We start from the raw sequence: 56213 nt of genomic DNA on the forward strand, positions 1-56213 counted from the left end.
CTGGTAAGTCCCCGGAGGACTACGAGGACCCCTGGTCCCCGCTGTCACACCCGCCGACACCGGACGCGCCGGCCCTCGACATGTCAATCACGGTGGCACACAACTGCGCAGTCCAGTACGGCCTCTCGCGTCAGGACCAAGACGAGTGGGCGCTGCGCAGCCACCAGCGCGCGGTGAAGGCCATCGACGCCGGTTCCTTCGTCGACGAGATCGTGCCGCTGCGAGTTCCGCAGGCCGACGGGTCATCGGTCACCTTCGCCCAGGACGAACACCCGCGCCGCGACACCACTCTGGAGGCCTTGTCCGGACTGAAGGTGCTGCATCCCGAGATCGAGGGGTTCACGGTGACTGCAGGAAATTCCTCGGGGCTCAACGATGCGGCGGCGATGGTCGCACTGGCCAGACCAGACACTGACAAGGACGTCTTGGCCAACGTGCTGGCGTGGACCTCGGTCGGCGTGCCGCCGAATCGGACTGGGAGCGGACCGATCTCGGCCATCCCCAAAGCGCTGGAGTTAGCGGGCCGCAAACTAGGAGACGTGGCGCTGTTCGAGATCAACGAGGCGTTCGCCGCCCAGGCGGTGGCATGCACACGTGAACTGGGCCTCGACGAGGACATCGTCAATGTTTACGGATCCGGCATCAGCCTGGGCCATCCTATCGCCGCGACCGGCGCACGGATGTTGACGTCGGTGATCTACGAGCTCCGCCGCCGCGGTGGCGGAATCGGCGTGATGTCGATGTGTGCGGGCGGCGGAATGGGGTCGGCAATGGTTATCGAGGTGGCATGACATGCCTCAACTCATCGCAGACAATCTCTTTCGGGTCGACGGCGAACGTGCCGTGCTCCAAGGGTCACGACGGTGGTCCACCCTCATGGTGAAATTCCCGGCGGAGCGCCCGGAGCTGTTCGACGCCAATCCCGATGTTCAGGCAGACATCGAGTCCAGCGAGTAACCGCTTTTCGACGACTCGCAGTCGACGTATGGCAAGATGCCCCGGACACCCCAGCGACGCGTCCCGCCCAATATCTAAGTGCCCTTTCTGGGAGGGCTCGGTTGCGGACGTAGTCCGAGCCAACATGTTTCTCAATCGCTGGCGGGCAGCGGTTTTGCCTCTTTGAGTGCCAGCGGAGTGTCACCGACACTCAACGCCCCGACTCCGGCCTTGGTCACCAGCACTTCGGCGCCAGTGTCGTCGACGTAGCGTTTGCCCATCGTGCTGCCCCCGGCGAAAGCAGGATCCAGGTCGGCATGGGGTGACTTCTCAGCGTCCAGGGGCACCATCGGCTCTCCCCCGCACCGCAAGTCATCGAGGCTGTCGGCGGACCGCACGACGATGACCTGCGTGTCGCATACCTGGCTCTGCAGACGGGTTCCGTTCTTGATCATCTTCAGCTCCTTGGTTTTTGGTGACTAATGTTGTTCGGCCACAGTGTGCAGACTTTCAACGACTTCGCGGCGGAGTACCTTGCCTGTCGCGGTTGTCGGCAAACCATCGCGGATGACGATGCGGTCAGGAGTGCGTGACCCCCGTAGCGTTTTGCGAACGAACTCGCGCAGCTCTTCAACATCCGGTTCGGCGCCCGGCTCGGGCACCACGATTGCGACGATGATCTGCCCCCACTGCGGGTCGTCGATGCCGACCACCACCACCTCGTGGACGTCGGGATGCTCCACGAGCACGTCCTCCACCTCCGCAGGGGCAATGTTCTCACCACCGCGGATGATCGTGTCGTCGGATCGGCCACCGATGAACAGATAGCCTTCGTCATCGAGCATCGCGGTGTCCCTGGTGGGGAACCAGCCGTCGGCGTCGAGCACTGAACCGATTCCCGTGTATCGGCCTGATACCTGGGGCCCCCGTACGAACAACTCCCCCGTTTGACCGGGCGGGAGTACAGTGCCCGTCTCATCACGGATCTGGACCTCGATGCCGGGCACCGGCCTGCCGACTGAACCGAGCCGGCGCGCCACGGCCTCCTCGGTCGAGCCGTGGGCCGTGCAGTGGTCCTCCGGCGTGAGAACCGCGATGGTAGAGCTTGTTTCGGTGAGTCCGTACGCGTTGACGAGCCCCACGTGAGGCAGCAGCGCGATGGTCTTACGGACCAGCGGCAGACCCACTTTCGATCCTCCGTACGCGAGAGTGCGCAGCGTCGGGAGATCCGTCGGGCCGGCCTGCAACTCGGCGATGATGCGGTCGAGCATCGTCGGCACCACCGTCGCAGTCGTCACTCGCTCGTCGCGCACCAACTGTGCCCACTCCCGCGGATCGAACTTGCGTAGGTAGACGATCCGTCGGCCTGCGTAAAGGTTCGACAGTGCCGCACCAATGCCGGCGATGTGATAAGGCGGCACACACACCAGGGCCGCGTCGTCGGCGTCGGCGGAACCGAATTCGACTGTGCCCGTGACGTAACCGGTCAGGTTGTTGTGTGTCAGCTCCACAGCCTTCGGCGCAGATGTGGTACCTGAGGTGAACAAGACGATTGCCACATCATCAGGATCGGCGAACTCCTCGACGGGTTCGCCCGCACGAGCGGCTTCGGTGAACTCCTTGGACGTCATCACGCGTCTACCCGCGTCGGCGACCAGTTCGGCGTACTCCGGGTCCGCGATTACCAGCGGCGCCGGCAGGCGCCCGATCAACTGGTGCAAACTCTCGGCGCTCAGACGGTAGTTCAGCGGCGTGAACGGAATGGCCGCTCGCGCGGACGAGAAGATCAACGACGGCAGCATGTGCCCGCCGGTGCCGACGTATGCCACGTGCTGAGCGCCGGAGCTGCGGACGACTCCAGCTCCCCCGCTCGCGAGCTGACTCAACTCCGACGCGGTCAGCCGGGCGCCACGATCGACTACGGCGAGACGATCGGGATCGCCGGAAACGGCCATCTCCAGCAGCAGTGCAATGCTCAAATCTCGGGGCCTTTCTCGAATCCGATATATAGTTATATACTTACTGTCCGCCGGAGTCCAACCAGCGATTCGAGGAGCACCATGAGCAGCACGCTGGGTACCGCAATCATCGGCATCGGGCTCCATCCCTTCGGCCGCTACGAGGACCGGGGCGCAGTTCCGATCGGCCGCGCGCTTGCGATCGAGGGCAGATCGACCCACGTCATGCTGGGCCAACCTGGGCCGAGCGCGGAGGCGATCCGGGCGTTCATCCACAGATGGGCTCCTAATTGTTTAGGTGTCTATGACTTAGGAGCGGTAAGAGGCTAATTGCTGTTCGCCGAAAGGAAGACCATGGCAAGCGTCGACGAAGCGGTCCCGACACGCGAAAGGCTCGATGAGGACGACCACGACCTATTGACGTTCGGGGAGGCAGGCGAGCGGCTTCACTTGGAGACCGCAGCCGCCGAGCATGACGTTGGACATCTCGAGCAGTCCACCGCAGATCACGACCCCTCGAAAGGCCGAGCCCGCCTGAAAGCGCTCCGCATGGCAGCGCGATGCAATTCGACGCACCGGATCAACCACGAGAACTTCCAGGAGTTTTTCGGCAAACCCCGTAAGGCCAGGCGCAGCCTACCCTGCACCCAGGCTGCCAATTGACGGTCGTATACCCCGGATGGTTGGTGAACGGCCGGCCGGTTTTGATGTTCCTCTTCATGAGGCGACCCGACGACACGGTGATCGGATACCCCATGACCGGCACCCCACGTGACGGAGCCATCGAGTTCACGACCTATCGCAAGGCCGCGAAGGCGCGCTATCTGGCCGCGGACGAACGCGTCTGCGTTGTCATTGTCAACGACGACGATCCCGCCGAGGGCGTTGCCTTATGGGGCCGTAGCCGCCTGATCGATCCAGCCGCGTTCATTCCCGCACGACCTGAAGTGGGCCCGACAGACGTACCCGATGCCGTGATCGACACCGTTCGCGAGCGTTTGGAAGACGGTAAGCGGGTCGTGTTCCGAATCGAAGTCGATCATTCCCGACCCTCGCGGAGGGTGGTCGCCGCCAATGCCGAAGCGTGATATCCGCATGGACGCGGAGGAGATCGACGAATTCCTGTCGCGCTGCGAAGTCATGGCGGTCGGCACCGTCGACGCCGAGGGCTGGCCGACGGCCACCCTCACTCATAGTGAGTTCCGCACCACAGCGCTGCTGCTGCGGTTGGACCCGACTGATCCCGTCGCGGTAAATGCCATTGCGCGCCAACAGCTCTGCTGTGTCGCCGATGAGCATTCGAGCTACTACGAGATTCGGGGTGTAATAGTGCACGGCCAGCCAAACTTCGTCGACGAAGGTGTTCGTGTCGACATCGAGCGAAGCACGGGTTTCGATTTCGGAAAACTCCAGCGGGGCGAGTCGTAGTGAGCCGAGTGAGACAGGGGCCAGGTTCCGGGCGTCCTACGCGATAACCGAGCGTATGAATGCCAATCTGGGTCAGACGGCTCGATCGCTAGCGCATCGCCTCCGCGAGACGTCTCCATTCATCACGCGGCAAGGCATTCGCATCATGTGACACGAATTGTATGCACACGTGGTCGACTCGGGCTGAGAGATGCTCACGCACCCTGCCTAGTCGGTTGAGAGACGCGGCCCTCCAATCGCTCTCCCGATCTAGTATTGTGCGCCGGCCCCGAGGCTTTCTCCTGCTGGACGGCGGGCGCGACCTAGTGTACCTCTTATAGATAACTGTTTAGCTGATCAGGCGACTGATCCAAGCCGGTTGACCCGAAGGGGGTGACGTAGTGTCGGCCTCCCTCAACGACGTTGTGAACCGTGGCGACTACGTGTCGCAGGTCGCGATCTTCCGCGAGGATCTCCGACAGTCTCTACGCACGCTCGACTGCGCCGATTACTGGCGGACCGCCGCGTACGCGACCGCCGAGACCGGGCTCGAACACGATGCAGCCGTGATGGCACGGTTGCACGCTGATGGCTGGAATCGATACGGCTGGCCCGAGGCGGCTGGCGGCTTGGGCGGCAACGAGATTCACCGCGCCGTCCTCTACGAGGAGCTCGCGAACGCGATGCTGCCCATCCCGGCGCAGGCGTGGACGTTGGAGGTGATGGGGCCGGCGATCCTGAAGTTCGCCCCACACCTGGCACGTGAGTACCTTCCCCGCTGTCTCGACGGCTCCGAATGGTGGGGACAGGGCTTCTCCGAGCCGGAGTCCGGCAGCGATCTGGCCTCCCTGCAGACGCGGGCAACCGACGACGGCTCGGGTTGGTTCATAGTCAACGGTCAGAAGATCTGGACCAGTCACGGCGGCACGGCCAAGCGGCTGTGCGTGCTCGTTCGCACGGGATCACCAGAGAGCAGACACCGCGGCCTGACGATGATGCTCATAGACACGGATGCACCGGGCGTCACGGTGCATCCGATCGCGTTGGCCAGCGGGCGGCGCGAACTCGCCGAGGTCTTCTTCGACGATGTCCGCGTGCCACCGGAACGGCTGGTCGGTGAGATCGGCGCCGGCTGGGCCGTGACGATGTTCCTGATGCAGTACGAGCGCGGCATGTACGGCTATGCCGCGCTGAACAATATGTTGATGGAGTTGGGACGGCTGCGCGAATACATGGTGACCCGTGGAGCGGGTTCGGCCCAGCGAGAGCGGTTCGCGCGCGTGTACGTCGAGGTCATCGCAGCGCAGGCCCGTGCCGCCACCACCGTGCGCAAGCTGGCTGCCGGCGAGTCCGTAGACTCCGAGAGCAGCATCGACAAGCTGCTCTGCAGCGAAGCCGAGCGCGCGGTGTACGACCTGATCCTCGACCTCATGCGAGACCACATGATGGTCGGCACCGGGAGCGGCCCTGACGAGCTCGACACCGCACGCGCGAAGTGGTGGTACTCGCGGGCCGCCACGGTCATGGGCGGCACGGCTGGGGTTCAGCGTGGGATCATCGCCGACCACATTCTCGGGTTGCCGAAGGAAAGCCGCGCATCGTGACCATGCGCACGCGAGGAGCGACTCCAACCGACGAATCGTGGCCCATGATCGAAGAGGCGGTGTTCCGCCTGTTCGACGAAGTCGCGGCCAAGCAGGACCACGTGGCGATCGATCCGCTGCTGGCCGAGCTCGGCTGGTCGGAGATCGAGTCCGAATACCCGGTAGATGCGTGTGCGCTGGTTGTTCCGGGCACAGGGGCGCACGCTCGCGCTGACCGATGCTCTGGACCGCGTCATGCTGGCCGAACTGGCTGCGTTGGCGGATCCGCCACTCGATGCCGTCGTGCTGCCTGCGCTGTCCCAAGGTTCCACGCCCAGTTCGAACGAGGGCCAGGTGAAGGGCATCCTGCTCGGTGTCCCGCGCGGCCGTGTCCTGGTTCCGATCTCTGGGGGGATGGGAACGGTCTCTGTCACCGTCGTCGATGCCGACCAGCTGCGGAGCGAACGGCTCGACACATTCGACGCAAGTGTGATCTGGAGTCGCGTCGAGGGGGCCGCCAACGGCGACCTGACCGATGCGTCAACGGAGTGGGGCCGCGCGATCGCGGCGGCGCATCGCTCGCTGGCCACCGAACTCGTGGCGTTGGCAGACCAGGCCCTGCACATCGCCGTTGAACACGTCAGCGCCCGGGTCCAGTTGGGTTCGCCGATCGGCTCGCGCCAGTCCGCGCTCCATGCCCTAGCGGCTGTTGCGGCCAAATTGGAAGGCGCGCGAACACTTCTCGACGACTCGTGGCGATACGGCGGGGCGTTGTCGGCCCAGGCCGCAAAAGTTGCAGCAGGTCGGGCACACCGCGACGTGGCCGACGCCGTCTTGCAGGTGTGCGGGGCGGCCGGTTTGACCGCCGAACATGACCTCCATCGATACGTGAAGCGAGGCTTTCAGATCGATGCGCTGTGCGGCTCCTACTTGCAACTGGAGTCGCTGCTGGCCGACCGCCTGTTCAACACATATGCACCCGGACGCACACTTCCTGCGATCATCAACCTGGACTGAGGAATCGGTACGCCGCAGCATTTTCGATGAAGTAGGTGAAGTAGATGACGACTTCCGCGCCACCGCGCGGGAATTCTTCGAGCGGTTGAGCCTTCCCTATGTGGAGAAGTCGGACCGACGCGGCTAAGTCAGCTGTGATCGACGGAAAGTACGGCAGACTCGGTGTGAAGGATTTCCGGTTCAACCAGATCATCTCCGAGCAGATGTGCACGAAGGACCTGATGGGCCGGGCGATGCGGTGCCAGAAATGAGCTTGATCACTGGGTGGGCGCGTAACTCGGTTTATGCAGCCCCGTTCGGCTAACCTACAAATAATTAGTTGATTACCACTATCGGTGGAAGGATCGATATGGAGCTCACCAGCCTTCGTGAGCCGAAGATGGCGGATCGCGTGGCCACCGTGCTGCGCAGGATGTTCATCCGTGGCGAGATCGCCGAAGGGACGATGCTTCCGTCGGAGTCAGAACTGATGGAGCGGTTCGGCGTGTCAAGACCGACGCTGCGCGAGGCATTCCGCGTTCTCGAGTCGGAATCGCTCATCGTCGTCCAGCGTGGCGTACGTGGCGGCGCCAGGGTCACCCGACCGCGACGCGAGACGCTTGCCCGTTACGCCGGACTGATTCTCGAGTACGAAGGCGTCACGCTCAAAGACGTCTACGACGCGCGAATGGCTCTCGAGACGCCAATGGTGGTGCAGCTGGCCAAACAGCGCAACGCAAGAGTAATCGCGGACTTGGAGCAGATCGTCGAAGCCGAGGAGCAATTGAAACCAGGCAGCGATGCCGTGGTCCAACTGACAGACTTCCACGTCGCAATCGCACGGCTGTCGGGCAACAAGACCTTGCAGATCGTCAGCGACATGTTGCATCACATCATCGTGAACGCAAACCGCTCGTTACAGCCCACGGAAGGTGCTCGCGCAGAGCAGGCGATCCGCCGATCGGCAAAGACGCACCGCATGGCGCTGGAGCTGATCAAAGCCGGGGATGCTGAGCAGGTCGGCGAGCTGTGGAAAAAGCACCTACGCAAGACGGAGGAGTTTGTGCTGTCGGGTTCGGAATTATCCACCGTCGTCGACCTTCTCGACTGACAGCACCAACACATAGACTCGTTCCTCAACGACGCCGTTGGCGTCGGCGGGGCTCGAATTGGCCGCATGCGCGACGGTGAACACTGGCGGCGCGCCGATGCGAACCGCGTCGGTCCGGGTGGACTATCTGTGTCCCTTCTACTGCCAGCGACCGGTCCCGCTACAAAGCAGTGCCGCTGCGAATCGGGCGCGGCACCGCCGTCGCCGCCGCACGCGCGATCGGGGGACGGCAAGCCTGCGCCGGCGGCACGCGTCACCGCCTACCGCTAGCGGCTACTTCTTGGTTCGAGCGCGGAATGCGGCGACTCGCTCCTTGAACTCTGGTGTCGAGAACGACGTCAGTTTCTCCGCGAACGCGTACTCCAGTACATCTTGTGCAGCCGGGCAAGGTGCATGTTCAGTGCCACCTTCGACGACCCGTAAAGTTCGCGGCGGCAGTGCGGCGAACCGCTCGCCGAGCGCCAGCGCCTCGTCGGGCACCGCGTCGTCATCGGCGTCGAGCGCCTTCCAGTTCGTGGCGAACACGTGGTGCACGTCCTCGGTGACGGAGTTGAGCGCTTCCCGCCGATTGATGCTCACGATGTGGACGCTGCGCCGCGCTTCTCCACAGAAGCCATGGGACATAGGGCCTCGCTCCTGCGCGACGGGGCCCGCCGCGATCGCAGATCCAATGCGATATATAGTTATAGCATTTGACTCGCATGTCCGTGTCAGCGGGCGAGAGGAGCCGTGACACGGCGCGCGCAGAGCTGGAGAAACGACTACGGCACACCGGCCGGCTATGCGCGTCGGCTCGGCCGGATGCCCCAGACTGCTGCCGATCCGTGGGACCTGGCGATCGGCAATTTATGACAGGTTCAGTCCACACAAAAGGAGAATTAGTGACAGTCGAAAAATTCAACGGTGCGTCCGCGATCGTCAGCGGAGGCGCGGGCGGCCTCGGTGAGGCCACGGTGCGGCGATTGCACGCCGAAGGCCTCGGCGTGGTGATCGCCGACCTGGCCGCCGACAAGGGCAAGGCGCTCGCCGACGAGTTGGGCAGCCGCGCGAGTTTCGTCAGTACCGATGTGACGAGCGAAGACTCGGTCGAGGAAGCGATCGAACAGGCCAATCAACTGGGTCGTCTGCGGTATGCCGTCGTCGCCCACGGTGGATTCGGCGTCGCTCAACGCATCGTGCAGCGCGACGGCAGCCCGGCTGATTTTGCGGGGTTCACCAAGACCATCGATCTCTATCTCAGCGGGACTTACAACGTCGCTCGGCTCGTCGCCGCTTCCATCGCAGCTGCGGAACCCCAGGCCGACGGCGAACGAGGCGCATTGGTGCTCACGGCGTCCATCGCCGGTTACGAGGGCCAGATCGGTCAAACCGCTTACGCTGCGGCAAAAGGCGGTGTGATCGGATTGACGATCGCCGCCGCGCGCGACCTCAGTGCCGCCGGCATTCGGGTCAACACCATCGCACCCGGGACCATGAAGACGCCGATCATGGAGTCGGTCGGAGAAGAGGCCATCGCCAAGTTCGCCGCCAACGTGCCATTCCCCAAACGGCTCGGCACGCCCGAGGAATTCGCCGATGCTGCGGTCTTCCTGCTGACGAACGGGTATGTCAACGGCGAAGTGATGCGTCTCGACGGCGCACAACGGTTTACTCCGCGTTGAGTAGCAGCTCACACCGGCCAAGCACGCTGAACTCTTGTGTCAGCAAGCGTTTTTGACGGAGCACGTTCCGATCCTGCCCAATCCTTTCTTTAGCCCGCGAAGAATGGCCGACGCGAACGACAGTGGCGCAGGGCGGACAGCTCATTGGGTTGGTCAGCCGCGGCGCCTACCCATGTCAGAAACGGGCGCCCCGACGCAAGGATGCATAAGGTCACCCAATTGACTATGGCAGTCAACTGTCATAACGTGTCCGCCGTGGCCAAAAACGTGCTCGTCGTGCTGAGCAATCCGATCGCTGATGAGGACGATGCCTTCAACAAGTGGTACGACAACACGGGCATACCCCAGGTCCTTGATGTACCCGGAGTGGTTGCGGCGCAACGGTATGCGATCTCGGAGGTCAACGTTCCCGATGATCAGGAATTGCCCGCCGTGCTGCCACCCCCGACTCACCGGTACCTGGTGATCTATGAACTAGACCGGGAACCCGAACAAGTGATGCAGGAATTCCTTGCAAGGTCGATGGCAGGAAAGTTCACCCTCGGCGAGTCGCTGGACCTGGGCACCATCTCGCTCACCGGGTGGACACCGGTCGGTAAGCGCCGGCTCGCGAAATTGTAGGACGCCCGAGCGAGATCCTCGATATCTTGCACACCGAACGAGTCTCCCGACGGTTTAATCCGACGCGATCCCGTCGACCTGCCGCCTGAGGCCTCATAATACCGGCAGTCAGCGGAGCGTTTCCCGCCGACCTTGCCACGATGAACGATCAAGACCGTCAAGAGCTGTGGGCGACGAATGGGAGGAGAAGGGCCAGTGCTACCGAAACCATTGGGTCTCAGTGCATAATCTCGAACCGTGGGAGGACCTGGCTAAGTTCCTCCATCACGCAGCGCTCGCGCATACGCGCTGAAGTGCCTGTCGGCCCGCCCCGAGCTCGGTACGATAGGGCATCACTGATTGCCGTCCCCCGAAAAGGATGACCATGGCAAGCGACGATGAGGCAGGCGCCGTCCCATCACGCGAAAAGCTCGACGAGGACGACCACGACCTATTGACTTTTGGAGAAGCAGGCGAGCGGCTTCGCCTCGAGATCGCGGCGGTCGAGCGTGACGTCGTGCATCTCGAGCGGACCGGCTCCGCGGACGGCCTGCCGAAGGCTCGAGCGCGTTTGGCCGCGCTTCGCGCGGCAGCGAAACGCAATTCGACACACCCCATAAACGACGAGAACTTCGAAAAGTTCTTCGGGTACGCCGGCAAAGCTAAGCGCAACCTGTCGCACATCCACCCGACCAATTGACGAGTGAGTTATCCGGAGCGGTGGATGGCTGGCCGGCCCGTTCCCCCGGCGTTGCACTAGGCGTTGCAGTCGCCTCACAAATACGTGACTTGTACCGGTAATCATTAATCCAGCCAGCTCCGGATCCCCGCTGACTACTGATCGCTGGAGCCATGGCATTGGCTCCCTGCGGGCGGTCGAGAGCGCAGATCGCCGTTTCGCCAACACGTTTCAACGTGAGAAATGGGTATCAAACCACTCGCCGTCGGGCGGGCCATCGAGATCCTGAGACCGGAGTCGATCCTCCCGGGTCGTGAATCCGCAGACAGCTATACATTTATATGATTACTGCAACCTGTGCTATAACGGACGCATGCCCTCCATCAAGCCTTTCCGTATTTTGGTTCCTGATGCCGCACTCGACGATCTGAAGGCGCGGCTGGAGCGAACCCGTTGGCCGGAGGTCGAATGCGTCGAGGACTGGAGCCAGGGCATGCCGCTCGCTTACACCCGCGAGTTGGCTGCGTACTGGGCGAACGAATACGACTGGCGCGCACGCGAGTCGGCTTTGAATAGGTTCGATCACTGCACCACCGAAATCGACGGCCTGGAGATTCATTTCATTCATCAGCGCTCCCCGCGCAGCGACGCGCTGCCGCTGGTGATCACCCACGGTTGGCCTGGATCAATCGTTGAGTTCCACAAGGTGATCGAACCACTGACGGAAATGGGATTCCACGTGGTGTGCCCGTCGTTACCCGGTTTTGGCTTCTCAGGCAAGCCCACGAATACCGGTTGGGGCATCGAGAAGATCGCCACCGCGTGGGATACGCTGATGGGCCGTCTGGGATACGAGCGGTACGGGGCGCAGGGCGGCGACTGGGGCGCCGCCGTGACCACACAGCTGGGCCGTGCCGGCGGAAGATGCGTCGCCATTCACCTCAACATGCCGGTCAGCTTTCCGCCGGCGGACATGGGCCAGCCGACTGACGAAGAGCAACAGGCGCTAGACAGCCTCGCCTACTATCAGCGCTGGGACTCAGGCTATTCGAGCCAACAGGCAACCAGGCCGCAGACCCTCGGCTACGGTCTTGTGGACTCACCGGTCGGGCAGATGGCGTGGATCGTTGAGAAGTTCTGGCGTTGGATGGACTGCGACGGCCACCCGGAGAACGTGCTGACACGCGACGAGCTCCTCGACAACGTGATGCTGTACTGGACGACCGCGTCGGCGGCGTCGTCGGCCCGCCTGTATTGGGAGAGTTTCTTCTCCACCTTCGGCGGTCAATTCGATCGCGTAGAGGTACCCACCGGCATCGCGGCATTTCCGAAGGAAGTATTCAAGACTCCCCGTAGTTGGTGCGAGCCCAACTACAACATCACGCATTGGACGTCCATGCCGCGCGGCGGTCACTTCGCCGCGTTCGAGCAGCCCGAGCTCTTCGTCGACGACGTGACGTCATTCTTCGCTACGGTGCGAAAGAGCTGAAATATCGGGCTGGTTGGTCAACCCGCGATGGCGTCAAACTCAGTGCCGAGTGCAAGGATGTCGGGTCGGTGTCGAGGTTCGACCGCACAGGCCGGTGCGCGATTTTGCGTCCGCTCACCGCGGTTGCGATACGGGGAGTCGCGGCTTCACCACCCGTCGTGATCGATGGCATGCTCGCCGCGGCTGGATTCACTGTGGTGCAGCAGATTTCGACAACGAAATCTCGACCTCGTCAGCGAAGCGCGCCATGCCGCAGCCCGACTCCGGTACTCAGCTTGGGCAGCTGCTCGGCATCCGCGCAACCGGGCGCCGCTCTTCTACCCCGGCTCACCATGCCAATCCGCATGATGGGTGTGGGCCGATGCGGACACCTATTCGGCAGCGAACTCCATCATCACGCCCCGATTGTCGGCGGGCATAATCGCGAGAGTGTCGGTCTGGTCGCCCGGAGCTAGCTCGACACCGTGGCCGGCGAAATGGGCTGCGGCCGCACCGAGATCATGAACTCCGAAGACAACCGACCGCACACCATCGCCCCACCGTCGCAGGTGACGGTCGATGACACCGGCGCCGGTCGGGCTGATCAACTCGACCACAGTGTCCGCCAACTGAAAACCTGTCACCCTTCCGGCGATGAACGGACGGTCTTCCTCGTAGAGTTCGTCGATGACGAATGTGTCCCGAAAAAAGGCCAGTCCAGCGTCGTGGTCAGCGACGGCCACGCTGTAGCGCTTCAGGCCGGTGTACCCGATCGGATGATCGCGCCGCCAATAGTCGGCCGACTTGAGGGGTTCCTTCCAATCGAAGGGCTCGTTGTGGAAACTGTGGTCGTAGAACTCGAACGCAATTCCCATGCATGGCTCCGGTTCGGTGTGAAAAGCCATCCCGATGTCTCTGATCAAGCCCACACCGCGGGCGGCAAGCTGGTGACGGGTGGCACTCAGATCGTGCACCTGGTATTCGATCCCCACGTAGTGGGGGCCATATCTGCCGTTGAGCAGAAAATGTTCCGGTACAAAGAGCTCGAAGAGCACGCCACCAACGTAGACGAGCACGGCATGCCAATGGGGTGCCGGTATGTCGTACACGTACTGCGCGCCCAAGACATCGGTGAAGTGTGCCATGGTGAGCTCGAGGTCCCGCGCAGCAATGTTGATGTGCTGCATCTCCAGGCATTGGATCGATCCATGTGTGGCAGCGATCCGGCCGTCCTGCTCCGCGGCAGGCGACGCGCCAGTATTTCGCTGGGTCACCATCAGATCGGCAGCGCAGCGCCTGGGATCCTACCGACCTCGTGCTCAGCGATGTTGAAGCAACGCATCGCGTTTCGGTAGGCCACCTTTTTGCGGTCCTCCTCGTTGAGCGCGCTCAGCTTGGTCGTCAGCGAATCTTGGATCTCTTCGCCGAATAGGCACGTTGGGTGTGGATAGTCCGTCTCGAACATGATGTTGTCGATCGGCAGCAGCGCGAGGTCGTCGGGGCGGAGATTCTCATACCAGGTGTTGACGAAGACCTGGCGCCGGAATGCCTCGCTCGGCAGTTCGTCGGCCTTGAGTTCGGGACGGTTTTCCCACGGCCGGTACCGGAGGAAGTGGACGTCGAGGGACTCCAGCAGGAACGGCACCCAGCTTGCGCCACTTTCAACTATGGCGAATTTCATGTCGGGATAACGAGGCAGCACCCCGGACATCAGCAGCTTGCTGCAGGCGTTGGCGTTGTCGAGGAATGACTTCACCACATCGACGACGGCACGGACCCGGTCCCCGCCCACCGTGCGTTGAGTCGGATCGACTCTGTACTCAGCCGGGTTCATCGTGGTGCCGGCGTGAAAAGCGACCGGGCCCCCGGATGCATTGATGACATCCCACATCGGGTCCCAGTGCCGATCCGACAGCGGCGGCTCGCCGTGGTATTCGGGTGTGCCCGACAAGACCCAGCCTTTGTGACCGAGGGCAGCGCAGCGTTCCAGTTCTTTGACACACCGATCGATATCCCAGTACGGGACGACCGCGAGCGGGATAAACCGGCCCGGCTCCCGCTCAGCCCAGCTCAGGACGAAGTCGTTAAACGCTGCAATAACGTCGAATTGGAAGTCGAGGGTGGCTCCGGGGATGGTGCGATAGCGATCCGGATTCGTCAGCCCGAGGTTCGGGTAGAGCGCTGCCATGTTGATGCCGGCCTCGTTCATCACCTTCACCCGCTCCGTTGGATCCCACGACGACGGGTGGACCTCCTCGACGCGTTGCGGCACCTCGGGAAAGTCGTCTTCTCGGCGATGCGGCAGCGGATTGTCCGCTTCCTGATAGAAGACGGTAAAGGCCAGGGAGTTGACGATCTCGTCCCCGATACACCAGACATCCATCTCCAGATCGTCGATGTAACGAATCCGCGGAATGAGCTCACCCCACTTCGACGGCATCCGCGAGGTCCAAGTATCCGGCGGCTCGCACACATGACTGTCTGCGTCGATGATCATCTGTGTCTCCTCCAATTATGTTGACACGAATCAAAAGTCATGAGTTACCACTCTCGAACCAGACCAACCTGGGTCACAGAGGCCACGTGATTGCCGCCCACCGAAGAGCCGGCCCATACAGAACGCCCTGCCTTCCGAGGCACTGGGCGACACCTGCTCGAGGAGCAGCCACTCATCAATGCGGAAGGGGCGATGAAACCATAGACAATGATCGAGGGTGAACGTCTTGATATCGCGATGGGGCTTGATTTCGTGGGGCGTAAAGGCGCTCATCAACAATGTCAGGCCAGCGACACATGTGGCGATGGCACTGTGGACCGCTTGGGGAGCGTCGAAGGGTGCCGATGTCCGCACCCATTGGCGCGACAGCGTACCCCTGCCGGTTGTCGTGAGAGGTCCGCGCACATGCGAATCCGGGTACCACTCGACTTCCAGAGAAGACCATCGTCGATAGAATTCCGGCCAGTCCTCGGGAAATGGACGCAGGCCCGCGCCAGCCGACGGAGGACCGTCGACAGCCTCGGCAGCCAGTTGATGCTCTGGTCCGTTTTCTGGAGCGTGGAACGCGGCCTGCTGGGAAAGCAGCTGTCGACCCTGCTGCTCGGCTATGACCCGCCGGTTGGACAGCGAGCCGGAGTCACGCAACCGCTCGACGTGAAATTCAATCGGCGGCCCGATTAGCCCCGTGGAGAGGAAGTGGGTCTGAACAGAGTGCGGGACACGTTTTTCCTCGACGGTCTTGGCCGCTGCCATCAGAGCTTGACCCGCGGCCTGTCCGCCGAAGACCCGAGGCATACCAATGTCGGGCGTGATCCCTACGTAGGAATCGCTTGCGACGCGTTGGACGTCAAGCAGGTCGATCAAGGAGGCGACAGTGGCGACCATCTAAAGTACGACCGACTTGACCTTGAAGTCGATGATCTGGTCTTCGTCGTAGCCGAGTTCGGCCAGTACTTCATCGGTGTGCTCACCGTGTCCTGGTGCGCACCTCAGTGATAACGGCGTCTCATCGAACTGGACCGGGCTGCCGGCCAAGGCGAATTCGTTGCCGTTGGTGTCAGTAGTGCGGGGCAGGTATCCGTTTGCAATCACCTGGGGGTCGTCGTGGATCTCGCGCGCGGTACGCATCACGTCCCACACGCCCTCGAACCCGGCGAAGGACTCCTCCCAATGCGCGAGATCTTGCGCTGCGAAGACCGCCCGTAACTCGGCGATGCACTCCTTGCGATTCTCGAAACGCATGGGCGCAGTGGCGAATCGCTCGTCCGAAATCAAGTCCGGGCGACCCAGGCGTGTACAGAAATCAGACCAGAACCGATCAGCCTGAAGAAGTACAAAAGCGATGAACCGGCCGTCGCGCGTCTTATAGAGATTGACACCCGGGTTGGGCATCTCCTCGAGCGAGAACTTGGGAACGTCCTGACCGGTGATGCCCGCGCCGACGATGTTGGGTCCGAGTTGCCAGATGGCGGCGCTGAGCAGAGAGACGTCGACAATAGACGGTTCACCTGTTCGCTCGCGCTTCACCAAGGCCCCGGCGATTCCTGCGGCGATTGACAGGCCGCCATATACGTCACCAAACGCCGGCAGCTGAAGCGGCGGATAGGATCCGTTGCCGGCGGCGTAGCCCTCACCGATCCCTCCGCGCGCCCAATACGCCGCAAGGTCGAAGCCACCATGCGTTGCTGCTTCTCCCCTGGTGCCGTAGCCGTGGCCGCGGGCATAAATGATCTTGGGGTTCCGCGCACGCACCTGGCCGACGTCGATTCCCATGCGTCGCCGAGAGTCCGGCAGCAGGTTGGTGAGGAACACGTCGGCCGTTTCGATCAACTTCATCAACACCTCCAGGCCGTCTGGACTGGAGGTGTCCAGACCGATGCTGCGTTTGCCGCGGTTCGGCTGTTCGATGAAGTGGTTGACGCCGCCCGCGCCGGCGACAACTCCCGAATTGACTAGTCCGCGTTGCGGATCTCCGGTTTCGGGGTGTTCGATCTTGATGACGTCGGCACCCCAATCGGCGAGCACGGCACCAGCAGCCGGAACGAACGTCCATGCGGCGAGCTCGACGACGCGAATTCCGCTGAGCACATCAGTCATGCGCTGGTGTATCCAATCGTCTTGGTCTCAAGATGCTGTTCGAAGCCTTCGTGACCGTTTTGCCTGCCCAGCCCACTCATCTTGTAACCGCCGAACGGTGCGTCGGCGCCGTAGAACATGGCACCGTTGAGATTCAACGTGCCGGTGCGGATTCGCCCGGCCACCGCCATGGCGCGATCGGGCGATCCCATCACCGCACCCGACAAACCGTAGGTTGAATTATTCGCCAGCTCGACCAGACCATCGTCGCCGCCGTCATAGGGGGTGATCGTGATGACCGGCCCGAAGATCTCCTCCTGGAACAGACGGTGACTTGGGTCCACATCGGCGAAAACGGTCGGCGCCACAAAGTACCCACAGTCCAGCCCGTCAGGCCTTCCCCCGCCGACTGTCACCCGGCCCCCTTGCTGCTTGCCGATCTCGATGTAATTCAACACGCGGTCACGTTGCTTGGCCGACACCAACGGACCGCAGAACGTCGCAGGATCGGTAGGGTCACCGACCGGAACCGCCGCAAAGGTCGCAGTGGCAACTTCGACCGCCTGGTCGTAGACCTGCCGCGGTACCAGCATTCGCGTGGTCAATCCGCAGCCTTGGCCGGAATGGATGAGCGCTCCCATACAGCCCGGCAGAACCGCCTCCATGTCAGCGTCATCGAGCACCATGTACGCCGATTTGCCGCCGAGCTCGAGCAGAGTTCGCTTCATGGTCTCGGCGGACAGTCTTTGAATCAACTTGCCGACCGCCGTCGAGCCGGTGAAGGAAACCATGTCCACGCGCGGGTCGGTGGCGAGCAGCTGCGCGACGTCGTTGTCGGACGTTGGAACGACATTGAACACACCCGCTGGGATGTCGGTCTTCTCCGCGACGATACGGCCCCAGCGCAGCCCGCTCCATGGCGTCTCGATCGCCGGTTTGAGCACCATGGTGTTGCCGGTCGCGAGGATCTGCGCCACCTTGTTGCTGATGATCTCGAACGGAAAGTTCCACGGCGTGATAGCACCGACGACGCCGACCGCTTCCTTGACGACCTTACGGTGATACGGCGCGCCCAGCAGCACACCGTCGGGAAGTGCCCGCTCCCAAGGAAACTCCGAGATGTACCGGGCCGGCCACCGAACGGCGTCAACGATCGGCCACTCGAGCTGCGCAATGTATGTCGACGAAAGCGGCGCACCCACCTCGGCGACGAGCTCGGCGCGGATGTCCTCTTTCTCCGCCTGGAGGGCTTCGTGGAGTTGCATCAGGCAGTGCTGACGGAACTCGTGATTCGTCGACCAGTCGGTGCTGTCGAAGGCGCGCCGCGCAGCGCCAATCGCCGCCTGCATATCCTCTGCGCCGGCGTCGGTCGCCACGCCCAGCACCTCTTCGGTGGCCGGATTGATGTTGTCGGCGGTCATTCCGGTCAACGAGTCCCGCAACTTCCCGTCGATGTACAAGCGGGATTCGGCATTGAACGGAACTGTCGGAGTGGCAACCGACGAAGTCGTCATGGAATGTCCTCTCGCTGGGCTGGCGGCACCCTCTAGCGTAAACCATAATAGATAACTATTTATCTGATTTCGCGCGATCGACGGTGCCTAGTGCGGAACGCAGCGTTACTATCCTAGATTCTGTTACTAAGTAGATTACTCCACGGAGGAACGCACGTGGCCCCAGGCACGGTCGTCGAACAGCTTGAAGCTGGTGCACTGGAGCGCCCCGACAGCCCCCTCCTGCTCGAACCCACCGGCGCGGTACTGACCCTCGGTGAGGTGTCCTGCCTGTCCGCTGCCGCGGCACGCTGGTTGGCCGCACACGGCATCAATAGCACCATGACCGTCGCTTGGCAGCTACCCAGTCACTGCGCTGCCGCAGTCCTGATGCTGGCGCTGTCGCGAAGCGTGTCCGTCCAGGTCCCGGTGCTGCACTTGTTCCGACAGCGTGAGGTAGCCGCCGCACTCGAAATCGCCAGCGCCGACGTGTTGATCGTTGACGAGACCACACAGCACAACGCACCATCGAATACACCCGTGATTTGCCTGCCCTCCGATTTCCTCGACGTCCTTCGGACCATGCCCGATGACCAGCCATCAGAGACTGCAGCGAACTTCCGGTCGGACTGCCCGCGATGGGTCTTCTTCACGTCCGGAACGAGCGGGCGCCCGAAAGGGGTGCGACACAGCGACAAGTCGCTGTTGACCGCGGCGCGTGGCTACGTGAAGTATCTCGGGCTGGGATCCGCGCCCGACGACGTTGGGACCATCAACTTTCCCATCGCACACGTTGGCGGCATCTTCTATGTCTCGTGCGCCCTTATCGGGAGGTTCTCGGTGCTGTTGCTGCCGCGGGTCGGGCCGGACATCGCCGCAGTGCTTGCAGCCAATCGAGTGACGTTCACTGGCTCAAGTACGGCGTTCTACCAGATGCTGCTCTCCGCACAGCTCTCCTCGGGCAGTAATGCTCCCGTCATTCCCACACTTCGCATGCTGATCGGTGGCGGTGCACCCTGCCCACCAGAGCTGCACGAGAAGATCAGACTCGTGCTCGGGGTGCCCGTACTGCACGGCTACGGCATGACTGAAGCCCCCGCTATTACCGCCAGCCCGGCGTCGGACAGCTTTGAGCAGCAGTCGCACAGCGCGGGCCGCGCCGTTCCCGGCGCCGAAGTCCGTATCGCGGAGTCGGGAGAGGTCGAAGTGCGCGGCGATGTCCTGACACCCGGCTATGTCGATGATGGGCAATGGGCCTCATCTGTCACGCCGGAAGGCTGGCTCCGAACCGGGGACACGGGATACCTGCGGACCGACGGCCGGCTGGTGATCACCGGTCGGATCAAGGATCTGATCATTCGAAAGGGTGAGAACATTGCTCCCGCCGAGATCGAGAACGAACTGCTCGCGCACCCGCTCATCGACACCGTCGCCGTACTGGGCCTTGCCGACGAGGCACGCGGCGAGCTCGTCTGCGCGGTCGTCCAACGATCACCCAAGCACCGCGATGTCACACTCGAAGAGATCTGCCGTTTCCTTGATGAACGGGGCTTGATGAAGCAGAAGTGGCCCGAGCGGCTTTACATACTCGATGCGTTTCCACTCACCGGTTTGGGCAAGGTCGCGAAGCGTGAACTTGCTAAGCAGTTGACGGCCTGAATCGGCGACACCCCGGGCGGAATCACGTCACGGCCAGTGGTCCTTTTTCCGCGACACCGCGCACAAAGTCGATCGACACACCCATCTCCTCGGCCAGCGCGATCGCCGTCGCGACGTCCTTACGCAGATACGGCGTCACGCGGCCCTCGAAAGGAGCAAGACCGCCGACCTGCCGCACACGCTGAAGGGCCGCGCTACTGCCGCTACACGCACTCAACGCGGCGAGTAACGACCCCTCGTCCAAGCCCAACTCTGCTCCGGCTGCGGCGGTACCCGCCAGCAATTGCGAATTCGCCGCGAACAGAAGGTTATTGAGCAGCTTGACCAGCAACGCGCTGCCCAGCGCACCGGTCGCAATGATGGGATCGGCGTAAGCACCCACCACGTCGCGCGCAGTATCGACCGGGTCAGGTTCCCCGCCCAACAGGACCGTGAGCCTGCCCTGAAAAATGTCTTCCGAATCTCCACTGATCGGCCCGTCGACCACCCGAATATGCGGCGCTGTCTGGGCGATGTCGGCGACGAGCGCCGGACTACCCGTCGTATGCGAAACAAAGATCGCACCCTCGGGCAGATGACCAAGGAAACCCTCCTCGCCAAAAGCCGTTTCACGCAGCTGCAGATCAGAGAACAGACACACGATCAACACGTCACTGGCTCGCGCGAGCTCCTTGAGCGAGCCGGCCAAACCAGCCCCACGCGCGACATGAGGTTCGCATACCTCGGGTCGGCGCGCATAGAGTACGACTTCGTGCTGACCGCGATCGAGCAGCCGCGACACCATCGGCGCACCCATTTGACCGACACCGAAGAAACCGACTCGTGACATCTCATGGCCCCGAACCGGGATTAAGACGAGGACCCGGCGTGAAACGGATGGGCAAATGGCGGACAGCGTAGACCTCACCAGCGTCCTCAAACCGCACGATTTCGCCGTCGATCGCGAAATCGGGTAGACGGGCGAGGATTTCGGAGATCATCTCCTGGAACATCACCCGGGCGAAGTTGGAGCCGAGACAACGGTGAGCGCCGAGGCTGAACGCGAGGTGGCGGTTCGGCGAACGGGTCAGGTCGATCTCCTCAGGCTCGTCGAACACCTTCGGATCGCGGTTGCCCGAGGCGAACATCAACATGACCCGGTCTCCCGCACGCAGCTTGTGACCGTGAAATTCACAGTCCCGTTTGACGACTCGATAGAGCCCCTGCGTGGGAGTGTCGTGCCGGAGGAACTCCTCGGTCGCAGCATCGAGAAGCTCGGGATCGTCAATCAACTGCTGACGCAATGCCGGATCTTCTTCGAGCCGAACCAGCGCATTACCGGTCAGTCCGCTCGTCGTGTCCATACCGGCAAGCAGCAGGAGGAAGATGTACCCGATCCGCTGCTCCTCGGTGAGCGGCGCGCCGTCGACTTCGGCTTGCAGGATGACACTGATCAAGTCGTCGCCGAAACCGTTGGTCCGCCGATGCTGCATCGCGGTCACGATGGCGCCGTAAATATTCATGACGCCATTGCTGGCCCGCTCGGGGTCGTGCGAGCGGTCATGAATGGCGGAATGGATCCACTCCACCCATTCCGGCCAACGGCTGTCGTCCAGACCCAACATCTGCAGGATCCAGCGCGCTGGCAGTGGGGTGGTCAGCTGTTGGACGATGTCGGCTCGGCCGGTCTCGATGAAGTCGTCGACCAACTCCGCCGCTAACTGGCGAATTCGCGGCCTCCAACGCTGGGCAGCGCCCGGGGAAAAGCGTGGCAATACGATACGGCGGCATGCGCCGTGCAGCGGTGGATCGATGTCGATGGGAATCAACGGATCCGGGGACAGCGCCGGCACCGCTTTCTCCACGCCATTGCCGAACAACTCGGCGTCCTGCGCGGCGTCGACGATCGCGTCGTACCCGAGAAACAGCCAGAACCCATCCCATGCGGTCGAGTGCAAAACCGGGCAACGATCGCGAAACTCATAGTAGATCGCGAAATTGTTCTCCCGGAAGTACGCCGAATGGTGGTCGAGGTCGGTCGAGGCGGCCTCGGTGCCTGAGTCGATAGTCGTCATCACGCGTCCTTTAGGTCGTCGATCGTGATCGCCCGCTCGGGACATTCCTGTTCGGCTCTTCGGATCAAATCTTTGTCCTCGAGCGCGATTCCGTTTTGGCTCGTCACCGCTCGCTCTTCGAGGTCGAGGAATTCGAAGGCGTTGGGCGCTATCGTCAAGCAGCGTGCATGTCCTCGACATCGCTGCGGGTCCACCGCGACCCTCATTCGGCCTCCCGTTGTCTTCACCCGCTACACATTGGCGGCGGGTTGCGGCTCGGCCGTCCTTGGGAAGTTGAGCATGCGCCGCGCGTTGTCCTCGACGATGAGCGCACATTCGTCATCGGGCACCGTGGCAAGCACTTCGGCCGCACGCTTGCGCGAGTTCGGCCAGTTCGAATCCGAGTGCGGGAAGTCGATCTCCAAGGTGATGCGATCAACACCGATCGCATGGCGGTTGGTCAATCCGTGCTCATCATCGATAAAGCAGCCCCAGAAGTGGGAACGGAACAGATCAGAAGGGCGCGCGTCGAAATCGATCGGCTGGTAGTAGCGGTGACGCTCCCACACGTAGTCCGTGCGCTCCAAAATGTAAGGCACCCAACCGATACCGCCTTCGGATAACGAGATCTGAAGGTTCGGAAACTTCTGCAGTTTGCCGGAGAACAGCAGATCGACGGTTGACCACATGAGATTGGTCGCAAACAACGCAATCGCCACCGCGAAGGGCGCCGAAACGTCTTGGTTAGCCAGATCATTCTGGAATGTGCTCGTCCCCGAGAACGAGAATCCGGGAACGTAACCGCCCGACCCGAAATGCAGTGCCAGCGGCATGCCCGCGTCCGAGCACACCTGCCACAGATTGTCCCAGTGATCTGAGTGAAACGACGGCAGACCCAACGACACCGGGCTGTCCGGAAACGACACAGTACGCGCCCCCTTCGAGGCCAGACGCTCGGCCTCGACGACGCACGCGTCGATGTCCCAGACCGGAAGCAAACCAAGCGGAATGAACCGGTCCGGCGCCGTCGCGCACCACTCGTCGATGTGAAAATCGTTCCACGCCTTCACGCACAGCAGAGCCAGCTCGCGATCGTTACCCCGATAAAACGTCCCCCCCGCAAACCCCGGGAAGGAGGGAAAGCACAACGCCGCCTGCACCCCATCGAGGTCCATGTCCGCCACCCGCGCCGCAGGATCGTAGCAACCGGGAATCATATCCTCGTAGCGCACCGGATCGGTGCCCCACTCCTGCGGTGGCTTGCCCGCAACCGCGTTCAGCCCGATCGTCGGATACAGCGTGTTGTCATACGACCACAAATGCTGGCCGTTGATCTCGACGATCTTGGGTCCGGCCTCCCGATACTTCTGCGGCAAGCGGTCTTGCCACACACGTGGATGCTCGATGAGGTGGTCATCGACCGACACGATCTGATGGGTGTCTTGTAACGGCATCCTTCGCTCCCTTGCGCCGTGCCCCGCCGGACCCGGCTGAGATCCGTCCGGCTCAGTGTTCTACCAGAATCTGTTTATGAACATATTCTATATGTGCTTCGAATTTTATACCTGAGCGATGTCGCGAACAAGTCCTTCAAGCACGTGTGGGTCAATCCGGTTCCTGCGTACTTGTCGAACGCGCCGACTCGTTCGCGCTCACACGGCACTAATCAGCCAGGTCCAGCTGGCATGCGTCTCGGTGGAAGGAAGGGACACAGATCGTGGGTTTGCTTGACGGTCGCGTCGTTTTCATCACTGGCGCGGCACGCGGTCAGGGCCGTTCGCATGCAGTCACTCTCGCAGAAGAAGGCGCCAACATCGTCGCCGTGGACATCTGCCGCGACATCGACGCCGTGCCGTACAGGTTGGGCACGTGGGAAGACCTCGAAGAGACAGCTCGACTCGTCCAGAGAACGGGCCGAGAGATTCAGTTCCAGGCGGCCGACGTGCGGCATAAGTCGGCCCTACAGGCCGCGTTCGACGCAGGTGTAGAGCAGTTCGGGCATATCGACACGGTGCTGGAACAAGTGGACCCCTAGGTCCGTTTCATGTTAACCTGCGTAGGTGCCGTGCCAGGGAGGTCCACCTATGCCACCGACAGCCGAAGCGCGACGACAGCGGTCCGATGCACGCGCCAACTACGAGCGCATCGTCCATGCCGGGCGAGAGTTGTTCGCCGCCAAGGGCACTGCCACTCACGCAGATGTCGCGCGCGCGGCAGGCATCGGCAAGGCCACGGTGTTCCGGGTCTTCCCCAGCCGGGAGGCGATGATCTCGGCCTTTCTTGAACCGCAAACGATTTGGATCGAGGCGCGCGTTTGTGAGGCGATTCTGCAGGCACGCCAGGGCGATCCATGGACGGCGCTGGCCGAGGCGTTGTACGACGTCATCCATCGCATTCGCCAGGACCGCATCGCCGGCATGGTGTTCGATGTCGACACGCATGCCGTCGGTGATGACGCGCATCGACTCGCGACGTTGAGCGACGAGCTGATCGCATTGGGGATCCGCGCCGGCCGGGTGCGTTCTGAGGTGACCTCACGCGACTTACGCCGGCTGATTCGAGGCCTGGCGCTGGCTCTGTCGTCCGAACAGGAAGCCCGTCCCGAGGAATGGGATCGGTGCGTCGAGTTGACGCTGGCAGCGTGCGCCGTACAGCAAGGGAAACACTCGCATGCCCCCTGACCCTCGCTGCCGGATCAAGCGGCCCGCACTCACCTGGTTCCGTCATAGATAAGGAAGTAGATTCATGTCAGAACGCATACAAGCGGGGCTGGAAGTGTTCGCCCAACTCTGCCCCGATATCGCTGCCAAAATCGGTGAGGGCAAGAGCGAGCCGCGGTTCGGTGACGAACTCGGCATTCTCAGCGCCGACAATCTGTTCGGTGCGTTGTGGACGCGGCCCGGCCTGGACTGGCGGTCTCGTAGCCTCGTCACCATCGGTGCCCTGATCGCGCTCCGCGCCAACGACCAGTTGAGGGAACACTTCCAGATCGGGCTTCGCAACGGTCTTACGCGCGCCGAGTTGGAAGAAGTCATCTACCACCTGTCGGGTTATCTGGGATTCCCGGCGGCCGCCAATGCCAGTCAGGTTGCGGCCGGCGCAATCGGCGCCCACAAGACCGACGAGCCGATTGGAGCATCGAAGTGACCGGGAGACTCGACGGCAAGGTCGCGGTCGTTGTCGGCGGTGGTCAATCCGCCGGGGCCACGATCGGAAACGGGCGTGCGGCATGCATCACGTTCGCCCGCGAGGGCGCAACAGTTCTAGTGGCCGATCGTGTGCTGGAGAGCGCCGAGTCCACCGTGAAGATGATCCATGACGAGGGCGGTACCGCGGCGGCGATCGAAGTGGACGTCACCGCGACGGCAGACGTGGAAGGCCTTGCCGCACGCGTCCGCTCGGACTATGGCCGCGTCGACGTGCTGCACAACAATGTCGGTATTATCTCGACCGGCGCCACGGACGAGATCGATCTGGACTTCTGGAACCGCATGTTCGCGATCAACCTCGACGGAATATGGCAGGTCATCAAGCATCTCGGACCCATCATGCGCGAACAGGGGTCAGGGTCGATCATCAACATCTCGTCGTTGGCCTCGTTTCTCGCCGGGCCGGAGAACATCGGATACGCGACCTCGAAAGCAGCGCTGAACTCCATGTCGAGGTCGTTCGCCAAGGAGTACGCCAAACATCATGTGCGGGTGAATGTGATCGCCCCCGGAGCCGTGGAAACGCCGATTGGCGTTGATCAACTGGTCGAGCGCACAGGCCTCAGCCGCGAGAAGGTCATGGAGATGCGGGACTCCACCGTACCTTTGGGCAAACAGGGCAGCGCCTTCGACGTCGCCAAGGCAGCCGTGTTCCTTGCGTCCGACGATGCCGCGTGGATCACCGGGATCATCCTTCCGGTTGACGGCGGCGCCACCCTGAGCATCATCCCGACGTAGGTCGCAGCGGATTGGTGCCAATCCTGGCGGCAGAATGATGGTCCGCACCTCGACTGCGGATCCATGCATCTCCGCTCGCCACTTCATGCGGCCGGCGCCGGATTTTGCGCAATCCGCCGGCACAGCGACAACAGCTGGACTACTTGAAGCACATCGCCGTCACCCAATTTCGATTTCGACCATCTCGGCGGCATCGCCGCGTCTTCGACGCCGAAGTTCAGTGCACCGATTCGGTTCGAAACGGCAGTCGGCCCACCTGGATGGAAATCGTCACTCATACATACGAAGGCGAAAGCTGGTGCGGCTTCAATCATCTCGATCCGTTCAGACGCATCCTCGTGTCCACTATCCTTGGTACCGCCGGCCATAGTCAGTGGCCCGATCGTTGCCTCGTCCGATGCAGCTAAGTTTGGCCTCGCGAGTCGCCGGACCAGCCGTTCTGACTGGCGGCGAGCGCGAGTGGCCTGACATGCGCGGCAGGTCGGCTTACTACCACGGGCATCCCGATCGATGAGCCGTCTCCGAGGAGGAACTTGCCGTCGAGGCTCAGCTTGCCGGTCCGCCGCCATGGTCGAACGACACAGAACCACACCACCCCCGCTAAGAGCGCAAGGCTGAGACCCTCAAAGACTCTCAGTGCCACCAGATTCCACGTCGGCATACGGTCAACCGGGCCCGCCCGAAGTCAGGTGAAAAGACCCACCGCACCAGCGCCTGCACCGCTACGACAAGCCACAGGGCCGCAATCGCCGCCCCTACCGTCGCACCGCCAGTACGAGCGGGCTCGGATGCATTGGGGCTTGTCCGTGTGACGGCAAGCTCCGACACCACCATGGTGAACTAGCCTCCGTAGGTGCGCGAGCGCCTATTCAGCCGAGGAGTTTTTTCTAATTCAACACAGAATTTCGTTGACTCTCGAGTCAAACTCTAAGTAGCGTCATGCCTTATCAACCATCGATGAGGGGTTCGTGATGACGACCGGCATTCAGAAAACGATGGCGTGGAGCGGCGCCGCCTTCCTGCTGCTCCTATTCCCCGGCATCATCATGGTCGGCCTGCTCCCTCCGATGGCTCCCACGAAGTCCGCCGGCGAGGTCGCAGAGTTCTGGTCGACAAACACCGGGGTGAAGCGCACCGGACTTGTCGTCCTGCTGGCGGCGGCGGGACTCCAGGTACCCTTCGGCGCGCTCATCGCCGTGCGGATCAGGCAGCTCGAGGGCAGGTTCTCCCCGCTTGCCTACGCGCAGCTGATCGCCACCGGCCTTGCGGTGATGGCGATCGTCCTACCAACCTTTGCGTTCGCCGCGGCGTCGTATCGCCCCGAGCGCAATCCCGAGATCACCCAGGCACTCAACGACCTCGGCTGGCTGCCGTTCGTGATGAACTGGCCCGCGGCCACCATCCAGTGCCTGGCGATCGGCTTTGCGATCTTCGGCTACCAGGGGCCGCACCCCGTCTGGCCGAGATGGGTGGCCTACTACAACTTTTGGAGCGGTTTCATCTTCGCCGCAGGCGGTCTCGTGGTGTTGTTCAAGACCGGCGTGTTCGCCTGGAACGGACTGCTCGCGTTCTGGCTGGTTGCCGTGTTCTTCGGGGCGTGGCTCCTCGTCATGACCTGGCAGTTGCTGACAACGATTGGCGCGCAACCGGCAGACGACCGCGAGGAGCCCGTCCTCCACCGCACAGGCGCATGATCGCAACGGCCGACCGCGAGACACGGGCACGGGCCACAGAACCCAAACGCATTCCCGGCGAGGAAGGGATTTGGGTATTCGTCCTCGGCGACATGACGGTGTTCGCGCTGTTTTTCGCCACGTTCATGTACTCACGCGCCAAGAACCCTGAGCTCTTCGCCCGCGATCACGCGAGCCTGAACGTCGCCCTGGGCACCATGAACACCGTGCTGCTACTGAGCAGTTCGTTGTTTGTCGCATTGGCCGTACAGCAAGTCCTCACTGGTGTGCACCGCTCAGCGCTCCGGCTGTTCGGTGCCGCGCTCGCATGCGGACTGGGCTTCGTCGTTGTGAAGGCCGTGGAGTGGTTGCATCTGTTCGGTAACGGCAAGACCGTCGGCAGCGGCGAGTTCTTCTCGTATTACTTCATGTTCACCGGTATACATCTGGCGCACGTGTTGATCGGCTGCGTGGTGCTGAGCCGGCTCATCACGGTCAGCCGCAAGCCACAGCTGAGTGGGCGCGACACGATGCTGTGCGAGGCCGGCGGCATCTTCTGGCACATGGTCGACCTGCTGTGGGTCGTACTGTTCGCTCTCTTCTATCTGATGCGGTGATGGCAATGACGCGCCGGGTGACTCTGGTATGGGCCGCGCTCATCGGCCTCACGTTCGCATCGTTCACCGTTGGGGTCGAACAGGGCGCCGGCGTGGCATCGGCGGCCGCCGTGGTCATCATCGGCCTCGCGCTGTCCAAAGTGCGGCTGATCGGCCTGCATTTCATGGATATCCGGGCCGCTCCGTGCACACTGCGCCTCATATTCGAGGGCTACGTCCTCGTAGTGTTTGCCACGCTGGTGACGTTGGACCTCGTCGTGTCCTAGAAACGACATGGCCGGTCATCTGCGTACAGTCGAACGATAGCCAGAAAGTCAAGGCCGCGGGCCGGCAGTCCGGAGGAAGGCGATTTCAAATCCGCTCGGACGCGGGCCGCTCATGTCCTGAGCGTCAAAGGGTATGCGAGCACGAGGCTTTCGGACGTAGCAGAACAAGCCGAACCCAATCCCCGCCATCTACTACTACTTCCCGCGCCGTGACGAACGGCATGCAGAAAGTTGTGGACATTACACGTAAACAGGCCGGAGATCCGCAGAAGACCATCGAGCAAATATTTGGCCACGATGCACAGCATGGTTACCAAGATGAAGGCCATGACGGTCGACATCACTCAATTGCGGGATAACATCGGTAATTTCGACGACTTTCCTCCGCCCCCTGCACAACTAGTTCTCCCGTACGAGTCCGAGTTCCGAACAGGGTTCCACGCTATAGATGGTAGTTATCGGCGGTCGGACGTGAATAGCAGACCTTCACATTGACCTGTGACAGTTGACTGTCATAGTGTCGGGATGCAGGTCCGGCTGACCCGATCGCGGAGGAGCGTTGAGATGGCAGAAAGTATGTTCTCCTCTATGAACTTGACCGGGAATCCGGACGAGGTGGTGGCCGAGTTCACTAAACGGGTGACCGCGGGCACACTGACCACGGGTCTGACCACGTTCGGTATCGACCGGGTTCGGGAAGTACTGAGATTGCCCGTCACGATCGTGCCGATGTCCGCCATCTACCTCGGCGTTCCCGCCAAAAAGCTCTCCGCGCCGCGTCGACGTCCGGCGATGTCGGTGACGTTCCGCGACCGGTTCGGCAACTCCTGGTAACGAAAGAGGGTTCTTGGTCGTGTCTTTGGCGATAACGGAAGACCACCGCGCCTTCGCGGACCTCGCCGCGGCGGTGGTGGCTGCGCGCGGGGGCATGGCGGCTGCGCGCGACATGCTGCTGAATCCGGACCGACCTGACCGTTGGTGGGCCGCAGACGAGCTTTGGAAGGAGATGGCCTCGGCGGGCTGGCTCGGCCTGCACATCGACGAGCGGTTCGGGGGCCAAGGCTACGGCCTTCCCGAGCTCACGGTGGTGATGGAACAGCTCGGCCGCGCCGCTATCGGTGGGCCGTTCCTGCCGACGGTGGCTGCATCGGTGCTAATGGCCGAGTTCGGCAGCGAACAGCAGCAACAACGCTGGCTTCCCCGTCTCGCGTCGGGCGAGCTGATCGCAGGCGTCAGTACGACCAACACTGCGATTCGGTCGGATTCGACCATCACGGGAACAAACATCGCGGTTCTCGGTGACTCCGGCAGCGACGTCTACCTCATCACCGTCGGTGAAGACATCGTGCTGGTCGAAGATGGCGACGCCGTTTCCGTCCAGGTCGGCGAAACAAACGACATGCTCACCCGCCCGCTAGTCGTCCTAGAACTATCCGCTGCCCCCGTCGCCGACGTGCTGGTCGGTGCTGCTGCCAGCGCCGTGCGCACGCTTCGGCTGCTGGCGGCGGCCGAGGCGGTTGGCGGCTTGGCCGCTTGCACCGAAATGGCGACCAGCTATGCCAAGGATCGACGACAGTTCGATCGGCCCATCGGGTCGTTTCAGGCGATCAAGCACCACTGCGCGAACATGCTGGTCGATTCGGAACTGGCCGTTGCGGTCACCTGGGATGCAGCCCGCAGGCACGGACCAGAAGCCGACCTGGCGGTGGCCATGGCGGCCGGACATGTGCTGCCGGCCTATCAGCGCGTCGCGCTGCAAAATCTTCAGATCCACGGCGGCATCGGATACACCTGGGAGCACGACGCCCATCTCTTCATTCGCCGGGCCACAATCTTGCTGGCGTTCTGTGGCGGGCGAGAAGCATTGCACGACAAGGTCATCGAATCGCAACGCGCTGGGGTGCGACTGCATCACGCGCTAGATCTGCCGCCCGAAGCCCAACAGTACCGGCTGGCCGCCGAGGAGTTCCGGTCGGAGTTGGTGCGGGCCGACGTTGACAGCAGACCCAAGTTATGGGCCCGCAGCGGATATCTGCAGCCGCACTGGCCGCCGCCGTTCGGGCGCGGCGCGGACTCGGTGGAGCAGCTGATCATCGAGGAAGTGCTCGGCGCACTGGGTAAGCCGCACCTCGGACTCGGCGAGTGGGTGGTGCCGACTTTGCTTGAGCACGGTAGCCCGGAGCAGGTCGAGCGGCTGATCTGGCCCAGCCTCGAGGGTGAGCTGCGCTGGTGTCAGTTGTTCAGTGAGCCAGGAGCGGGCTCTGATGCGGCCGCGGTCGCTACCAATGCCGAGCGCGTCGAGGGCGGTTGGTCGGTGACCGGCCAGAAGGTGTGGACAAGCGATGCGATGAATTGCCAGCGGGGTCTGGCCACGGTGCGCACCGATCGCAGCGCAGCCAAGCACCGTGGCATCACCGCCATGATCATCGATCTGGCGGCACCGGGTGTGGAGATCCGCCCCCTGAAGGAGATCACCGGCGCGACGCTGTTCAACGAGGTCTTCTTCACCGACGTCTTCGTCCCCGACCGCGACATTGTCGGTGAGGTGAACGCCGGTTGGAAAGTCGCCATGGCGACCTTCGGCAACGAACGCGTATCCCTCGGTGGTGGTTCAGTGACCCTGCCTGCGGACAAGCTCGCCGATTTGTTGGAGCAGTACCGCAGCGGCGACACAGGCCTCGCGCGTGAAGTCGGCGCCCTACTCGTGGAGTCGTATTGTCTTGCAGCGCTGAATCTCCGGCGGGCGGCCCGAGCGGTATTCGATTCCGGGTCAACGATCGAAGGCAACATTGCGAAGCTATACGGCGCTGAACACGCGCAACGCGTCGCCGAACTGGCTCTTTGCATTGTCACCCCTGCTGTCCTCGTCGGAGAGCAGGCCGAGGTCGTACATGACTACCTGTACAGCCGCTGTCTCACGATCGCCGGCGGGACCTCAGAGATTATCCGCAATCTCATCGCCGAACGCATCCTCGGCCTACCGCGCGACCCACTGCTGGCATAACAATCGAGCGATACCGTTTGTCTGCAAGCACTTGGCGAAACTCATCGATCCCAGCGGCCGCGCCGAACATGGGTAGCTGTGAAGCGGGTCTGCCCTGAAACCCAAGGGCGGCCTAGGCTTTTGACCAAACCCGTTTGGCCGGGGAGTTGAGCGCGTCGGACCGCTCGATATAAACCTGGCCGACTTCCCCATCCCATTCGCAGGGGCCGAAGTTCAGCACATACATCAGCCCCGGCCCCTCCAGATCCTTCCCGACCGCAAGGTACTTCTGCATCGACATCCAGATGGAGCGTCGGGTCTCCAGCACAGTGTCGATCGCCCCGCCATCCCAGCGCAGGCGAATAGGCAGGCGCTCACCCGAGAACTGCAGATCCTTCAGCCTCGGCGGTTCGAGCACCTCAGCGGTGCAGAATCTGCCGTCGCGGTCAACGACCGCTGCACCTTGCAACGTGATCAGCCCGTCCAGACGCCAGTAGGACGAGAAGACGAATGCTTTCCCACTTTCGTACAGGCAGCTCGCTATCACGTGACCGCCCCACGGTTCGCCGGTGCCGCCTCCGCGCGGGCCGCGCGAGTGGTCACGCCAGCCCGTCGCATCGATGTCATAGATCGTCTGGTCCACCCGCACCTGGCCGCGGGCGCGATAGAGCTGTTCGTAATGCTCCTTTGCCCAGCCCTGATTGGTCATGTCACCCTTGCCGCCCTCGCCGTGAGCCGAAGTGTGCGCGTCCCACACCGGCGTCACACAGTCGACCTCCAAGTCGATGACGAGGCGCTTGCGCAGGCCGTCCGGGACCAGCCCATTCTGCATATCGGTGTTCGAAACGTGTTGTGCGAAGCCGTCAAACGTGACCTTCCAGCGTTTGAACGGCTCAATGCATCGAAACGCCAGGTTCGGTCCCGCCGGCTTCTTCTGCTGGGGTGTGTAGTAGTAGCCCCACATCGTCAGAACGCCCTCATCGCCAGGCAGACAGACCAGCACCCGGTCCTCCCACATATCCCACTCATTGGGCACGCTGCCCAAGTGCAGCCAGAAGCCGAGATCTGCTCGAGGGTCGTATAACGCGAAAAGAAGATTCTCCGCCCAGAACGGCTCAGTCGGTCGCTCCGAGACGACACTCTCCTGCGCGGCCGGCAGTCCGCTCGACAAATCCTGGACGGTCACGAAATCTCCTTACTCACGGTGGTTTGGGGGCTCCATGCCGGCGTCGCCTAGTCGTCCCACCCGGACCAGCGCGATCCAAAACGCGGGGGCGGCGGACCGTCGAGAAGGCCGTCCAGCCAGTCCATGTTGCCGCTCTCGTTGAGTTGGCGCGCCTGGTCCGGCGTTAGCTGTCCGGTCGCCAGCAGCATGGCGGGCAGGCGCACCATCACGAGCGTGATGCGCAGGGCGTTCAGCACAAGGTGCCAGTCGAGGTGTTCAGCCGGGCGACCTATGAGCTCTTGCCAAAGATTGATCGCGTCGCGCCGCGAGCCAAACCCCGCAGGACGCGGCAGTCCGCGCGCGGTGGTGACGGCGTGATCCGTGTACGTCCACCAGGCCAAGTCACACTCCGGCCCCGCCAGGGAGACCATGTCCCAATCGAGCACGGCCGCCACGGACGTTCCCTGGTAGATGATGTTCTGGGGTCGCGCATCGCCCCAGGAGAACCCGGGCGGAGCGCCTTGAGGCAGATTTGTGACCAACCATTCCGAAGCGCGCTTAACCATTGGAAGCTCATCACCTCCACACCACTTGGCATACGCCAGCCAATGGTTCAGCTCCTGCTCGAGTCCCGTGCGGCCCAGGTTTGGCCGCGCCAAGAAACTGAATTCAGCCGGATCCAACCCGTGTAGTTCGGCCATCACCTCGATGGCGCCGCGCCACAACTCATGCTGCGACTGTGGTGGGAGTTCGACTACCCAGCCACTCACGTTGAAGGGCGGATTGTCCGGTGGCACCTGGCCCTCCACCCTCTCCATGACGAAGAAAGGCTGGCCGAACACCCTCGTGTCTGGCTCGTAACCAACCACTGGTGGCGACGGGATCTGCGGCTCCTGCGAAAGCTTCTCGTAAATCAGGTAGTGAGTCTTTACATCCATCCCCATGAATAAGTGCTCGGTCGCGCCGACTCGCATGACGTAGCTGGCCTCCTCACACTCGCCGTTCAATGCGCAGGTGGCGCTTATCATCAGGGTCTCGTTGGCGACGCCAGCGGTGTCGGGCTGATCCACTTTATGCACCTCGAGGTCGTCTCCGACGCGTCGGCGCAACCATGCCTCGATTGCCGGCCGGACCGCACCCATATCGCGAAGCCGAACTTTTGTGGGGATGTCGACGTATTCGACAGCCACGTCGTCGGCCATGCTCAATTCTCCTTCCTGAACTGTCTAGTTCTCTACAGCCGCCCGTCGACGCGGCAGCCGGATGCATCCATTGGGGTGAACGCAAGTCCTTGAGGGCGTGGAAGCCCTTCAGGGGCAGAGTCGGATATGTCAGTTGACCGTCGTACTTGTCGACTCTTGCGTGGGTGCATTTACTTTGATCCCCAAGGACTTTCGTCGGTGCACCGATCGAAGAAACGCTGTGCTTGAACGTCCCTCGCCGGAGGAATACACAAAATTCGCGATCGCCGTGAAAGCCACGCCGATGCCGGCCCGCACCAGCACCGGCCGAGGGCCCCTCACTGGGACAACATCATGCGTCGCGCCGACCGCCCACGGCTGCGCAGCCTCGAGATCGGTCATTTACCACGCCTCCGCTGACTGTCGGATAGAAACACGATGACAGTTCGGTGCCATATCGTCAATGCAAATCCCGGGATAGCACAGCTGATCAGGAGGAAACCCCGCCAGGCGTGCAAAGGCAAGGCTGGAGCTTGCACCTCATTACACTAGACAGTTGCGTGCCATACAGTGGTTCGTTGAGCCGGCCCTGGCAGGGCAACCAGCAACCCACCGTCAACGCCCGGACATACGGACCACGCGCCTCGCCTGCGGAATGGAAGGGCATACGAGGCCTTCGCCGCAGGCGCTGCGGGTCGCGCGCCGACGTCGCCGTGGCGGCTGCTTTGTGTTAACGCTGTGGCTATAGTTTCATCGAGTTGATATTGACGCGGGAGGGTGACAGTTGCCCCGTGGGGATCGCTCGCCTCGCGGTGCGCACGCGGAGCGCGTGCGCACTGCACTGCTTGAGGCGGCATTGCAGCTCTTCGGTGCATATGGTTATGACGCAACGAGCACCGATGAGATCGCTGAGGCCGCAGGTGTATCCCCCCGGACCTTCTTTCGCTACTTTCCGACCAAGGAATCGGTGCTTTTCTCGGGAGAGTTTGACTTCATCCGCGCGTTTGGTGGTGTCTATCTCGCCCAACCAGACTCAATCTCCGACTTCCAAGCAATGGAGCACTCGTTCGCGCTCCTCGCTCCCGCATTGAAACGCATCCGGACGCGGATCAGTCAGTACTACGACGCCATAGCGTCATCGGCCGTTCTGCTGGGCCGCGAACAACAGAATCACACCGCCAACATTGACGTGATCGCGAAAATTGTCGCCGAGCGGCGCGGCCTTCCGGCGCCGAATGAAGAATGCGAGCTGCTCGCGTCGGTGGGCATGCTGCTGCTCACCCGGGCCATCAACCGGTGGCTGAATACGCGCGGACAGGCCGTTGAGGACCTCATCCGCCAAGAGTTCGCGGCGTTGCCTGGGATCCTCAAGTAGCGGATCGCGATTCGCAACGCTCACGGGCCAGATCGGCACGAGGTATCTTCGGGCATCGCTTCGCGGCAAACTTGCAACCAGCTCAACGATTTTGGGACCCTCAGATCCCCCAGAGCCGCGGCCAGCTTCCGGTCGTCGCTCGCTTGCAGGGCCACGCAAGCCTAAGCTAAGTCACGCTGGGGGATCTTGCCGCGAGCTCGGGCCCGTCGGCTCGAAGCGGCCTTGCTCGCGATCGCCCAGCGGCCGTCGATTCATGTTGAAGGAGTTCGCGTCGTAGGTGCTGTCGGCCGGCAAGATCCGATACAGCTGGGCGCTTTGGCGGACGCTTTCCATGTCGGCGGGGCGTCCGTGGCATCGGTTTTGTCGGCATCGGCTAATCCATGACCTGTTGACTGGGGCCACCGCGAAATCGACGAGTCCCTTTGTCAGTTCACAATTTTCGACCATGCCGATCGGCCGCCGGTCGTCAAAGGCGTCTTCTTTGGTGGTTCCGATCAGCGATCCTCGCCCACTACACACCTTCGAGAGCCAAAGATGGCTGATCGTGCGGCCGCCGCACTGCGCAGGATGTTCAACCACGGTGAGATCACCGAGGGAACTATGCTGCCGCCCGAGTCGGAGTTGATGGAACGGTTCGGGGTGTCGCGGCCAACCCTTCGGGAGGCACTCCGCATACTCGAGTCCGAATCGCTGATCGAAGTCCAGCGCGGGGTGCGCGGCGGGGGATTGCCCGCCCGAAACGGTCCAGGCCATTTGCTCGTTCATCGATTGCGGAGCCGAGTAATGATGCTGCACGGGGACGTTCGACGGTCCCCGAAAATGTCTACGTGAGCTGGCTCTTGTTGCGTTCGGTTACCGCTCGTAACGGGTCTTCGATATTGTCGAAGCCCCCGACGTATGCCTGCCCTATCCGCTGCTCTGCCGCCAAAGCGGGGTTGATCACTGTGGCGGCTCCAGTGGAATAGAGTTCCTTGAGGCCCAACATCGTTCGCTCCGGCACGTCGGCAATCTGTCGCGCCAGCTCGAGCGCGCGGTCCATCAATTGTTCGTGCGGCACGACTTCCGTTACCAGCCCGATCCGCTCGGCGCGAGTCGCCCCGATGACTTCTCCGGTCATTGACATGCGCCGCGCGATGGCCGGACCGACCAACAGCGGCAACCGCGCTGTCATCCCGCCGCCGGGCAGGATCCCTACTCGAATGTGCGTGTCGGCGAAGACCGCTCGTTCGGATGCGATGAGAAAGTCACAGCCCAGGGCCATTTCGAGCCCGCCGGTGAACACGGCACCATTAATGGCCCCGATGATCGGCGTTCGCATGCTCGCCGTCGCGGCGACACAGTTGTGCGATTCGAAGATGGAGAAGTACTCAGCGCCGTGCCGCTGGGCCTCCCTGAGATCCACCCCGGCGCAAAACGCCGGGTCGGTGCCGGTGAGCACCACCGCGCGCACCGAGCCTTCGGCGTCAGCCTCAGTGAACGCCGCGTACGCCGCCTCGACCAGTGCGCGGTCGAGTGCGTTCCTAGCGGCAGGCCGATTTAGCGTCACGACTCGTACGTGAGCGTAATCGACTGTCAAAACCGGTGTTTCGGTGCTCACACAAAGAAAACCTAGCACAGTCCCGGCTGTGACGTGAGCATCCTGCTGTAGCCAAACTCAGTTCAGACTGACGCATCACCCTCGTGTCAATCAACCGGTGCCCCTCGTAGCTGCTCAACCAGAGCGATCGTGGCCTCATCACCGATAGGCGATAGAAAACTAACCGGCACGCGGTCGATGAGCCCGTCGCACCGGTCGTGAATCTTCGCCGCAAGTTTGTCCAAGGGTGCGACGACCGCGAAGGCCTCTAACACCTCGTCATCGATGAGTGTTCCCATTTGATCCCACTGCCCCTGCAAAGACTGGTGATGCAGTTCGGTCTGCAGCTCACCCCACCCGTGCAGGTCCAGCACTTTGCGATAGGCAGGTGTCGATCCATAGAAGCCGATCTGTTTACGCATCGCTTTGGCATTGGCGGCTAGTTCGGCGTCGTCGCGTCCCGTCACCACGAAAACTGGGCAGGAGACCTGTATTTCGCGCCGCTCGCGGCCAGCACGCTGCAAACCGCGCAACAGCGCCGGCGTGGTCACCTCTTCGAAGTAGCGCTTCGTCGTGAATGAGTGCGCAAGCACGCCATCGGCGACCTCTCCACAGATCTCGGTCATCGTATCGCCCACTGCAGCGACGAAGATTCTCGGGAACTCATACGGCATCGGCTCTGGGGTGAACATCGGCGTCATAAGTCGATGGGTATAGAAGTCGCCCTCGAACTCTAGTTTGGTGCCATTCCGCCAGCACGACCATATCTCGCGCAGAGCTAAAACGAACTCTCGCATGCGACGGGCAGGCTGGCTCCAAGGCATGCCGAACCGCTTTTCGATGTGCGCCTTGACCTGCGAACCGAGACCCAAGTTGAAGCGGCCCTGCGAGTATGACTGAAGGTCCCACCCAAGGTTGGCGACCGTCATCGGGTTGCGAGCGAAGGCGACCGCGATCCCAGTTCCGAGCTCAAGGGTGCGCGTATGTTCGGCCGCGAGCACGAGCGGCAGGAACGGATCGTGGTTGAGTTCGGGCGACCAGCAGCAGTCGTAGCCCTGTCGCTCCAGCGTTTGGGCAGCTTCCGCGACGCCCGCAAGATCCGTGAAGGACGCCGCGTCGATCTTCAAGCCTCCACACTCGTCGCTCATGCCGATACCCTCTGCGCTTCGTTAGCGATCCGCCATACGGGTGTCGCGTAGTTCGTCGGCAAGCCCGCCAGCCAGATTTTTGGTTTTAAGACAGATTATATTAGCGAGTCGAATTTTCCTTGGTCTGCGTAGACTCTCTCTCTAATCGCCTCCCGACGATCAAGCATTTCTCGCCGTGGGCGAACCGCGGCACAGTCGCGCCAACCAGATCCCCCGCTGGTGGCATCTACCGCAGAAGAATCGTCCGTTTCCTGCCCCGACTTCGACAAGCAATGCGAAGGGGTCGGCGGCACGCCACAGGGCGAAACGCCTTAACTCAAGGTAACTTTCGCGTGAGTGGCAGATCGCAACCGGTGAGTGCGGTCGAGATGTCCCATAACCGGCGACCGGTCTCGGGATCGCAGGCCTTGCGATTCAACTTGACGACCTTTGGCCTGCCCCACTGGTGAAGCAGGCCGCGCGGAGCCCAGTACGTGGGGGAAGGCAGGTCCGTGATGGCTGCCAACACGGTGGACCGCGCCGCGAGGTCGCCGGGCTGGGCGATTCGAGGTTGAAGGTACCTGACCACCCGCGCGGCGAAGCCGGACCTGTCGGACACGATGGCGCTCTGGCTGATACCGGGGTCGGCGAGGTGTGCGGTGACGCCTCTGCGCGCCAATTCCACGGTGAACACGGCGGTTGCTAGTTTCGATTCGGTGTAAGCCGACCAAGCGTTGTACGCACGGCGTTCCCAGTTCAGGTCCTCCAGATGCAGCCTCGCCATCACGTACGTGCCGCTGGAGACGGTCACGACACGGTTCTTGATGCGATCGGCCAGCAGGCAGGTCAGCGCGAAGTGCCCGAGGTGATTGGTTCCCATATGGGCTTCAAAACCGTCAGCGGTGTGCGTGAGCGGCACGCCGAGTACACCGGCGTTGTTGACCAGCACGTCGACCGAGTCAATGGAGGCGGCGAACTCGTGCACGCTGCGCAGGTTTGCCAGGTCAAGGCGAGCGACCTCCACGTCGCCGTGCATGTCACGCGCGGCGGCCACGCCCTTGCTCGGTGTTCGGCAGGCCATCACCACCTGGTGGCCGGCCGCGGCCAGCGCGGCTGCCGTAGCCTTGCCGACGCCGCTGTTGGCACCCGTAACGATGACCCTCATCTGGGGTCCTCAGCCAGCGACCACGGGTAGGTTTTCCCACCCGCGAACCGTGGAGGTGTGTGCCTGCACCGCGTTGTCCCAGTCGACCTGCCACTCTGGGAAACGTTTGAGCACCTCTTCCAACGCGACGCGGGCCTCGAGTCGGGCCAGATGGGCACCCAAACAGAAGTGGATACCGTGCCCGAACGCGAGGTGCGACTTCTTGTTGGCGCGGTGGATGTCGAAGCGGTCCGGCTCGGCGAACATCCTCTCGTCGCGGTTGGCTGCTCCGTGAAGCAGAATCATCACGCTACCTGCCGGCGCCGTGACGCCGTAGAGCTCGACGTCACGAGCAAGGGTGCGTGCATTCACCGGCGAGGGCGTCTCATAGCGCAGGAGTTCTTCGATCGCATCGGGTATCAAGCTGGGGTCGGCGACCAGCTCGCGTCGCTGATCGGGATGTTCGGCCAACACCTTTCCCGCCCAGCCGATCAGACGCACCGTCGTCTCGTTGCCAGCGGCGGCCAGCAACCCGATGTAGGTCATCATCGTCTCTTTGTCGAGGTGTCTCACGACACCGTCGGAGTCGCTGTAGGTCGCGTTGATCAGGTCCGTCATCAGGTCGTCTGAGGGGTTCTTGGTTCGGTAGTCGATGTATTCGCCGAATGTCTCCGGGTCTAGGATCTCCATGATCCAATCGCTGCCTTCGCCCGCGGCGCTGAATCCCTCCTCCACGCGCTGACGATTCTTGACCTGATCGGACTCGGCCATGCCCAGCATCATTCCGATGGTGCGCATCGGCACCTCGGCGCCAAGGTCGGCGATGAAGTCGAATCCGCCGCGTTCAACCATCGGGTCCAGCGCGCGCGCACAGTACGCGCGAACCTTCGGCTCGATCTCCGCGACACGACGCGGCGTAAAGACTCGCGCCAGCAGACCGCGGTGCCGATCATGCTCTGGCGGATCCTCGAAAAGGATCAAGCCCGGCGGAACGGGCGCGCCACTCTTGATCATCTCCAGGACGGTGCCTTTACCTGACCGGTACGTGTCCCAGTCCGTGCTGGCGTCCTTCACGTCAGCGAAGCGACTCAAGGCATAGAAGTCGTACAGCTCGTTGTAGTACAGCGGCGCCTCATCCCTGAGGCGACGCCACATCGGATACGGATCTACGTCGAGTTCGGGATCGTAGGGGTCGTAACGGAGAGTGGAGGTGTCGAATGTGTTTTCCATCATTGGCCTTTCGTTGCGCTCGCTGACCGTGGAACGCGCTGCAGTGCCGCCTTCACGCCGCCGCCCTAGAGCCTAAAGCAAAATCTCCGACGAGTTGTCAATTTTCGACTATATAGTTGAAAACTCTAAAATCAACGCCAAAGCGGTGGGCCATCAATGCCGACGACGAACAGGCCCCGACGATGAAGCCGTGCCGGTCGCCGCCTAGCCGCCGATCGCGAAGGGGTGTCGATCGGGGCCTCTATGCACGGCGGTCCGTCGGCCGCCCGCGCCCTGCGCCTGGCGGTTACGCCGGACCCGTGCCGTCGAGACCGTCTTCTCGCCACGGCTCGATCGAGGCCTCCCCGTTGATCCGCTCGTACATTTCGTCCACCGACTGCTGCATGAACTGCGCTTTCGGCCATCCAGAGTGAGCAGCGAACTGCAACACCAACTCGCGCATTTCGTCGTAGGTGATGTCACCGGACTTCATGGCCGAATACACGTGTGACTGAATGGGGATGATGGTGTCGTCCAGTCCCACGCACGCCAAGGTGATCCAGCGGCGGTCGCGTCGGTTCAGCCCTGGGCGCCTCCACAGCTCACCGAAGACGAAATTGAGGATGCCGCTCTCGTAGTAGGGGACACCCCGCGGCGGCGCATCGCAGCAATTCACCTCTCGAAAACACTGCTCGCCGCCTAGTTTACGGAGTTCCTGGTCGGCTGGTGCTGCGCTGAGTGGCTGCGGGAGACGCCGAGAAACTACAGCGACGCCCTCGGCGTGCAGCCGAACCAGTTGCTCCTTCAGAATCGTCTCGGTGACCTCAGCCTTCGGCCAGCCGCAGTACACCGCAAAGTGCAGGATGAACTCGTCGAGTTCATCGACCGTGAACTGGCTCGTCTTCAGCGCGGCGTAGAAGTGGTCGGCAAGCGTGCTGTGTGCGTCGGCACCTGCAGCGCAGCTCACGGCAATCAGTCGGCGGGAACGAAGGTCGATTCCGGGACGTGACCAGATCTCGGCGAACACGAAGTCGATCAGGGTGGCTGCCCTCGGAGTTGCTGGCTCGGTCGGCTCAACAGCCATGATGTCGCGATACAACGCCATGCCCCGTCGGCGCCGTTCCTCGGCGTCCACTTTTGTCGTGCTGACGCTCATATTTCCTTCACGCTGGCTTAGGTAGCCAGAACCCTTTTCGTATCAACGAATCGTCACTCCCGCATCGACCTTCAACTGAGTGCCGGTGACGAAGCGGGCTTCGTCGGAGAGCAGATAGAGCACGGCGTTACTGACATCGACGGCATCGATGTAGAACGTCGGCATCGCGTTCTGGAAGATCGGCCCCAGATCTTGGCGCTCGCCGCTCAACATTTCCATCAACCTCGGTGCCTCGATACCGGTTTCGACACCGGTGGGATGGACGGTGTTCACGCGAATCGCGTGATTGGCGAGTTCGTTGGCCAACGCCATGCTCAACCCGACCACCCCGTGCTTGCTTGCGGTGTAAGGCAGATGCAATGGAGTTCCCTTGATGCCCGCCGCCGAGCTGATGTTCACCAGGCTGCCGCCACGTTCCAGCATGTGCGGGATCGACGCCAGGCAGGTGTTCCAGGTACCAATCAAGTTGACGTCCAGAACAGTTCGCCAATCCTTGTCGGTCGTTGACTCCCATGTTCCACAAGTCAAGACACCAGCGTTGGACACAGCGCCGTCGAGATGTCCGAGTCGCTCAACACCCGTTCCGACGACGTCCTGCATCAGCTGTCGATCTCGGACGTCGACGCGAGCGGCGTGAACCCGCCGGCCCAAGGCCTCCACTTCCTTCACCGTGCTCGCCAGGTCTTCGGCCGAGCTCATCGCATAGCCGATTCCATCGATCGAGCTGCAAATGTCGACGAGGATGAGGTCGGCTCCCTCCTCCGCCAGTCGAATGGCGTGACTGCGTCCCATACCGCGTGCTGCGCCGGTGACCAGAACGACCTTGCCGGTCATGCGTCCCATGAAAGTGCGCCTTTCGTCGATCGTGAGTCGGCCGCCACCAGGTTCAGCGCACGGTGAAGCCGGCGTCGATGGGCAGAGCGATGCCGGTGACGTACTTGGCCTTCTCGCTCACCAGCCACTCGACGGCGTCGGCGATGTCGTCGGGTTGCAAGATTTCGATCGGCAGGGCGTTTTGCATCGCCAGCAGTCCTGGGTCGCCGGACGCGACCATCTGCGCCATCGCGTCGTTCATCGTCATTCCGCTGACCACGCCGGTCGGGTGAATGGTGTTGACCCTGATGTTGTGCGGAGCCAAGTCCAAGGCAAGGCATTGCATGAGCCCGACGATGCCGCGTTTGGCCGCGGTGTATGCCAGAGCACCAGTCATGTGCGTGCCGGTGCCCTTGATTCCGGCTGATGAGCTGGTGATGACGATGGAGCCTCCTCGACCGCCATCGATGAGGGGTTGGCGGGCCAGGAAACAGGTGTTCCAGACGCCGGTCAAATTGGTGTTGATGATGTCGTTCCAGGTGACGATCGGGTCGTCGTCTGGGCTGTAGCGCACGATGCCGGCATTGGCGATGGCGATGTCGAGGCGACCGAAGTGGGCGAGTCCGTCGTCGAGCACGGCCTTCAAAGCTGCCTGGTCGGCGACGTCGGCGATGCCCGTCACGATCTTGGCGCCGGCGCTTTCCACCAGATCTCGGGTTTCGTCGAGATCAGCTTGAGTCGCGTTCGGATAATCCATGCCCGGCAGATCGCGACATATGTCTGCCGCGATGATGTTCACGCCGTGGCCGGCGAGCCGCACAGCATGTGCGCGGCCCTGGCCGCGGGCCGCGCCGGTGATGAACGCGACCTTGCCGGCAAAAAAGTCAGACATGATGAAACTCCTTAGGTGTCAATGCTGTACCAGGACTAATGAGGTAGCGCAGGCGAGCCGAAGCCGATGCGCGGTGCCTGATTGCAGAGCCCTGGCTGCCGTGTGAGCGCGCGCCAGATTCGTGGTGTGCACGTAGTTGGCCAACCCGAACGAGGTGTCGTTTGCCAACGCGATTGCGTCCTCGTCGCTACGGAAGGGGGACACCGACACCACCGGCGGAAAAATGTGCTCGTGCACGCCCGCGCTGGAATTCGAAGGCCTGTACCTCGGCAGTTACCGTCATGCACGTAGCTCCCTCCAGCCGTGGCGACTGGCGCCTGTAAACCAGCCGTCCGTGACTTAGTTGCCGAGTACGTGGCGATCCAACAGCCCGTCCACCCTGACGACACTACCGGCAGACATGTCCCTTGAACGACAAATTAGGATAAAGTGTCGGTCAAGTCAAGCTTGGGTCCGAAGTCGAGGAGCGGTTGAATGGCCGGTATGGCGACACGGAGTGCTGCGGCGCGGGCCCCGGCATGGGGTGCAGATCTGCCGACGAGCGACGATCAGGCGCGCGAACGGTTGCTTGATGCCGCAGAGAAGTGTTACGCAGAACGTGGCGTGGGCCGAACGAAGATGACGCACATTGCCAACAAGGCAGGGGTACACCGCAGCACTGTTTACAGCTACTTCCCGAATCGCGACGCCGTGCTGGCCGAGTGTTTTCTGCGCGCCGTGACCGCAGTGCTCGATGCGGCGGATTCCTGTTGGGACACAGGGGAATCGTTCGCCGACCAGCTGGTGAATAGCTGCATAGTCGGCCTCGCCGTAACGCGAGAATCGCCGGCCATGCGAATGTTGACCTTCGACGATGAAATGGGGCGCACCTTTCATGCGGCTTCAGCGTCCGAGAAGTGGCAGAACCGTTTACGAGACGGACTCGGCGAGCGATTCGCCGCCGCCGCGGCAAGGGGTGAAGTTCGCGACGATGTGGCTCCAGAGACGATGGCTCACTGGGTGACTCGCATCTGCTTTAGCCTCATCGCTGAGCCTGGACCGGCCGAATACGGAGGCGACGAGGGACTGCTGCGGGCCTTTCTTCCTGGAGCGTTCTCGCCGCGGTGAAGCCGTGTCGCGTCGCCGAGGTGAACGCGGCGGTTCGATCTAGCGCCAGCCTGCTACAGAAGAACGGCGATCGGAGGCGGCTGCCCCAAACCTCAGCCGGCGGGTAGCAGTGCGACCAGTGCTGCGACGTCGCCGATGCTGCGCAGCAAGTCGTTGAGGTGGGTGCACGTCGACGTTCCGTGAAGTTCATGCCGAATGCGAAAGTGCAACTGATCCAACCTCATTCCGGCGAGGCGGGTTGCGCTGGCGACGGCGCCCGGACATTCTTGCCAGGGGAGCACCCGGGCTACCGCCTGCGAGCTCAAGATGGTCTGGGTATCGGAATCCACCACTGCCTCGACCGTGTACTCGTGGATGATGGTTTCCGTGCCGTCGGCCCGGACGTAAGTGTCGCGAAACATCGCATCGATTCCTATTTCGGCTGCTCCCCCATGGTTTCCCACGTCCAGCCTGCGGCGACGACGCATCCCGTGGATAGGGAGCGCTACCATTTCGTGCCAAGCCAGCGGGTCGTCGGGGTCCTCGAGGCCCGGCGCCGGCGGTCCGGTCACAACGGCAGGGTCTCCAGCCTCGAATGAGGTCATCAGCAGACCGCCGGTCACGAAGCCCGCGCATTGGTCGGCGACCGGGAGATAGCCCGATGTGGCGCCGTTCCCCAGCGCGCCGGACGCCGACAACGCATGCCCCGAGATCAGGGTGGCGACCGGGACATCGTCGAGCAACGTGTAGCGCAAGTCGCGTCGCTCCCTTAATTGCGGAGCCGTCTCGTCGACCGCGGCTCGGAACCCGCTCATCGCCGGGGCACCGACCAGATGCATGCACGCGACCGCGGGCTCGACGTCAATCTGCTGAACCACGCGGGCGAGCATCTCGACGGTCACTCGCGTTCGGGCTTGGGCCATCTCGACGGCAGTTCCGTCGTGCGTGGTCATGAGGTCGCGTGCCCAACCAGATAGATGCACCGGATCCAGCGAGCCCGGATCACGCGTTATGTCAATGGAACTCGTGCGCCGCACCGAACCCGGTCGCCGCGGCGGCGTGCCCGTCGTCGGCTCGTGAATACCGTGCAGGGGATGCATCCTGAAATCGGGTGCGCCCAAGTCGGTTCTGGTCATAGCGGCGTCACGAGTTCACTGTGCCGAACTTCGCCGCAGCGAGGACGCTGCAGAACTCCAGATGTTTCCGTCGGAGTCGTAGAGCCCAAAGAACTCGGCATCCGGCCGCACGCACGCCGTCGGTCGACGGGTGAAGGCCAATTTGCTCGCCAGGATTCCCACGAAATGTCTCTCTTTTCAGTCTGGCGTGTGGCCGGTGTGGATACGTGGCCAACCTCAAGCGCTCGTCGGAGTCGTCGACCCCGACGCTGCGGTTGCCGCACGAACACGAGGCGCGAAAGTGCCCACGCTCGGGCAGTATCACCTGCCCGTCACGGTCGGCCTCGACGGGCACCGGATCGGTGCCGATATGGAAGGCAAGCGCCATGCCCGCCCTACACATCTCTCGTCGCGGGCTCCGGTCATCGCAGACTCGTCGGAGTCCACCATTGGCATCGAATCATCGGTTGGCATGGAAACCTCGTCGCTGTGAATCGTCAAAGCACGTGAGCACGTTTTAGAAACCTAACGTGAAGTCGAAAGGTTTCTCAAGAGTGTGCCCATCCAGTCAGCAGCCCTGGAGGTGGCAGGGCCCGGGGGACAATCAGATAAACATTTCTCTATATCATGGTAGGCTTCTTCTCATGCGTCGTGACGCTTCGACGCGCGGCGGATTGGTGCGGCTGACACGCGCCTCGATGCGTGTCCGGCAGGAAGGAACATAGATCATGGGGTTGCTCGACGGTCGGGTTGTTTTCATCACTGGCGCGGCACGCGGTCAGGGCCGTTCGCATGCAGTCACTCTCGCAGAAGAAGGCGCCAACATCGTCGCCGTGGACATCTGCCACGACATCGACGCCGTGCCCTACAAGTTGGGCACGTGGGAAGACCTTGAAGAGACGGCACGGCTCGTCGAGAAAACGGGCCGACAGATGCACTTCCAGGCGGCCGACGTGCGGGATAAGTCGGCCCTTCAGGCCGCGTTTAACGCAGGTGTAGAGCAGTTCGGGCATATCGACACGGTGCTGGCCAATGCCGGGATCATCCTCACCAACCCCGACGAGGTCGACGCCTCGGAGTCATTGCGGCTGGGCATCGACGTCATGCAGATTGGTGTCTGGAATGCCTTCCAGGTCGCGATTCCCCACATGAAGGAACGTGGCGAGGGCGGACATTTGATTGCCACTAGTTCGATGGCGGCACTGCTGGACATGACCGATGGCGGTGGAGGCTCCGACGCCTATGTGATGGCCAAGGTGGCCATTGTTGGACTCGTCCGAGCATACGCTAATTTGCTTGCCGCGCATCGAATCCGGGTTAATGCTGTGGCGCCGACGAACTGCGCGACGCCTATGGTCCTGGAAAACCCAGCGCTGTTCAAGGTGATCGAGCAGACGCCACACATGGCCACCGCGATGCAAACGGCGTTGCCGGACTTCCCGATGATCGAGCCCAGAGACGTCAGCAACGCCATCCTTTTCTTGCTGTCGGATCTCGGCCGCACATTCACCGGCAGCGTCCTCAAGGTCGACGCAGGCATGGACGTCCGCCGCTGAACAGTTGCCACCCTGGGCACGGCGTGACGCTCCGAGGCGCAATGCCTTTAGCGTTACCCGACTCACGAGACCCATGCCTTCGCCGACCAACCTCGAAGTCACGTCCGGGCACTGACGGCAACTCAGCAGCGTCCTCTGCCGTCTTCTTCAGCAACTCCCAGAACGCGTGCTCGGTCCTGACTCCGTGTTACCTCAATTGACTGCTGACAGTGGAGTGTGGCGGCCTGATCTTCGGCCTCGACTCACACCAGCGGCGTTGGCCCGAAGTCCCAGCAGTATGCGCACCGATTCTTGAACAGCGTTGTGCAGACAGTGGATAACGCCGCAAGCGAAGTTGCCCACCACCAGCTCGAAGCGCAGGCACGTCGATAACGATGTGCGTCGGCCCGACGCATTACCGGCCGGTCAAGAAATGAGCTCCTTGCCCGGTGTGCAAAGGGTGCCAATAGTTGACCACGAATCTTCACTGTCTGTAGCCCAGTATTGTCGCGATGTGCGGAGCGGTCCATCGCACCCGACGCTTCGTCGAAAATGATCTCCACCAAGCGAATCGCCACGGCACCCCGTGAACGGCTTGATCAACTTCTGCAGCGGCATGCTGTAGGCCATCGATTCGTCCCACTCACATACCAACTACGGGTGCGAGCACCTCACCCACATCGGTGATCAGTCCCGGGGTATAGCCGTGTGACGGCAGGTTAACGACCACCCCGGAAATTCCGACGTCGATCACGTATCGCTTGATCTGCTCAGCGATGTCGTTGAGATTCCCGACGGCCACGCGAGAATTCGGCGCAAATGCTTCAGAAGCGCCGGCGGCGTCAGTAACGACGACTGTTATCAGAGCACTCGTCTCAAGGGTGACCGGATCGCGATCGTGCTCCTGGCACCGTCGCATGAGGGCTTCGACCTTGCCCGGCAGCCGGTCGAACGGAGCAATGACATTGAGATGGTCGGCGTAGCGAGCAGCCAACGCGAATGTCTTCTGCTCCCCGCTGCCGCCGATCAGAATAGGCATGTCGTCGCGAATGCGCGGGTTGTTTAACACTGATTCAGCGTGATACCAGCGGCCTTCGAATGTGGGTCGCTCCCCACGGAGCATCGGTGGGATGATCTGCAGCGCTTCCTCGAGGCGTTCGAAACGGTCGGTGAAGGTGCCGAACTCGAAACCAAGCTGCCTGTGCTCAAGTTCGAACCAGCCGGCGCCGATGCCCAAGAATCCCCGACCGCCGCTCATCACATCGAGGGTGGTCACCGACTTCGCGAGCAGCGCAGGGTTCCGGTAGGTGTTCCCGGTGACGAGCGTGCCCAACCGCACCCGCCGCGTGGTCGTGGCCAGTCCCCCGAGGGCGGTGTACGCCTCCAGCATCGGGTCCTCGAGCGCACCTAGATGCGGAAGTTGGTAGAAGTGATCCATCAGCAGCACCGCATCGAAGCCAGCGGCTTCGGCCTCTTGGGCCTGCGCGACCACGGCTGGGTAGAGCTCGGAAACCGGTGCGCCGTAGGAAAAATTGGGGATCTGCAGGCCGAGCCGCAGAACGCCGCTACCACGGTGAGTGGCCGAAGACTTCGCGGCGTCAGCAGCTGACGGCAACACGACCATCAATCGGTTTCATCGGGCCGGCTCACCCAGGCACGAAGCGTCAACAACATCGGTCACTGCGACGGCGCAGGAAACGACGCCGGAGGTGCCATCGGGGACTCGATCGCCGATCAATCTTCGACAAAGCTGATGGCCCGTTCCGGACAGTTGGATACCGCCGAACGTGCCTCGGCGAGATGATCGTCGTGGACCACGCCGCCGCCGACGACATGTCCGTAGCCTTGGTCGTCATCCTCGAAGAGATGCGGAGCCAAAGAGTAGCAGAGTCCGTGGCCGGTGCAGGCGACGCCGTCGAGGTTGAGCTTCATCCCTCTGCCTTGTCGAACTCCAGGTGAAGCGATTCGAGCCCGACAGTGCCATGAGGCCAGTGCACTTTGGGTGTGGTGCCGGACTTGATCCGGTAGTGCGGAATCCGCTTGTGCCACTCCTCGTACACGATGCTCAATTCCAGTCTGGCCAGATGCGAACCCAGACAGCGGTGTGGTCCCATCCCGAAGCTGATGTGCGGGTTTTCCGGCCGGTGGAAGTCGATATCGTGCGGGTTTTCGAATACGGCTGGATCCCGGTTAACGGCGCCGAGATACGTCGACACACGTGTTTCCGCACAGAGCCGCGCCGACCCGATGTGAGCCTCGGCGGAGGTCACCCTCGGGATGAACGGGGCTGGCGGATCCAGACGAAGCAGCTCTTCCACCGCGGCGGGAATCAGAGCAGGGTCGTCGATGATCTCCTGCCGCGTGTCCGCACTCTCCGCAAGCCGCTGCATTGCACAACCCAGCGTATCCGTCACGGTGTCCAGCCCGGCGAGCACGAACAAGAAGCAGAGGCCGACGGCTTCGGCATCCGTGAGGTCGTCGGGTGGTTGTTTGGCCAATATCTGGCTCAGGACGTCATCACCGCCCTTACCGCGGCGCTGGGGAATCAGTTCAGTGAAGTACGTGTACATCTCGAGCGCCTTCATCATGCCCTCTTGAGCGGCGTCGCCGTCGGCGGCGAAACCGGCCCCCGTGAGGCCGATCACTGCGTTCTTCCACTCCCAAAACTGGTCGCGCATCTCGAGCGGCAATCCGAAGAACGTGAGGAATGCCTGGATTGGGAACACCTGAGCGACCTCGCTGACGAAATCGCAATGGCCGCACCGCGCGATCGGGTCGATGAGCGCGATGAATTGACTGCGCAGTTCGGCTTCCATCGGTTTGATGACGCGCGGACTGAAGAACGGCTGCAAGATCTGACGGTAGCGCGTCTGCGTCGGCGGGTCATAGGCGATGGGCACAAGCGGCACCGGGCTCTGCAGCATGTCGAACGCTTTGGCCGAAGAGAACGGGTCGGGGTGCTTGAGCACATCTTCCGCGCCGCGACGGGTGGTCACCGCATATCCATCGGCGACGGCGATCAGCGGGGCCACTTGGGTCGCCCGCCACGCCTGATCGCGTGCGACGTCCATGGGCAGTCCGTCCGTGTCGATCTGTGGAATTGCGTCAGCGGTCGTCATGGTCCCTCATCTGCCGTCGAAGTGTGCCGTACATCACTCTGGGTGTCTTGTAGAATCTAACTCACAGTCGAAAGTGTGACAAGGCGGCTCACTTGTGAACATCCACCAATCGCTGTGTCCGGCTTACCGTCAGTCGGGCTCAGGGCCGTGCACTGCTCAGCCGAAGAAACGTCACGCCGGCACGGTGAACGAACTATGGTCTCCACGGCGACGCGCATCAGCCAGCGCTTGGCGAATGAGTTTTCCGAGTTGGCGCTCGATCCCGCTGATGTTAGCGACGTGCAGCGCCGAGGCCGAGTCAAGCGCGTTGCGTTGAACGTGAGACTCATTGCTGTTCGGTGCCGTAACTCCGACGCATACGAAGCCGACGCCCCGCAAGCGGGCTTCGCTCATGGCGTGGCGGGTGTCGCCCGAGGCCTGGGCGCCGTCGTAGCCGTCATCGTAGGGGTGCCCGTCCGAAACGAGGATGACCACCCGCTTCATTGCTTCGGTCTGACGTTCCAAGATGGCGGTGCAATGACGAACGGCACCGCCGATCCGCGTGAAGCCCGCCGGACTCAGGTGGCCGATTCGCTCGATGGTCAAGGCCGACAGGCTTTCTCGTAGACCCTTGATCGGCATCACGTGGACCATTTCGCGGCCCCAACTGCGGAACGCGTAGAAACCAACAGGCACTCCGAGCGCATCGAGCGCGGTTGTAATGCGATAGGACATCTTGAGGTGTTGGTCGAACACCGATCCGGTTTCCCCGTCCACGCGCGCCGTCGTGTCCAGCGTCGAACTGCTGACGTCCAAAAGTACCAACGCCGCGACGCCCGGTCGCTGTCGCTTCTTCCCGATGAAGGGCAGCGGCGGAGAGCCGGATCTGCTTCGGCGCCAGTATGCTAGGTCGACGACGCCATCGGTGTGCAATTGTTCACCGAATTCGTTGCGCCCGTGTGGCGCAATCTCCAGCACGTTACGAGCGAGGCTGCGTGTAAGCGCCGTCGGTGCCCTCATTACCTCGATGCGAGCGAGTGCCGTGTGGTCACGGAAGCCATCCGGATTCCATGGCTCGAGTTCGTGCACGGTAACCCAGTCGTTGCGATACCGCTTCGAACTCTCGTCCCATTCCGGATAGCGGGCGTCGCCGCTGTAATTGCCGCCGATGAATCTGTGAGCGGCCGAGGCGATGCGGCGGCCGATGTTGACTCGGCGTCCCCCGCTGGGCCGCCTGCTCGGTTTGGCCACCGGCTTTCCGCCGCCGGCTTGGGATGCCGCATCTGCAGATTTGCCACCAGAATGCTTGAACAGACTCTGGATCAGCCTGGCCATCGGGTGGTTCGGCGTCAGCGGATTACTCAGCAGATCAAGGGACTTGGCCTCGTCGCTGTTGGTGTCGGGATCGTCCGCCTCATCGGCGTTTGAGTCATTGCGCATCTTCACGTCGCCGTCGTGCTCCCGGCCTGTACGCGCTGTCGCCGCCAATACCGCACGCGCGGGTCTGAGCTGACCGAAGAATTCGGGTGCAGGAGGAATCTGGGTTCGCGCCAATGCTATCCGCATCGACTCTTCGGCTGAACTGGTCCTGGGGATGTCCGTCAGCCCAGCCGCTAATGCTGCTACAAAGGGCGGCAATCGATCCGAGGTCAGCGAGAGCGCACGCAGACCTTCCATGGCGCAGTAGCGCGTGCACGCGCCAGACCGCCCGATGAGGTGACGCAGGACCCGCGGATCAAATGATCCGGCACCGTACATCGCGGCTTGTACGACTACTCGAGCCCGGGTCAGCGTGGTGAGTCGCCCGCCGTCGACTGCGATCGTGTTTCCCGACATATGGACGCCTTCGTCTTGCCCGGTCGTGGCCTTGACACACACCAGGCGTCCCGATACCGCACGGGCCAGCATTTGCAAGCCGGCGACGGTCGGTTGATCAGTCGATGTAGGCATCGATCAGTTCAGCGATCGACCTCGTGACCGTCGCGTCGTCGGTCAGCATGGCCGCGATCGCGCTGCGTGCCGCGCGATTGAGCGAAAGTCCGTTGGCGTGCAGCCGTGCCGCCGCGATCAAGGCCCGAGTCGACACCATCTCCGACATGCTCGGCTCGTTCAGATGTCGCACTGCTTGACCTAGTCGCACCAGTGTGGCGACGGCCTCGTCCGAGGCGCCCGACTGCTCCTTCACTATTTGGTGTTCGAGTTCCGGTGGTGCGAAGTCGAGTTCCACGGCCACAAAGCGTTGACGCGTTGAGGGCTTGAGGTCCTTGAGCAACGTCTGATATCCAGGGTTGTAGGACACGATCAGCATGAATGATTCAGGGGCATCGAGTGTTTCATTGAGTCGATCAATGAACAACTGTCGCCGATGGTCTGCAAGGGAGTGAATCACCACCGTTGCGTCGACGCGGGCTTCGACGATCTCGTCGAGATAACAGATGGCACCACCACGAACCGCCGTGGTGAGCGGTCCGTCCTGCCAGACGGTGTCCGCGCCCTCGAGCAGATAACGCCCCACCAGATCTGCGGCGAGCATGTCCTCATGGCACGACACCGTGACGAGGTCCAGTCCGAGTCGACGTGCCGCACTTTCCACCAACTTCGTCTTACCGCAGCCCGTCGGACCCTTCAGCAGCACCGGCAGACGCGCTCGCCAGGCTCCCAGCAGGATGTCCAGTTCATCCCCGACGGGATGGTAGTCGTCGACGACGCCGAGTGTGAGGTTGTGATTGTTGATCACGGGACCACGTTGGGAGGAGTGAATCGTCATACGTCCTTGCTCAGGTTAAGTAGGGCAGTTGAATCGTCGTTCGGCCGCTTAGTAGGTTTCCTCAGCCCCCGAGGTATACGTCGACCCAAGTGCGGCCGTCACCGGGGATGTCACGAGGCGAGCCGGGTTGACCACCAGTCGAAATGGGCCGTCCCGCAGCGGGATCGGGACATGGATACGGTGTTTCATGCCCGCAGATCCCATTGATCAGGTGCGACGGATAGACAGCGTGGCCGTCATTGTCGATCTGCAGGCCGATCCCGATCATCACGATGTTGTAGCTCAGGTAGCCGATGTTCGTCACCGCGGCGACGGCCAGGATCTGCAGGCCCACCTTTGCTTTGTTGGACACATTGAGGCGGTCGACCCCGCGCTCGACGACGGAATGGCCACGGTCATCTAGATAGAACCGCAGAACCATCAGCGGCGCCCAGGCAAGTCCACCCCACACCAGCGACTCATAGAGGGGGAATTGGTGCGATGTGCCTTTGAAGAGCGTCAGCCAGCTCACGGTGTTCGGATAGGCGATGATGTGCCCGTAGCACAGCACGGTCTCGATGACGAAGTCGGCGAGCAGCATAAAGCCGAGGGACCACAGGATGATGCCCAGCTTGCCGGTCTGTGGCCAGCGCCTCATTACGACCTTGCGCAGGAAACCGCAACCGATCATGCACAGCGACGCACTCCAGATGAACCCGATGCCGATCAGGATGGTCGGCTCGGGCATGAGGTTGCCATGAGGTGACACCCAGCCGGGCATGTCGGTCGTCCACGACCCGAAGTTCATCATCAGCGACGAGTACGAGAACTGCGGCGTGACGTAGTTCAGAATCGGATCCCATTGGATCAGCAGCAGGTAGGCGACTATGAGGATGGCGTCGAAGGTGACCCGCCGCTCCCGTATGCATCGCCTGCCGACGTAGATCAGAGTTCCGATGACGGCAATGATCGTCAGCACCTGGGCGCCGATGTTCCAGGCCAGATCCCTGCCCAGCTTCGGGTTGTTGGCACCGATCGGCGTAGGCGTCGCACGACCACCGAGGATCCAACTCGACGCGACGTAGATCGCCAGGGCGATGAACGCCGCACCGACCGTCGCCCAAGCGACGATCGGAACCGTGGTCCGCACCCGCGGCGTCTTCATCAGCTTGTCAGGGCCAGCACTCGCGAGCGGCCCTCTTTCCAACGTCGTCATGCGCACGCCCCTTCGTGACGAATTCAACAACGAATCCCTATCTGTGAAATGTATAACGTGTTCGACACGATGGGAAGCAAAATCTAAATTCTGATCGAAAATAAGCAAACAGACCTCCGGCGACGCCTGCGCACACGCGGCGGGACCCCGTCATCGAGGTAGGCGTCACGGGGGCCACCATCGGCGCAAGCGCTGCACCGCATTCGGTCATCCATGTCGTGAGTACCGCGGATTCGCTCATCGCGGGTAACCACGAACGGCCCGGTTGCATGTTCTCGGCTGGGCGCGTGAGCCGCGGCTGTCAGCCTCTGCTCGGTGTCGTCATGCGGGATGGTGCGGTCGGGATCGAATCGGCTCCAAACGCGCTGCGCCTATGATCGTCGACGCCAAATCCGGCTATCAGTTGTCAGCTTCCCTGCGCTCACCCCGCGGAGTCCAGCCCGTCACCGACACCGTATTGAGGTCCAGCGTTTCGCCCAGCGTCAGCGTTCCGGCCGCGGTGCCCTTGAGCCACTCGGCCATGACCTGGTCGGGCTCGCGATCCAATTCGTATATCACCAGATATCGGTGCGCAGGCGGCGGCAAAGGAGCAGGCAAGTCTTCCTCGCGCACCTTCACCTCCGAGAGGACGTAACGCTGTGCGGCTACCACTCCGGGCAGCGCGAGCACCTCGCGCACATGGCGTATGTCGTACCACTCGTTGAAGGCGTCGTCTTGGCCTTCAACGGGATTGGTCATCACAAGAAAAAGGCTCTTGGCCACCGACACAACCCCCTTGGCAGTTCCGAGGTGGACATCTCACGCACTATGGCAGCCAACTGTCACACTGTCAACGCCCACTGAAGCGCGTCAGATCAGACCGCTCGACGTAGGTGCATTCCGACAATTCAGCTTGGTAAGGGAGAAGGCGTCGTGGGTGTCCTTGGCGATTAACGCAACTGCCGCGTTCATCGCGGACTCCTCAACCGCCTGCACTCGCGATGCCATCACGCCCATCGCATCGCAGCGTATTGGCTGATGCCAGTTAACTGCCATACTCAGGCCCATCGAATACACCGCGTGATTTCGATCCGGTGCGCACCCTGTCGACCGATCCGAGGAAGGCTGACCATGCGGTTCAGCGTCGTCCTGCCCAACAGCGTCCACGTGGCCGCGCTCACCCAGCCGTGGGAGTGTGGCCTTGCCGGCAGCGACATCGCGCACGTCGCACGTACCGCCGAGAAATTGGGCTTCGCGCGCGTATTCATCCCGGAACACTTCGTGACACCCACATCGCAGGTAGAACTGTCGGGCAATCACTACTTCGATGCCACGACAGCGCAGGCCTACATCGCCGGCGCCACATCGACGATTTCGATTGGATCGATGGTCACGATTCTGCCGTTGCACAACCCCGTCATCGCGGCGAAGTCGATCGCGACGCTGGACTGGCTTTCCGGTGGCCGTGCGCAGGTGACGGTGGGGGTAGGCTGGCTCGAAGAAGAGTACGACGCCATCGGCGTCCCCTTCCGCAGACGCGGTCGGCTCACCGATGAATACCTCGCGGCGATGTTCGAAATGTGGCACAGCGACACGCCCGCCTATAACGGCGAATTCGTCAGATTCCGCGACATCGCGTTCGGCCCAAAGCCGATTCACAAGCCCCACCCACCGATCTGGATGGGCGGCGACGCCGAGGCCGTGCTCCGTCGAGCCGCCCGATTCGGAGATGGCTGGGCGCCGTGGCAGACCCGGCCCGAGGACTTCCCGGCCAAGCTCGATTACTTGAAGTCGCAGCCTGGCTACGATGGCCGTCCGTTCGCGCTTTTCTTCAGCTTGGCTTCGCTGAATATCGGCTTGGCGCACGAAATCAACGACGACCCCCATTCGCAATTCGGTCAGAACGCTCAGCAGGTCATTGACAACTGCAACATGCTCGCCGGCCTGGGCGTCACCGACACATGGGTGAATCCTCCACCGGTGGCCGACTTCAGCGCCTATCTCGATCATCTGCACTGGGTGGCCGAAGAAGTGATGCCGAAAGCAGATTGATCAAGGTTGGCAAGCCTGGCGACATGACTATCACCACGCTGGTGGTCGCCGACGTGGTCGCGAGACGGCGTGGGCTCTCGGCCCCTGATGCCGAGTGCGCGATGC

The 56213-nt window shown here is 62.3% G+C and carries 58 protein-coding genes and 2 pseudogenes (2 of these 60 cut by a window edge); 29 read left to right on the forward strand and 31 right to left on the reverse strand.

Annotated features, from left to right (window positions below):
- Positions 1–791, forward strand: the 3' portion of a protein-coding gene (locus G6N37_RS14645) for a thiolase family protein (protein WP_163681498.1). 400 nt of this gene lie to the left of the window's left edge; 791 of the gene's 1191 nt are visible here — the last part of the coding sequence; its start codon lies beyond the left edge, outside the window; the stop codon is at positions 789–791.
- Position 792: 1 nt separating this feature from the next.
- On the forward strand, positions 793–957 hold the full coding sequence (locus tag G6N37_RS14650; protein ID WP_156764297.1) for a hypothetical protein: 165 nt from the start codon (positions 793–795) through the stop codon (positions 955–957).
- A 131-nt stretch (positions 958–1088) separates the two neighbouring features.
- Here G6N37_RS14650 and G6N37_RS14655 read toward each other — a convergent pair whose 3' ends face one another.
- Positions 1089–1391: a hypothetical protein gene (locus tag G6N37_RS14655; protein ID WP_067919784.1), complete on the reverse strand. Its 303-nt coding sequence runs from the start codon at positions 1389–1391 to the stop codon at positions 1089–1091.
- Positions 1392–1415: 24 nt separating this feature from the next.
- Entirely contained in the window at positions 1416–2915 is a 1500-nt protein-coding gene (locus tag G6N37_RS14660; protein ID WP_232074993.1) for a class I adenylate-forming enzyme family protein, read from the reverse strand.
- A gap of 309 nt (positions 2916–3224) precedes the next feature.
- On the opposite strand from G6N37_RS14660, the gene G6N37_RS14665 reads away from it, so the two are divergent.
- From G6N37_RS14665 to G6N37_RS14690, 6 genes are all read left to right on the forward strand, one after another.
- The gene (locus G6N37_RS14665) at positions 3225–3557 is read left to right on the forward strand and encodes an acyl-CoA synthetase (RefSeq protein WP_232074996.1); all 333 of its coding nucleotides are present in this window, start codon (positions 3225–3227) and stop codon (positions 3555–3557) included.
- A 56-nt stretch (positions 3558–3613) separates the two neighbouring features.
- Positions 3614–3982, forward strand: a complete 369-nt coding sequence (locus G6N37_RS14670; RefSeq protein WP_158243999.1) for a pyridoxamine 5'-phosphate oxidase family protein — start codon at positions 3614–3616, stop codon at positions 3980–3982.
- A complete protein-coding gene (locus G6N37_RS14675; protein ID WP_067919787.1) occupies positions 3969–4322 on the forward strand; it encodes a pyridoxamine 5'-phosphate oxidase family protein in 354 nt (117 codons plus the stop codon). Before G6N37_RS14670 ends, G6N37_RS14675 begins: the two co-directional genes overlap by 14 nt.
- A gap of 380 nt (positions 4323–4702) precedes the next feature.
- Positions 4703–5905, forward strand: coding sequence for an acyl-CoA dehydrogenase family protein (locus G6N37_RS14680; RefSeq protein WP_102419685.1), 1203 nt, complete (start codon positions 4703–4705; stop codon positions 5903–5905).
- 165 nt (positions 5906–6070) lie between these two features.
- Entirely contained in the window at positions 6071–6901 is an 831-nt protein-coding gene (locus G6N37_RS14685; protein WP_372514678.1) for an acyl-CoA dehydrogenase family protein, read from the forward strand.
- A 349-nt stretch (positions 6902–7250) separates the two neighbouring features.
- Positions 7251–7991 (forward strand): FadR/GntR family transcriptional regulator, encoded by a 741-nt coding sequence (locus G6N37_RS14690; RefSeq protein ID WP_067919793.1) that lies wholly within the window; start codon positions 7251–7253, stop codon positions 7989–7991.
- Positions 7992–8264: 273 nt separating this feature from the next.
- Here the strand turns inward: G6N37_RS14690 and G6N37_RS14700 are convergent, their stop codons facing one another.
- A complete protein-coding gene (locus G6N37_RS14700) occupies positions 8265–8570 on the reverse strand; it encodes a Clp protease/crotonase-like domain-containing protein (protein WP_232074998.1) in 306 nt (101 codons plus the stop codon).
- A gap of 302 nt (positions 8571–8872) precedes the next feature.
- Between G6N37_RS14700 and G6N37_RS14705 the strand changes: the two genes are divergently transcribed.
- The 4 genes from G6N37_RS14705 (at position 8873) to G6N37_RS14720 (ending at position 12420) form a co-directional block, all read left to right on the forward strand.
- Positions 8873–9652: an SDR family oxidoreductase gene (locus G6N37_RS14705; protein WP_163685072.1), complete on the forward strand. Its 780-nt coding sequence runs from the start codon at positions 8873–8875 to the stop codon at positions 9650–9652.
- A gap of 255 nt (positions 9653–9907) precedes the next feature.
- Complete coding sequence (locus G6N37_RS14710; RefSeq protein ID WP_067919812.1) at positions 9908–10273, forward strand: hypothetical protein; 366 nt, start codon at positions 9908–9910, stop codon at positions 10271–10273.
- A gap of 364 nt (positions 10274–10637) precedes the next feature.
- Positions 10638–10952 carry an acyl-CoA synthetase gene (locus G6N37_RS14715; RefSeq protein ID WP_197745706.1) on the forward strand — a complete coding sequence of 105 codons (315 nt, stop codon included), beginning with the start codon at positions 10638–10640 and terminating at the stop codon, positions 10950–10952.
- A 352-nt stretch (positions 10953–11304) separates the two neighbouring features.
- The gene (locus G6N37_RS14720) at positions 11305–12420 is read left to right on the forward strand and encodes an epoxide hydrolase family protein (RefSeq protein ID WP_102419681.1); all 1116 of its coding nucleotides are present in this window, start codon (positions 11305–11307) and stop codon (positions 12418–12420) included.
- A 371-nt stretch (positions 12421–12791) separates the two neighbouring features.
- Here G6N37_RS14720 and G6N37_RS14725 read toward each other — a convergent pair whose 3' ends face one another.
- The 5 genes from G6N37_RS14725 to G6N37_RS14745 are packed head-to-tail and all read right to left on the reverse strand — an operon-like array spanning position 12792 to position 18486.
- Positions 12792–13676: a VOC family protein gene (locus G6N37_RS14725; RefSeq protein ID WP_232075006.1), complete on the reverse strand. Its 885-nt coding sequence runs from the start codon at positions 13674–13676 to the stop codon at positions 12792–12794.
- Positions 13676–14896 (reverse strand): amidohydrolase family protein, encoded by a 1221-nt coding sequence (locus G6N37_RS14730; RefSeq protein WP_067919802.1) that lies wholly within the window; start codon positions 14894–14896, stop codon positions 13676–13678. Before G6N37_RS14730 ends, G6N37_RS14725 begins: the two co-directional genes overlap by 1 nt.
- 30 nt (positions 14897–14926) lie before the next feature.
- Positions 14927–15760 (reverse strand): acyl-CoA thioesterase, encoded by an 834-nt coding sequence (locus G6N37_RS14735; protein WP_163681506.1) that lies wholly within the window; start codon positions 15758–15760, stop codon positions 14927–14929.
- 21 nt (positions 15761–15781) lie between these two features.
- On the reverse strand, positions 15782–16993 hold the full coding sequence (locus G6N37_RS14740) for a CaiB/BaiF CoA transferase family protein (protein WP_102419679.1): 1212 nt from the start codon (positions 16991–16993) through the stop codon (positions 15782–15784).
- Positions 16990–18486, reverse strand: a complete 1497-nt coding sequence (locus G6N37_RS14745; RefSeq protein WP_102419678.1) for an aldehyde dehydrogenase family protein — start codon at positions 18484–18486, stop codon at positions 16990–16992. The genes G6N37_RS14740 and G6N37_RS14745 overlap by 4 nt, the downstream gene beginning before the upstream one ends.
- Before the next feature lie 156 nt (positions 18487–18642).
- Here G6N37_RS14745 and G6N37_RS14750 point away from each other — a divergent pair, with 156 nt between their 5' ends.
- Entirely contained in the window at positions 18643–20124 is a 1482-nt protein-coding gene (locus G6N37_RS14750) for a class I adenylate-forming enzyme family protein (protein WP_102419677.1), read from the forward strand.
- Positions 20125–20146: 22 nt separating this feature from the next.
- Here G6N37_RS14750 and G6N37_RS14755 read toward each other — a convergent pair whose 3' ends face one another.
- The 4 genes from G6N37_RS14755 to G6N37_RS14770 are packed head-to-tail and all read right to left on the reverse strand — an operon-like array spanning position 20147 to position 23611.
- Entirely contained in the window at positions 20147–20953 is an 807-nt protein-coding gene (locus tag G6N37_RS14755) for an NAD(P)-dependent oxidoreductase (RefSeq protein ID WP_102419676.1), read from the reverse strand.
- A 1-nt stretch (position 20954) separates the two neighbouring features.
- A complete protein-coding gene (locus tag G6N37_RS14760) occupies positions 20955–22178 on the reverse strand; it encodes a cytochrome P450 (protein ID WP_102419675.1) in 1224 nt (407 codons plus the stop codon).
- Entirely contained in the window at positions 22178–22384 is a 207-nt protein-coding gene (locus G6N37_RS14765) for a ferredoxin (RefSeq protein ID WP_102419674.1), read from the reverse strand. The genes G6N37_RS14760 and G6N37_RS14765 overlap by 1 nt, the downstream gene beginning before the upstream one ends.
- Positions 22385–22408: 24 nt before the next feature.
- A complete protein-coding gene (locus G6N37_RS14770) occupies positions 22409–23611 on the reverse strand; it encodes an amidohydrolase family protein (RefSeq protein WP_102419673.1) in 1203 nt (400 codons plus the stop codon).
- A 263-nt stretch (positions 23612–23874) separates the two neighbouring features.
- Between G6N37_RS14770 and G6N37_RS14775 the strand changes: the two are divergent.
- The 4 genes and pseudogenes from G6N37_RS14775 to G6N37_RS14790 all read left to right on the forward strand — a co-directional run.
- A pseudogene (locus tag G6N37_RS14775) lies at positions 23875–24174 on the forward strand (SDR family NAD(P)-dependent oxidoreductase); the annotation flags it as partial.
- 67 nt (positions 24175–24241) lie between these two features.
- Positions 24242–24838 carry a TetR/AcrR family transcriptional regulator gene (locus tag G6N37_RS14780; RefSeq protein ID WP_163681508.1) on the forward strand — a complete coding sequence of 199 codons (597 nt, stop codon included), beginning with the start codon at positions 24242–24244 and terminating at the stop codon, positions 24836–24838.
- 64 nt (positions 24839–24902) lie between these two features.
- Entirely contained in the window at positions 24903–25304 is a 402-nt protein-coding gene (locus G6N37_RS14785) for a carboxymuconolactone decarboxylase family protein (RefSeq protein WP_102419672.1), read from the forward strand.
- Positions 25301–26104 carry an SDR family NAD(P)-dependent oxidoreductase gene (locus G6N37_RS14790; RefSeq protein ID WP_102419671.1) on the forward strand — a complete coding sequence of 268 codons (804 nt, stop codon included), beginning with the start codon at positions 25301–25303 and terminating at the stop codon, positions 26102–26104. Before G6N37_RS14785 ends, G6N37_RS14790 begins: the two co-directional genes overlap by 4 nt.
- A gap of 83 nt (positions 26105–26187) precedes the next feature.
- On the opposite strand, the gene G6N37_RS14795 is transcribed toward G6N37_RS14790, so the two are convergent.
- Positions 26188–26472, reverse strand: a complete 285-nt coding sequence (locus tag G6N37_RS14795; RefSeq protein WP_163681509.1) for a hypothetical protein — start codon at positions 26470–26472, stop codon at positions 26188–26190.
- Positions 26473–27072: 600 nt separating this feature from the next.
- Here G6N37_RS14795 and G6N37_RS14800 point away from each other — a divergent pair.
- The 5 genes from G6N37_RS14800 to G6N37_RS14820 all read left to right on the forward strand — a co-directional run bounded on the left by G6N37_RS14800 (position 27073) and on the right by G6N37_RS14820 (position 31664).
- Positions 27073–27798 (forward strand): hypothetical protein, encoded by a 726-nt coding sequence (locus G6N37_RS14800; protein WP_163681512.1) that lies wholly within the window; start codon positions 27073–27075, stop codon positions 27796–27798.
- Positions 27795–28394, forward strand: coding sequence for a cytochrome c oxidase subunit 3 (locus G6N37_RS14805; RefSeq protein WP_102419669.1), 600 nt, complete (start codon positions 27795–27797; stop codon positions 28392–28394). The genes G6N37_RS14800 and G6N37_RS14805 overlap by 4 nt, the downstream gene beginning before the upstream one ends.
- Positions 28395–28399: 5 nt before the next feature.
- Positions 28400–28660, forward strand: a complete 261-nt coding sequence (locus G6N37_RS14810) for a cytochrome C oxidase subunit IV family protein (RefSeq protein WP_232075012.1) — start codon at positions 28400–28402, stop codon at positions 28658–28660.
- Positions 28661–29248: 588 nt separating this feature from the next.
- Entirely contained in the window at positions 29249–29494 is a 246-nt protein-coding gene (locus G6N37_RS14815; protein WP_174813833.1) for a nitroreductase family protein, read from the forward strand.
- Between the two features lie 19 nt (positions 29495–29513).
- Positions 29514–31664: an acyl-CoA dehydrogenase gene (locus G6N37_RS14820; RefSeq protein ID WP_102420106.1), complete on the forward strand. Its 2151-nt coding sequence runs from the start codon at positions 29514–29516 to the stop codon at positions 31662–31664.
- 112 nt (positions 31665–31776) lie between these two features.
- On the opposite strand, the gene G6N37_RS14825 is transcribed toward G6N37_RS14820, so the two are convergent.
- Both G6N37_RS14825 and G6N37_RS14830 read right to left on the reverse strand, forming a co-directional pair.
- Positions 31777–32829: a hypothetical protein gene (locus G6N37_RS14825; protein WP_067923907.1), complete on the reverse strand. Its 1053-nt coding sequence runs from the start codon at positions 32827–32829 to the stop codon at positions 31777–31779.
- Positions 32830–32876: 47 nt separating this feature from the next.
- Positions 32877–34010: a phosphotransferase family protein gene (locus tag G6N37_RS14830; RefSeq protein WP_067923904.1), complete on the reverse strand. Its 1134-nt coding sequence runs from the start codon at positions 34008–34010 to the stop codon at positions 32877–32879.
- Positions 34011–34818: 808 nt separating this feature from the next.
- Between G6N37_RS14830 and G6N37_RS14835 the strand changes: the two genes are divergently transcribed.
- The gene (locus G6N37_RS14835; RefSeq protein WP_231984330.1) at positions 34819–35364 is read left to right on the forward strand and encodes a TetR family transcriptional regulator; all 546 of its coding nucleotides are present in this window, start codon (positions 34819–34821) and stop codon (positions 35362–35364) included.
- Positions 35365–35898: 534 nt separating this feature from the next.
- Positions 35899–36102 (forward strand): annotated as a pseudogene (locus G6N37_RS14840) (FadR/GntR family transcriptional regulator); the annotation flags it as partial.
- Positions 36103–36187: 85 nt separating this feature from the next.
- Here G6N37_RS14840 and G6N37_RS14845 read toward each other — a convergent pair.
- The 8 genes from G6N37_RS14845 to G6N37_RS14880 all read right to left on the reverse strand — a co-directional run bounded on the left by G6N37_RS14845 (position 36188) and on the right by G6N37_RS14880 (position 43554).
- Positions 36188–36961: an enoyl-CoA hydratase gene (locus G6N37_RS14845; RefSeq protein WP_163681517.1), complete on the reverse strand. Its 774-nt coding sequence runs from the start codon at positions 36959–36961 to the stop codon at positions 36188–36190.
- Between the two features lie 86 nt (positions 36962–37047).
- Complete coding sequence (locus G6N37_RS14850; RefSeq protein ID WP_102419667.1) at positions 37048–38088, reverse strand: LLM class F420-dependent oxidoreductase; 1041 nt, start codon at positions 38086–38088, stop codon at positions 37048–37050.
- A gap of 316 nt (positions 38089–38404) precedes the next feature.
- Positions 38405–39232 carry an SDR family NAD(P)-dependent oxidoreductase gene (locus tag G6N37_RS14855; protein ID WP_163681519.1) on the reverse strand — a complete coding sequence of 276 codons (828 nt, stop codon included), beginning with the start codon at positions 39230–39232 and terminating at the stop codon, positions 38405–38407.
- A 9-nt stretch (positions 39233–39241) separates the two neighbouring features.
- The gene (locus tag G6N37_RS14860; protein WP_232075019.1) at positions 39242–40444 is read right to left on the reverse strand and encodes a cytochrome P450; all 1203 of its coding nucleotides are present in this window, start codon (positions 40442–40444) and stop codon (positions 39242–39244) included.
- Between the two features lie 283 nt (positions 40445–40727).
- Complete coding sequence (locus tag G6N37_RS14865) at positions 40728–41576, reverse strand: carboxymuconolactone decarboxylase family protein (protein ID WP_067923884.1); 849 nt, start codon at positions 41574–41576, stop codon at positions 40728–40730.
- Between the two features lie 42 nt (positions 41577–41618).
- A complete protein-coding gene (locus G6N37_RS14870) occupies positions 41619–42419 on the reverse strand; it encodes a mycofactocin-coupled SDR family oxidoreductase (protein ID WP_067923881.1) in 801 nt (266 codons plus the stop codon).
- A gap of 43 nt (positions 42420–42462) precedes the next feature.
- A complete protein-coding gene (locus tag G6N37_RS14875; RefSeq protein WP_102419665.1) occupies positions 42463–43281 on the reverse strand; it encodes a mycofactocin-coupled SDR family oxidoreductase in 819 nt (272 codons plus the stop codon).
- An 18-nt stretch (positions 43282–43299) separates the two neighbouring features.
- Positions 43300–43554 (reverse strand): aldehyde dehydrogenase family protein, encoded by a 255-nt coding sequence (locus tag G6N37_RS14880; RefSeq protein WP_102419664.1) that lies wholly within the window; start codon positions 43552–43554, stop codon positions 43300–43302.
- Positions 43555–43755: 201 nt separating this feature from the next.
- On the opposite strand from G6N37_RS14880, the gene G6N37_RS14885 reads away from it, so the two are divergent.
- On the forward strand, positions 43756–44388 hold the full coding sequence (locus tag G6N37_RS14885; protein ID WP_163681520.1) for a TetR/AcrR family transcriptional regulator: 633 nt from the start codon (positions 43756–43758) through the stop codon (positions 44386–44388).
- 92 nt (positions 44389–44480) lie between these two features.
- Here G6N37_RS14885 and G6N37_RS14890 read toward each other — a convergent pair whose 3' ends face one another.
- Entirely contained in the window at positions 44481–45503 is a 1023-nt protein-coding gene (locus G6N37_RS14890) for a DUF2889 domain-containing protein (protein WP_174813834.1), read from the reverse strand.
- Between the two features lie 130 nt (positions 45504–45633).
- Here G6N37_RS14890 and G6N37_RS14895 point away from each other — a divergent pair, with 130 nt between their 5' ends.
- Positions 45634–45975, forward strand: a complete 342-nt coding sequence (locus G6N37_RS14895) for a hypothetical protein (RefSeq protein ID WP_158243998.1) — start codon at positions 45634–45636, stop codon at positions 45973–45975.
- A gap of 235 nt (positions 45976–46210) precedes the next feature.
- The gene (locus tag G6N37_RS14900) at positions 46211–47038 is read left to right on the forward strand and encodes a mycofactocin-coupled SDR family oxidoreductase (protein WP_067923873.1); all 828 of its coding nucleotides are present in this window, start codon (positions 46211–46213) and stop codon (positions 47036–47038) included.
- Positions 47039–47660: 622 nt separating this feature from the next.
- On the opposite strand, the gene G6N37_RS14905 is transcribed toward G6N37_RS14900, so the two are convergent.
- The 7 genes from G6N37_RS14905 to G6N37_RS14935 all read right to left on the reverse strand — a co-directional run bounded on the left by G6N37_RS14905 (position 47661) and on the right by G6N37_RS14935 (position 54839).
- Positions 47661–48641 carry an LLM class F420-dependent oxidoreductase gene (locus tag G6N37_RS14905; RefSeq protein ID WP_102419662.1) on the reverse strand — a complete coding sequence of 327 codons (981 nt, stop codon included), beginning with the start codon at positions 48639–48641 and terminating at the stop codon, positions 47661–47663.
- Between the two features lie 110 nt (positions 48642–48751).
- A complete protein-coding gene (locus G6N37_RS14910) occupies positions 48752–48949 on the reverse strand; it encodes a ferredoxin (RefSeq protein WP_067923870.1) in 198 nt (65 codons plus the stop codon).
- The gene (locus tag G6N37_RS14915; protein ID WP_102419661.1) at positions 48946–50136 is read right to left on the reverse strand and encodes a cytochrome P450; all 1191 of its coding nucleotides are present in this window, start codon (positions 50134–50136) and stop codon (positions 48946–48948) included. The genes G6N37_RS14910 and G6N37_RS14915 overlap by 4 nt, the downstream gene beginning before the upstream one ends.
- Positions 50137–50307: 171 nt before the next feature.
- Positions 50308–52023, reverse strand: coding sequence for a VWA domain-containing protein (locus G6N37_RS14920; RefSeq protein WP_332107594.1), 1716 nt, complete (start codon positions 52021–52023; stop codon positions 50308–50310).
- 25 nt (positions 52024–52048) lie between these two features.
- Positions 52049–52849, reverse strand: a complete 801-nt coding sequence (locus tag G6N37_RS14925; RefSeq protein WP_067923969.1) for a CbbQ/NirQ/NorQ/GpvN family protein — start codon at positions 52847–52849, stop codon at positions 52049–52051.
- Positions 52850–52943: 94 nt separating this feature from the next.
- The gene (locus G6N37_RS14930) at positions 52944–54077 is read right to left on the reverse strand and encodes a spirocyclase AveC family protein (protein WP_082962733.1); all 1134 of its coding nucleotides are present in this window, start codon (positions 54075–54077) and stop codon (positions 52944–52946) included.
- A gap of 399 nt (positions 54078–54476) precedes the next feature.
- Positions 54477–54839 carry a DUF4286 family protein gene (locus G6N37_RS14935; RefSeq protein ID WP_068057263.1) on the reverse strand — a complete coding sequence of 121 codons (363 nt, stop codon included), beginning with the start codon at positions 54837–54839 and terminating at the stop codon, positions 54477–54479.
- Positions 54840–55187: 348 nt separating this feature from the next.
- Between G6N37_RS14935 and G6N37_RS14940 the strand changes: the two genes are divergently transcribed.
- Both G6N37_RS14940 and G6N37_RS26635 read left to right on the forward strand, forming a co-directional pair.
- Positions 55188–56108, forward strand: a complete 921-nt coding sequence (locus tag G6N37_RS14940) for a TIGR03619 family F420-dependent LLM class oxidoreductase (protein ID WP_068057237.1) — start codon at positions 55188–55190, stop codon at positions 56106–56108.
- Positions 56109–56131: 23 nt separating this feature from the next.
- Positions 56132–56213 carry the 5' end (the start) of an acyl-CoA-like ligand-binding transcription factor gene (locus G6N37_RS26635; RefSeq protein WP_158243996.1) on the forward strand. Its footprint extends 113 nt past the window's final position, so the window shows 82 of its 195 coding nt (coding positions 1–82); its start codon is at positions 56132–56134; its stop codon lies beyond the right edge, outside the window.

It is taken from the genome of Mycobacterium seoulense (assembly GCF_010731595.1).
GTDB lineage: Bacteria > Actinomycetota > Actinomycetes > Mycobacteriales > Mycobacteriaceae > Mycobacterium > Mycobacterium seoulense.

What these genes read in the sequence shown, in the direction of transcription:
- G6N37_RS14650 (WP_156764297.1), top strand. Translation starts at nt 793, where the DNA reads ATGCCTCAACTCATCGCAGACAATCTCTTTCGGGTCGACGGCGAACGT.
- G6N37_RS14655 (WP_067919784.1), bottom strand. Translation starts at nt 1,391, where the DNA reads ATGATCAAGAACGGAACCCGTCTGCAGAGCCAGGTATGCGACACGCAG.
- G6N37_RS14670 (WP_158243999.1), top strand. Translation starts at nt 3,614, where the DNA reads ATGAGGCGACCCGACGACACGGTGATCGGATACCCCATGACCGGCACC.
- G6N37_RS14675 (WP_067919787.1), top strand. Translation starts at nt 3,969, where the DNA reads ATGCCGAAGCGTGATATCCGCATGGACGCGGAGGAGATCGACGAATTC.
- G6N37_RS14685 (WP_372514678.1), top strand. Translation starts at nt 6,071, where the DNA reads ATGCGTGTGCGCTGGTTGTTCCGGGCACAGGGGCGCACGCTCGCGCTG.
- G6N37_RS14690 (WP_067919793.1), top strand. Translation starts at nt 7,251, where the DNA reads ATGGAGCTCACCAGCCTTCGTGAGCCGAAGATGGCGGATCGCGTGGCC.
- G6N37_RS14715 (WP_197745706.1), top strand. Translation starts at nt 10,638, where the DNA reads ATGGCAAGCGACGATGAGGCAGGCGCCGTCCCATCACGCGAAAAGCTC.
- G6N37_RS14720 (WP_102419681.1), top strand. Translation starts at nt 11,305, where the DNA reads ATGCCCTCCATCAAGCCTTTCCGTATTTTGGTTCCTGATGCCGCACTC.
- G6N37_RS14725 (WP_232075006.1), bottom strand. Translation starts at nt 13,676, where the DNA reads ATGGTGACCCAGCGAAATACTGGCGCGTCGCCTGCCGCGGAGCAGGAC.
- G6N37_RS14730 (WP_067919802.1), bottom strand. Translation starts at nt 14,896, where the DNA reads ATGATCATCGACGCAGACAGTCATGTGTGCGAGCCGCCGGATACTTGG.
- G6N37_RS14740 (WP_102419679.1), bottom strand. Translation starts at nt 16,993, where the DNA reads ATGACTGATGTGCTCAGCGGAATTCGCGTCGTCGAGCTCGCCGCATGG.
- G6N37_RS14745 (WP_102419678.1), bottom strand. Translation starts at nt 18,486, where the DNA reads ATGACGACTTCGTCGGTTGCCACTCCGACAGTTCCGTTCAATGCCGAA.
- G6N37_RS14755 (WP_102419676.1), bottom strand. Translation starts at nt 20,953, where the DNA reads ATGTCACGAGTCGGTTTCTTCGGTGTCGGTCAAATGGGTGCGCCGATG.
- G6N37_RS14760 (WP_102419675.1), bottom strand. Translation starts at nt 22,178, where the DNA reads ATGACGACTATCGACTCAGGCACCGAGGCCGCCTCGACCGACCTCGAC.
- G6N37_RS14765 (WP_102419674.1), bottom strand. Translation starts at nt 22,384, where the DNA reads ATGAGGGTCGCGGTGGACCCGCAGCGATGTCGAGGACATGCACGCTGC.
- G6N37_RS14770 (WP_102419673.1), bottom strand. Translation starts at nt 23,611, where the DNA reads ATGCCGTTACAAGACACCCATCAGATCGTGTCGGTCGATGACCACCTC.
- G6N37_RS14780 (WP_163681508.1), top strand. Translation starts at nt 24,242, where the DNA reads ATGCCACCGACAGCCGAAGCGCGACGACAGCGGTCCGATGCACGCGCC.
- G6N37_RS14785 (WP_102419672.1), top strand. Translation starts at nt 24,903, where the DNA reads ATGTCAGAACGCATACAAGCGGGGCTGGAAGTGTTCGCCCAACTCTGC.
- G6N37_RS14795 (WP_163681509.1), bottom strand. Translation starts at nt 26,472, where the DNA reads ATGGCCGGCGGTACCAAGGATAGTGGACACGAGGATGCGTCTGAACGG.
- G6N37_RS14805 (WP_102419669.1), top strand. Translation starts at nt 27,795, where the DNA reads ATGATCGCAACGGCCGACCGCGAGACACGGGCACGGGCCACAGAACCC.
- G6N37_RS14810 (WP_232075012.1), top strand. Translation starts at nt 28,400, where the DNA reads ATGACGCGCCGGGTGACTCTGGTATGGGCCGCGCTCATCGGCCTCACG.
- G6N37_RS14815 (WP_174813833.1), top strand. Translation starts at nt 29,249, where the DNA reads ATGAACTTGACCGGGAATCCGGACGAGGTGGTGGCCGAGTTCACTAAA.
- G6N37_RS14830 (WP_067923904.1), bottom strand. Translation starts at nt 34,010, where the DNA reads ATGGCCGACGACGTGGCTGTCGAATACGTCGACATCCCCACAAAAGTT.
- G6N37_RS14850 (WP_102419667.1), bottom strand. Translation starts at nt 38,088, where the DNA reads ATGAGCGACGAGTGTGGAGGCTTGAAGATCGACGCGGCGTCCTTCACG.
- G6N37_RS14855 (WP_163681519.1), bottom strand. Translation starts at nt 39,232, where the DNA reads ATGAGGGTCATCGTTACGGGTGCCAACAGCGGCGTCGGCAAGGCTACG.
- G6N37_RS14860 (WP_232075019.1), bottom strand. Translation starts at nt 40,444, where the DNA reads ATGATGGAAAACACATTCGACACCTCCACTCTCCGTTACGACCCCTAC.
- G6N37_RS14865 (WP_067923884.1), bottom strand. Translation starts at nt 41,576, where the DNA reads ATGAGCGTCAGCACGACAAAAGTGGACGCCGAGGAACGGCGCCGACGG.
- G6N37_RS14870 (WP_067923881.1), bottom strand. Translation starts at nt 42,419, where the DNA reads ATGGGACGCATGACCGGCAAGGTCGTTCTGGTCACCGGCGCAGCACGC.
- G6N37_RS14875 (WP_102419665.1), bottom strand. Translation starts at nt 43,281, where the DNA reads ATGTCTGACTTTTTTGCCGGCAAGGTCGCGTTCATCACCGGCGCGGCC.
- G6N37_RS14885 (WP_163681520.1), top strand. Translation starts at nt 43,756, where the DNA reads ATGGCCGGTATGGCGACACGGAGTGCTGCGGCGCGGGCCCCGGCATGG.
- G6N37_RS14890 (WP_174813834.1), bottom strand. Translation starts at nt 45,503, where the DNA reads ATGACCAGAACCGACTTGGGCGCACCCGATTTCAGGATGCATCCCCTG.
- G6N37_RS14900 (WP_067923873.1), top strand. Translation starts at nt 46,211, where the DNA reads ATGGGGTTGCTCGACGGTCGGGTTGTTTTCATCACTGGCGCGGCACGC.
- G6N37_RS14905 (WP_102419662.1), bottom strand. Translation starts at nt 48,641, where the DNA reads ATGGTCGTGTTGCCGTCAGCTGCTGACGCCGCGAAGTCTTCGGCCACT.
- G6N37_RS14910 (WP_067923870.1), bottom strand. Translation starts at nt 48,949, where the DNA reads ATGAAGCTCAACCTCGACGGCGTCGCCTGCACCGGCCACGGACTCTGC.
- G6N37_RS14915 (WP_102419661.1), bottom strand. Translation starts at nt 50,136, where the DNA reads ATGACGACCGCTGACGCAATTCCACAGATCGACACGGACGGACTGCCC.
- G6N37_RS14920 (WP_332107594.1), bottom strand. Translation starts at nt 52,023, where the DNA reads ATGCTGGCCCGTGCGGTATCGGGACGCCTGGTGTGTGTCAAGGCCACG.
- G6N37_RS14930 (WP_082962733.1), bottom strand. Translation starts at nt 54,077, where the DNA reads ATGACGACGTTGGAAAGAGGGCCGCTCGCGAGTGCTGGCCCTGACAAG.
- G6N37_RS14940 (WP_068057237.1), top strand. Translation starts at nt 55,188, where the DNA reads ATGCGGTTCAGCGTCGTCCTGCCCAACAGCGTCCACGTGGCCGCGCTC.